Below are 51,160 nucleotides of genomic sequence, written 5' to 3' on the forward strand. Positions count from 1 at the left end.
CACGCACTTCGAGGAACTTCGAAGCGGACTCGGTCTGCTGAACACCCATGACAGGGCTCCTTCTTGAGAGGGGGGACGAATCGTGACGAACCGGACCGCTCGGGGCGTGCTCCGCCCACGGGCGCGGTACGGGGATCAGGCGGTCGGGATCCGCAGGGCCAGCGGCTCGGCGCCCGGCCGGCAGTGCAGCTCGCAGCCGCTGCCGGGGGGCAGCAGCAGCCAGTGGCCGGGCAGCAGCCGGACGCCCTGCTCGGCGCCGGTGGGTCGGACCCGGCTTCCGCCGTGGTGCTGGAAGAGCAGCAGGCTGCTGCCCTCCGGTGCGGCGAGCCGCCGGACGGGCCGGCTCGGGGCGGGTTCCACGGGGCGGCCGAGGCGGTGGCGCAGGGTCTCGGCCCAGTGGGCGGCGCCCGAGGGGCTGTCCGTCCACAGCAGGGCCGGGCCGGTGCCGAGCCGGCGGTTCAGGAAGGCGACGACCTCGTGTGCCGGGTCGGCCGGACGGTCCTCGTCCTGTCCCCAGTGCACTGCGCCACCTCCCGTCCCGCTGTCCGGCGGGGCCCGGTGTGCCCCGTTGGCTCCCATACTGGGGCGCGGCGGCGCTGTCGGGCAGTCACGTGATGCCGGTCCCCAACGGGCGGTAACGGGCGGCCGGTAACGGGATCACGTGACAGCGGGGTCAGTCGTCGAGCAGTCCGGCCCGCGCGGCGGCGACGCCGGCCTGGAAGCGGCTCTCGGCGCCCAACTCGTCCATGATGTCGGCGATGTGGCGGCGCGCGGTGCGCAGCGACATGCCGAGGCGGCGGGCGATGGCCTCGTCCTTGAGGCCGGCGGCGAGCATCCGGACGATCGTGCGGTCGAGTTCCTGGGAGACCTGTTCGAGGCCGTCCTCGGCGGCGGCGGCGAACGGGCGGGCGAGCGTCCAGACCTGTTCGAAGATGCCGCAGAGGTAGGCGAGCAGCGCCTCCTGGCGGACCACCAGCGCCCCGTCGGAGCCGTCGTTGAGCGGCAGGAAGCCGACTTCGCGGTCGAAGACGATCAGTCGGCCGAACAGCTCGTGCACCGTCCGGTACTCGGCGCCGAGGGCGGTGGCGGCCTCCACGTAGGCCTGGCTGGGGCCGTTGAAGCGCGCGGTGTGGTGGTACAGGGTGCGGATCCGGACGCCCCGGCCGAGCAGGGCGCGGTCGCGGCCCAGCGCCTCCTCCATCGCGGCGGGGACGCGGGAGCCGCCGCCGGGCTGGCTGGTGAGCACCTCGTCGCGGCAGACGGCGGACGCCCGGTCGAGTGCGGCGCGGACTTCGTGCAGGTCGGCGATCACCTCGATCTCGCCGGCGTCGCCGCCCTGCCGGGCGGCCTGCTGGTGGAACGGCAGGAAGCCGGCCACCTGGGCCTGGCGGTGGGCGAGTTCGGCCCGGGTGCGCCGGATCTGCGCCTCGACGGGGGCGGCCAGGGCGGCGCTCGCGGTCTGCGGGGACAGCGCCCGGCAGCGCGCGGGGTCGGCCGGGTCGGGCTGCAGCAGCTGCCAGGAGGTCAGCCGGTCCAGGGCGGTGGCGGCGGCGGCCGGGTCGAGGCCCTGGCGGGCGAGGTGCCCGGCCAGGGCGTCGGGGTCGAGGCGGCCGTGCTCCAGGACCCAGGAGTAGGCCGCGGCGTCGGCCGGATCGGGTGTGAACCCGGGCTCGGCGCACGGGGTTCGGGCCGACGGGTCCGCGTTCGTCCCCCGGTCGTCCTGCGGCCGGAGCGGTTGGTGAGGTGGTCGCACGATGGTTCGGACACCCCGCCGGCCGTGCCGGTTCCCGGGTCAGAGCGGGCGGGCGTTCACCGGCAGCCAGTTGTCGGTGGTGTCGGTGAGCCCGATCCGCTCGGTGTCCCACGTGCCGTAGCGCGGGTTGACCTTGATGTGCAGGGCGGTGCCCGCGTCCACCAGGGCCTTGCGGATCGCCGCGTCGCCGGCGGCGCCGGACGGGTCCTGGCCGCCCGCCAGCTTGGTGAGGCCGAGCTGTTGGCGGTAGAAGCCGTCGATCCCGCCGGCCGGGACGCCCTGCTTCAGCCGCAGCAGCTCGGCCAGCTTGGCGTCGCCGCCCACCGCCTTGCTGTCGGCGCTGCGGGCCGCGCCGATCTCGCCCGCGTCGACCGTCAACCGGCGGTCCGCCAGCGCCCGTTCGATGACCTTGTCGAGGATCAGGTCGTTCACGGCGTGCCGGGCCAGCCCGGGCTGTTCGTCGGCCGCCGGGGCCCCGACCTGCGCGGCGTTGCTCTCCCGCACCGCCGACATCCTCGCCTGCACCTGCGCGACGGTGATCCGCTCGTCGCCGACCACGGCGGCGGCCCCCTGGTGCGCCGGCGCGCCGCCGCAGGCGGTGAGCGCGGCGGCGGCGACCGCGACGCCGATGGCGGCGCGCAGTCGGCGGACGGAGCTGATGCGGGTCACTGGGGCCTCCTGGTCGATGGAGCGCGTTCCGGTGGTGCTTCGCGTATGCGGTGGGACGAACAATAGGCAGCCCCGCCCCCGCGTGCCAGACCCCGCGCGCACGGTCGCCCGTCCGGGAGCGGACGTCGCCGTCGTCAGGTCGCGTACGGGTTGGTGGTGGTGCGGCGGGCGCCGAGCTGTTCGAGCCGGCCGCGCAGCCGGCGGACGTCCGGGTGGTGGGGGCCGTGGCGGCGTTCGGTCTCCAGCAGGAGTTCGAGCAGGGTCTGCCAGCCGGTCTCGGTGCGGCCGGTGCCCGCCAGCAGGACGCCGACCCGTTCGCGCAGCTCGGCGGCGTGCGGGGAGCCGGGCGGCAGGACGGCGAGCACGGCCTGGTACTCGGCGAGGGCCTCGTGGGCGCGGCCGAGCTGCTCCAGGCAGCGGGCGGCGTGCCGGCGGTGGTCGAGGGCCGCCGGGTCGTGCGGGCCGCGTTCGGCGGCGGCGGTGGCGGCCAGCAGGCGCAGTTCGGGCAGCGCCTCGGCCCACTGGTGTTCGGCGAGCAGGGTGCGGGCCCGGATGGCGCGGACGGTGTGCACCAGCGGCGCGCGCTCGCCCTGCTCGGCGACGGCCCGGGGCAGCAGCCGGGCGGACAGGTCGAGCACCTCGGTGTGCCGCCCGGCCGCGACCAGGTCGGAGAGCCGGGCGCACGCCCCGGCCAGGGTCTCGGTGCCGGACGGGGCGGGCGGGGCGGCGGGCACCGGCGGGGCGGCGGGCACCGGCGGCAGCGGGGGCGGGGGCGGCGCGTCGTGGACGGCTTCGGGCTGGTGGGGGTGCAGGTACGGGTCCGCCGGGTCGGGGACGGCGGGCAGCCGGGTGCGCGGCCGACCGGTCGGGACGGGCAGCAGCGGCAGCAGCAGGGCGTGCACCTCGACCGGGTCGGCGGGCCGCCGCTCCGGCTGCTTGGCGAGCAGCCGCAGCACCAACTCCTCCAGCACGGCGGGGACTTCGGCCCGCAGCGTGCGCAGCGCGCGGGGCGGGTCGTCGACCTGGCGGCGCAGTACGCCGAGTGCGGTGGGCGCGGGGAACGGGGGTTGGCCGGCCAGCATCTCGTGCAGCATGCAGCCGAGGGCGTACAGGTCGCTGCGGCGATCGGTGCCGGCGGCCATGGCCTGCTCGGGGGCCATGTAGGCGGGGCTGCCGATCGGGCTGCCGGTGAGGGTGAGGCGGGTGGCGGTGGGGTCGACGGCGGCGGCGATGCCGAGGTCGAGCAGGATCACCCGGCCGTCGGGTCTGACCATCACGTTACTGGGCTTGAGGTCGCGGTGGACGACCCCGGCCCCGTGCACGGCGGCCAGCGCGGCGCACAGCTGGCCGGCGACGGCGACGGCCCGCCCGACGGGCAGCGGGCCCTCCTCGGCGATCAGGTCGGCCAGGCTCATGCCGGGGACCCGCTGCATCACCAGGTAGAGCTCGTCGCCGTCGGCGCCCGCGTCGTACACGGTGACCAGCCCGGGGTGGTCGAGGGAGGCGCCGATCCGGCACTCGCGCAGGAACCGCTGCCGCAGCAGGTCGCCCTGGCTGTCGCCGCGCCCGGCCGGGGGCGGCAGCACGTCGGTGCGCAGCAGCTTGACCGCGACCTCCCGGCCCAGCTGCGCGTCCCGGGCGGACCAGACCTGGCCCATCCCGCCGTGCCCGATCTTCCGGTCGAGCAGGTACCGCCCGCCGACGGTGCGGCTCACCGCTGCCCGTCCCCGGCCTGACGGCGCAGCAGTTCACCGAGTTCGCGCAGCTCGGCCGTCCCGGTCGCACCGCTCGGGGCGTCGGCGGCCGGCGGCCCGGCGGGCGGGTACGGGGCGGGCGCCATCGGCAGGGTGGGGGCCTGCGGCGGGGCGGCGTACGGGTACGCCCCGGCCGCCGGGTAGGCCGGGTACGGGTGGGCCGGCGGGGCGGCGGCCGGCCAGCAGCGGCGCTGGTTCAGCAGCACGAAGTGCACCGGCGCGCCGAGCCACAGCGGGAGCACCAGCAGCAGCGCCGTCCAGTTGTCGATCTGCCCGCCCGTCGGGGTCAGCCCGACGGACACGTACATCGCCAGCTGCATCAGCCCGATGACGACCGCGCCGACGACGTCGACCCGGCGCCGCCGTCCGACCGCCAGCACCAGCGAGGGCACCATGCCCAGGAGCCCGAGGGTCAGCACCGGCAACGCGACGCACAGCAGCGTCACCCAGATCCGGTACGGGCCGGAGACGGCGCGGGCGGGCATGGACGCTCCTCGGCGACGGCGGGGCAGTGCTTCGCACACGCTACCGCCACCGCCCGCCGCGCCGAGAGCCTGCTGCACGCCCTGACTGACCGTCAGGCCGGACCGGCCGCCCCGGCGGCGAGCGCGTCGGTGAGCGCCCGGGTCAGCGTGCGGGCCTCGGCGGCGGCCCGGGCCAGCGCCGCCTCGTAGTCGGCGATCCGCCGGAACGCCGCCCCCAGCGCCCGCTGCTGCTCGACCGGGACGCGCGGCACCTCGACCCGCCGGATGTCCAGCCGGCTGGTGGTGGACGCGTAGCTGCTGGCCCGCCGGCCGGCGCCGGTGGCGCGCAGCTGGCCGGCCAGGAAGTCGGCGTCGAGCAGCGCCGGGTCGGGCCGCAGCAGGTGCAGCCTGGCCCCGAGTGCCGCGCCGAGGTACGGGCTGCCGGGGTGCACGGCCTGCGCGCCCTCGCCGCCCAGCGCCGGCACCAGCACGTCGCCCCGGCGGATCGTCACGCCCTCCGCGTCGGTGGCGGCGCTCGGCGGGGCGGCGGCCTGGAGGTCCTGGTCGGTGAGCAGCGGGGTGCGGCCGCCGGGGCGGGCGGGGGCGCCCTGGCCGGAGGAGTGCACCTCCAGCGCGCCGGAGCGGGCGAGTTCGCCGATGCCGACCTGCGGGGGCGCGGGGGCGCCGGTGGCGGCGAGGGCGGGCAGGGCGGCGTCCAGGTCGGCGAGCCGGGCGAGTTCGGCGGCCAGCCGCTCGCGCAGCGCGCCCACCGCGTCGGGGGCGGCCTCGACGGGCAGATCGGGCAGGTGGCGGGCGGGGGTGAGGTCGGTCTCGTCGTCCAGCAGGTCGAGCGCGGGCACGGCGCGCGACCGGCCGGGGCGGTCGGCGGGCAGCGGGCCGCCGCCGCGGGCGGCACCGTCGAACGCCCGCCACGCCGCCGTGATCTCCTCCTGGAGCGCGTCCCGGTCGATCCGCTCGCGGCCGCCGTCGGCGGCGGCGTCCAGCAGCAGCAGGTGCCGGAAGTCGTCGCCGGGCTCCGGACCGCGCAGCACCCACACGTGCAGCGGCACGCCGTACGGCGGGGCGACGCCGGCGGGCAGCGCGATCACGGCGCGCAGCGCGCCCGAGCGGACCAGTTCGGCCCGCACCCGGCGGCCGGCCCGGCGGGAGGCGACGGTGGGCGGCAGCAGCAGCACGGCCGTCCCGCCGGGGCGGGTGTGCGCCAGGCAGTGCAGCACCCACGCCAGTTCGGACTCGCCGCGCGGCGGCACCACCCCGCCGGGCCAGCGGCTGTCGTACTGCAACTGGTCGTGGCCCCAGTCGCGTTCGTTGTACGGCGGCCGGCAGAGCACCGCGTCGGCGGCCGCCCCGGGGAACGCGTCCGCCCGCAGCGCGTCGCCGGCCCGGACGTCCACCGGCAGCGGGCCGGGGCGGTCGGCGGGCGCGGCCAGCGCGAGCCGCAGCAGGGCGACGCCGGCCAGGCCCGGGTCGGCGTCCTGCCCGAGCCGCACGGCGGGCGCGGCGGCCAGCAGCACCCCGCCGGCGCCGCACGCCGGGTCCAGCACCGTCCGGTCCTCGCCCGGCGGGCCCGCCAGGGCGGCCATCAGGGCGGCGGTCCCGGCCGGAATCGGCTGCTGGAGACGGGGGTTGGCCTCGGTGTACCTGGCCAGCAGCTGCTCGTACGCGGCGGCCGGGGTGCTCTCGGCGGTCAGCCGGGCCAGCAGCCGGGCCAGGTCCAGGTGGGTGGCGCCGGCGATCACCGGCAGCCCGAGCGTCGCCGCCGCGTCCGGGCCGAACAGCGCCCCGGCGGTGCGGCGCAGCGCCTTGGGCAGCGCGGTGGCCAGCCGGGTGTCGGGCTGCCCCGCCAACTCGGCCCACCCGGCGGGCTCCCGGTGCAGCAGGAGCAGCAGCGAACCCGCCTCCACCAGCGGGGCGATCGCGCTGCCGGCCGGGTCGCGGAGCAGCTCCAGCTGCTGCCAGACCCGTTCCAGCAACGGCAGTTCGGCGAGCTTCCCCTGCGCCCGCAGCCACTGCTCCACCTGGTCGAGCCGGAACGTCGGACTGGTCTCGGTGCCGCCCGCCGGTCGCGGGAAGTCGGGGTGGCGCCGGCGCCAGTTGGACACGGCGGCCCGGCCGACACCGGCGAGCCGGGCGATCTCGGCGGCCGTGACCTCGGGACGTTCCGACATGCGGCCTCCTCAGCGGCGGGATGTGGCCACACAGCATAGCCAGAACGATGCCCCGACCCGTTCACACGTGAACAGAGACGTTTTGTGAATCGTCATTGACACCGTTCACAGCCAAGGCTTTACTTGAGCCGTCGCCGGAACCCCGGCCACCACCGCAGAATCCTGGGGGAGAGCCCGCCATGTCCGTCCGCCTCAGCACCCGCCGCACCGCCGCCGTCCTCCTCGGCGCCTGCCTGCTCGCCGCCGCGACGGCCTGCGGCCCCGAGAACACGGTCTCCACCACCCCCAAGAGCGACGCCCCCGCCGCCACCGCCTCCTCCGGCGAGCAGCCCAAGGCCGACAGCCCCTCGACGGCCAAGCTCGGCGACACCCTCGCCCTCAAGGGCGTGGAGAAGACCAACGCGGCGGACGTCACGCTGGTGAAGGTCGTCGACAACGCGGAAGGCGCGGACGAGTACACGAAGCCCGCCGACGGCAAGCGCTTCGTCTCCGTCCAGTTCCGCATCAAGGCCACCGGCAGCGCGGCCTACGCCGACGCCCCCGCCAACAGCGCGAAGGTCCTCGACGCCCAGGGCCAGGGCTACAGCTCCACCGTCGCCGAGACCAAGGCCGGCCCGGAATTCCCCGTCCCCGCGAACATCGCCCCCGGCGAGAGCGCCCTCGGCTTCATCACCTTCGAGATCCCGACCGACGCCAAGCTCGACAAGATCCAGTTCGCCCTGGACAGCGGCTTCGCCCAGCAGACGGGCCAGTGGAAGCTGTAACAGGAACGCGCGATACGCGGATGGGCGCGAAAACAGGGGCGCGGGGAACTGCGCGAGGGGGAACGCACCCGCCAGAAAGATCGCGACGCAGGACAATGACCTGCACTTGATCGCGACCCAGCTGACGCGCGCTCCCTTCCCGCGCAGTTCCCCGCGCCCCCGGTTGTGCTCCTACTTCTTGAGGTCGTCGAACATCGTGGTCAGGAACTCCGTGCACCACGACAGCAACTCCCGCCCCACCAGCGGCTTGCCGCCAATGCGGCCGCCCGAGCTCGGCCGGGGCACCAGCAGCTGCTGCGCCGCGGCCTTGAGCTGGGTGCGCGGGTAGAGCCGGTTCAGCCGCAGCTGCTGCGACTCCCGCAGCTCCACCGGCCCGAAGCGGACGAAGTTGCCCTGCAGGGTGATGTCGCCGATGCCGCAGCGCCGCGCGAACAGTCGCAGGCCGGCCACCAGCAGCAGGTTCTCCACCGGCTCGGGCAGCTTGCCGTAGCGGTCGGTGAGCTCCTCGCGGACCTGCTCGATGTTCTCCTCCGAGTTGACCGCCGCGATCGACCGGTACGCCTGGAGCCGCAGCCGCTCGCCGGGCGCGTAGTCGTGCGGGACGTGCGCGTCCACCGGGAGCTCGATCTTGACCTCCAGCGGCTCCTCCTCCGGCTCCGCGCCGCCCTCCTCCAGCGACTGCCGGAAGTCGGCGACGGCCTCGCCGACCATCCGCATGTAGAGGTCGAAGCCGACGCCGGCGATGTGCCCGGACTGTTCGCCGCCGAGCAGGTTGCCCGCGCCGCGGATCTCCAGGTCCTTCATGGCGACGTACATGCCGGCGCCCATCTCGGTGTGCTGGGCGATGGTGGCGAGGCGCTCGTGCGCGGTCTCGGTGAGCGGCTTCTCCGGCGGGTACAGCATGTACGCGTACCCGCGTTCGCGGCCTCGGCCGACGCGTCCGCGCAGCTGGTGGAGCTGCGAGAGCCCGAAGGTGTCGCCGCGTTCGACGATCAGGGTGTTGGCGTTGGAGATGTCGATGCCGGATTCGACGATGGTGGTGGAGACCAGCACGTCGAACTCCTTCTCCCAGAAGTCGACGACGACCTTCTCCAGCTGGGTCTCCCCCATCTGCCCGTGCGCGGTGGCGACCCGGGCCTCCGGCACCAGGTCCTTGATCCGCGCCGCCGCCTTGTCGATCGACTCGACGCGGTTGTGGATGTAGAAGACCTGCCCCTCGCGCAGCAGTTCGCGCCGGATCGCGGCGGCGATCTGCTTCTCGTCGTACGGCCCGACGAAGGTCAGGACGGGGTGGCGCTCCTCGGGCGGGGTGGTGATGGTGGACATCTCGCGGATGCCGGTGACCGCCATCTCCAGGGTGCGCGGGATCGGGGTGGCGGACATGGTGAGCACGTCCACGTTGGCCCGGAGCTTCTTCAGCTGCTCCTTGTGCTCGACGCCGAAGCGCTGTTCCTCGTCGACGATGACCAGGCCGAGGTCCTTGAACCGGGTCTCCGAGGAGAACAGCCGGTGGGTGCCGATGACCACGTCCACCGAGCCTTCGAACAGGCCCTCCAGGACGGCCTTCGCCTCGGTGTCGGTCTGGAACCGGGACAGCGCCTTCACGTTGACCGGGAAGTTCGCGTACCGCTCGGCGAAGGTCGAGAAGTGCTGCTGCACCAGCAGCGTGGTGGGCACCAGCACCGCCACCTGCTTGCCGTCCTGCACGGCCTTGAAGGCGGCCCGGACGGCGATCTCGGTCTTGCCGTAGCCGACGTCGCCGCAGATCAGCCGGTCCATCGGGACGGACTTCTCCATGTCGGCCTTGACCTCGCCGATGGTGGTCAGCTGGTCGGGCGTCTCGGCGTACGGGAAGGCGTCCTCCAACTCCCGCTGCCAGGGCGTGTCCTGGCCGAAGGCGTGGCCGGGGGCGGCCATCCGCGCCGAGTACAGCTTGATCAGGTCGGCGGCGATCTCCTTGACGGCCTTCTTGGCGCGCTGCTTGGTCTTGGCCCAGTCCGCGCCGCCGAGGCGGTGCAGGGTCGGGGCCTCGCCGCCCACGTACTTGGTGACCTGGTCGAGCTGGTCGGTGGGCACGAACAGCCGGTCGCCGGGGTGGCCGCGCTTCGCGGGGGCGTACTCCAGCACCAGGTACTCGCGGGTGGCGCCCTGCACGGTGCGCTGCACCATCTCCACGTACCGGCCGACGCCGTGCTGCTCGTGCACCACGTAGTCGCCGGCGGCCAGCGCCAGCGGGTCGATGGCGTTGCGGCGGCGGGACGGCATCCGGCGCATGTCCTTGGTGGACGACTTCTGGCCGGACAGGTCGGTCTCGGTGATGACGGTGAGCTTGAGGGTCTCGTCGACGAAGCCGTGCTCGATCGAGCCGCAGGAGACGTACACGACGTCCCGGGTGGGGGCCTCGGCGAGGTCGGCGACCAGCCGGGCCGCGATGCCCTCGTTGCCGAGCACCTCGGCCAGCCGGGCGGCCGGGCCGTGGCCCTCCGTCACCAGCACCACCCGCCAGTCGGCGGCCAGCCGCTCCTTGGCGTCGGCGATCGCCCGCGCGGTGTCGCCCCGGTACGCCTCGACGGCGTGCATGCCCAACGTCAGCGTGTCGGCGTCGCCGTGCCAACCAGCGGCTCCGCCGCGGGCAAGAATCTCCGACACCGTCGAGTCACTGGTCGCGAACGGGCTCACCGACCACCACGGCAGCCCGATCTCCGCGGCGTGCTCGCGCACGTCCGCCAGCGACCACAGCGACGCGGCGGAGACGTCGATCGCCTCCAGGTCGATCGGCCGGTCGGCGCCGGCCGCGGCGGCCACCCAGGACGCGGCCAGGAACTCCTGGCTGGTGGCGACCAGGTCGGCGGCCCGGGTGCGGACCCGCTCGGGGTCGCAGACCACGGCGATCGAACCGGTGGGCAGCACGTCGAGCAGCAGCTCCATGTCGTCGACCAGCACGGGGGCCAGCGACTCCATGCCCTCGACCGCAATGCCCTGCGCGATCTTGTCCAGGATCTCGCCCAACTCCGGGTGCCGCGCGGCCAGTTCGGCGGCCCGGGCGCGCACCTCGTCGGTCAGCAGCAGCTCGCGGCAGGGCGGTGCCCACAGGCCGTGGTCGGCGATCTCCAGCGACCGCTGGTCGGCGATCTTGAAGTAGCGGATCTCCTCGACGTCGTCGCCCCAGAACTCCACCCGCAGCGGGTGCTCCTCGGTCGGCGGGAAGACGTCCAGGATGCCGCCGCGCACGGCGAACTCGCCGCGCTTCTCGACCAGTTCGACCCGGGCGTAGGCGGCGGCCGCGAGCTTGCGGGCGACCTCGTCCAGGTCGTGCTGCTCACCGCGCTGCAGGGCCACCGGCTCCAGCTCGGCCAGGCCCTTCACCTGCGGCTGCAGCACACTGCGCACGGGGGCGACCACCACCTGCACCGGCCCGGCGGCCGGGTCGTCGGCCCTCGGGTGGACGATCCGGCGCAGCACGGCGAGGCGGCGGCCGACGGTGTCCGAGCGCGGCGAGAGGCGCTCGTGCGGCAGCGTCTCCCAGGCCGGGAACTCGGCGACCGCGTCGGGCGGCAGCAGGGAGCGCAGCGAGGCGGCGAGGTCCTCGGCCTCCCGGCCGGTGGCGGTGACCGCCAGCACCGGGCGGCCTCTCCCACCGGCCCGGGCGGCCAGGGAGCGGGCCAGTGCCGCGATCGCGAACGGCCGCGCGGCGGGCGGGCCGACCAGGTCGAGGTGCTGCCTGTGCCCCGTGGCCGCCGCCTCGATCGCCTCGGCGATTGCGGCGTCCCGTACGACGACATCGAGCAGTCCGGACAGGCTCATACGTCAAGTTCTCCACGACGGGGAGTGGCCCGGCGACAGACGGCCGCCGGGCAGCGCGACAGTCCCGGAGCGCGGTGCGCCCGGGGGGTGTCCAGCCTACGCCGAGCGGGGGCCGGGCACGCGGCGCGGCGTCCCGGGCGGCGACTCACCGGTATTCGTACCGGCTCGTCCAGAGATCACGTACCCGACACACTCCTGTCATTGTTTGTCCATGGTGGCCGCGCAGGATGGTGTGCAGCGCAGGCCGCATCCAACCGTGGGGGATGGCTGTGGAAGCGCGATCGCACCTTCTCGATGGGGGTCGGGAGTGCGAAGGCCGGGCGACCCTGGGTGGGGGCGCCCGTGCCACTCACGCCGGGACTCGCGGCGCCTGCCTGGGGCGGGCGCCGCGAGATCTCGGCGTCGGCACGTTGTCGGCCGGCCACTTCCGGCGAAGCACCGCGCGCGGCGGGCGGGGCTCCGTACCCTCGTGTGAAGAAGGTGTGGGGACGCCGGGTCTTTCCAGGGGGTTGGGTTCGTCATGCGTGTCGTCATCGCAGGTCAGGGCTATGTCGGTCTCCCGCTCGCGGTCCGCGCCGCCGAGGTGGGCCACCAGGTCGTCGGGTACGACGTGGACGAACGCCGGATCAAGCGGCTCGCGGTCGGCGAGTCGTACGTCGAGGACATCCCGGCCGAGCGGCTGCGCCCGCTGCTGGACGCCGGCCGCTACCTGCCGACCGCCGATCCGGCCGACGTGGCGGGCTTCGACGTCGCCGTGATCACCGTCCCGACGCCGCTGCGGGACGGCGTCCCCGACCTCTCCTTCATCGAGGCGTCGGCGAAGCTGCTGGCCCGGCACCTGAAGCGCGGGGCGACGGTGGTGCTGGAGTCCACCACCTACCCGGGCACCACGGAGGAGCTGCTGGCGCCGCTGCTGGAGGCGGGCAGCGGGCTGCGCGCGGGGGCGGACTTCCACCTCGGCTACAGCCCGGAGCGGATCGACCCGGGCAACCCGGTGTGGAAGCTGGAGAACACGCCCAAGGTGGTCTCCGGCACCACGCCGGACGGGCTGGCGGCCGTCGGCGGCTTCTACGGGGAGCTGGTGGAGCGGACGGTGCCGGTGTCCTCCTGCAAGGAGGCCGAGCTGACCAAGCTGCTGGAGAACACCTTCCGGCACGTCAACATCGCGCTGGTCAACGAGCTGGCGATGTTCGCGCACGACCTCGGCATCGACGTCTGGGAGGCCATCGACGCGGCCTCCACCAAGCCGTTCGGCTTCCTGCGCTTCACGCCCGGCCCGGGCGTCGGCGGCCACTGCCTGCCGATCGACCCGTCGTACCTGTCCTGGCGGGTGGAGCGCGCCCTCGGCCAGTCGTTCCGGTTCGTCGAACTCGCCAACGACGTCAACAGCCACATGCCGGACTACGTGGTCCGCCGCCTCACCGAGGCCCTCAACCAGCGCCGCCGCAGCGTCAACGGCTCCCGGGTGCTGCTGCTCGGCCTGGCCTACAAGAAGAACACCGGCGACGCCCGCGAGACCCCGGCGGCCCGGATCGTCGAACTCCTCACCCGCCAGGGCGCCGAGGTCCGGGCCGCCGACCCGCACGTCGTCGCGGGCGTCCACGTCGCCGAACCCCGCCTCCCCGGCCACGACGCGGGCCCCCTCGCCACCGTCCACCGCGTCGAGGCCACCCCCGCCGAACTCGCCGCCGCCGACGCGGTCGTCCTGCTCGCCGACCACGACGAGTTCGACTTCGACGCCGTCACCGCCCACGCCCGGTACGTCCTGGACTGCCGCCACCGCCTGACGGGCCCGGCGGTCGAGGTGCTGTGACGCGCCGGTCCGGCCGGTCCTGCCGGGCGGACCGGCCCTACGAGCGGCGCGCGGCGGCGTCCGAGCGGCGCACGAACACGGCCACGCCGGCCACCGCCGCCACCGACAGCCCGCCGGCCGCCGCCCACCAGCGCCAGGCCCCCGGCTCGGCGGGCGCGGCGGCGGTGGGCGCGGCGGTGGCGGTCGGGGAGGCCGTCGGGCGGGCGGGCGGCTGGGTGGGCGCGGCCCGGTCGTCGTTGGTGAAGGTGAAGCGGCCCTGGAGCGGTGCGCCGTCGGCCGCGACGGTCCGCCAGGTGACCTGGATCGGGCCGCGCGGCAGGCGGCCGACCTTCTGCTGGATGTCGTGGCCGCTCGCGGTGGGCGCGCCCTCGGCGTACGACCTCCCGTCCGTGCCGGCGACCGCGATCGTGGTGTAGCCGGGCTGCACCGCGCTGTCGAAGGTCAGCGTGACCACCGACGGCGTCTCGGACACCACGGCGTCGGCGGCCGGACCGGAGGCGAGCAGCTGCGCGTGCGCCTGCGCGGCCGGCGCGGGCAGCAGGACGGCGCACGCGGACAGCGTCGCCGCGGCGAGGAGGGCGGGGGCTCGGAGCTTCACGGCACAGTGGTCGGCCGCGGCGCCCGGGAAGTTCCCACCACCGGGCGGGAACTTCCCGTCCCCCGGCTCCGACCACTGCGGTACCAGCGGGAACGCGACCCGCAACGAACCGAAAGCCGATGCACCCCATGCCGACCACCGCCCCCTCCGCCGCCCCGCACCGCTCCCGCCCCCGTGCCCTCGTGCTCGCCGCGACGGCCGCCGCGATAGCCCTGACCGCCCTCACCGCCTGCGGCAGCGGCGACTCGTCCGCCGACAGGGGCGGCCCGAGCGCGACGGTCGTCGCGGCGCCGGTGACGGTCCAGGACCCGTGGGTGAAGGCGTCCGACTCCGGCATGACCGGCCTGTTCGGCACCCTGGTCAACACCACCGGCGGCCAGGTCACCGTGGTGTCGGGCGCGTCCGCCGTCGCGGAGAAGACCGAGCTGCACGAGGTCGCGGACGTGGACGGCAAGCCCACCATGCGCCCGAAGGAGGGCGGCTTCGTCATCCCCGCGAAGGCCTCCCACGAGCTCAAGCCGGGCGCCGACCACATCATGCTGATGGGCCTGGGCCAGCCCGTGAAGCCGGGCGACGAAGTGACCGTGACGCTCACCCTCGACGACGGCCGGACGGTGAAGTTCACCGCCGTCGCCAAGGCGTTCGCGGGCGGCAAGGAGGACTACAACCCCGGCATGGCGAAGGGCTGATCCCCTCATGGACACCAGCCCCGCCACCGCCCCGGCGGTGGGCCGCCGCCGCCTGCTGGCCGGTGGCGCCCTCACCCTCGGCGGCGCGCTCGCCGGAGCCGCGGTCGGCGCCGGAGCCGCGGTCGGCGCCACCGCCCGCGGTGACGCCCGCCCGCAGCCGCAGCCGCCCGCGTTCGGCCGGCAGACCGTGCCCTTCCACGGGCCGCACCAGGCCGGGATCGAGACGCCCGCGCAGGCCCACGGCGTCTTCCTCGGCTTCGACCTGAACGACGGGGTGGACCGCGCGGCGCTCGGCCGGATGATGCGGCTGCTCACCGACGACGCCGTCCGGCTCACCCGCGGCGAGCCGGCGCTCGCCGACACCGAGGCCGAACTCGCGGCGCTCCCGGCCAGGTTGACGGTCACCTTCGGGTTCGGCCCGGGCCTGTTCCGGGCCGCCGGGCTCGACGACCGGCGGCCCGCCTCGCTCGAACCGCTGCCCCCGTTCGCCATCGACCGGCTCCAGGACCGGTGGTGCGGCGGCGACCTGCTGATCCAGATCTGCGCCGACGACCCGCTCACCGTGGCGCACGCCCAGCGGATGCTGATCAAGGACGCCCGCACCTTCGCCCGGCTGCGCTGGGCCCAGCGCGGCTTCCGCAACGGGCGCGGCATGCAGGCCGACGCCACCACCCAGCGCAACCTGATGGGCCAGGTCGACGGCACCGTCAACCCGGCGCCCGACAGCGACGTCTTCACCCGTGCGGTGTGGACCGACGCCGGCCCGCAGTGGCTGCGCGGCGGCACCACCCTGGTCCTGCGCCGGATCCGGATGGAGGTGGAGACCTGGGACGTCGCCGACACCAGGGCCAAGGAGTTCTCCGTCGGCCGGACCCTCGGCACCGGCGCCCCGCTCACCGGCACCGCCGAGCACGACGAGCCCGACTACGACGCCAAGGACGCGCTCGGCTTCCCGGTCATCCCGGAGTTCGCGCACATCCGCCGGGCCCACGTGGCCGACCCCGGGCAGCGCATCTTCCGCCGCCCGTACAACTACGACGACGCCCCGGCCGCGGACGGGACCCCCGACACCGGCCTGCTCTTCGCGTCCTTCCAGCGGGACATCGCCGACCAGTTCCTGCCCATCCAGCGCGCCCTCGCCGCCTCCGACCAGCTCAACCAGTGGACCACCCCGATCGGCTCCGCCGTCTTCGCGATCCCCCCGGGCTGCGAGCCCGACGGCTGGATCGGCCGGACCCTGCTCGACTGACACCACCAGGGTCTTCACAACACAGTGCCCCGTCGCCCACTCGGGCGACGGGGCACTACCGATCATGCTGTTCTACTTCACCCGGCCGGTGCCGTCTCCGAACTCGGAGCGTGCGGGTTGATCACGTAGAAGTAGACCACTCCTTTGGCTTCGTTGACGAGGAACTTCCCGGAGAATCCGTCCGAGGTCACGTACTTGTCGAATTCCTCACTGTGCACCCACCCTGTCGGAACGTCCAGAAGCGGGTCGAGGCCCGCCGGATATCCGCTCGGACTGTCCGGTTCCCAATCCTGTTCCTGCGCCAGGACCTCCCGGAGCCGCTTGTCATCCGGCCACGCCAGACCGAAGATCTGCAGATCCGTCGGGCCGATCGCCCGCGAGTCGTCGGACGGCTGCACGAGGGCCCAACGGGCCCGCTCCATACTGCCCAGATTGGGCAGCTGGGCGGAGATCCCCGCCACATCGTCGCGGATCGTCACCGAAGCGGAACTCGCCTTGCGGGCACCGGGCCTCTCCGACCACAGTCCACAGGCGGTCGCGGAGGCGCAGACAGCGACCGTCAGAGCCGCCACCGCACTCCGCCTGGAAGCACTCCTCACCTTCCACCTCCATTACCCAGGTTGACAACCCCCGGGTTCCCACGGGTGAAGGTGACAGTACGAGTGAGGCTGCCATAGGTCATGAAGGTCGTCGCCCAGCCGAGGACGGCCCACCTTCCGTTGGCGGAGTCGGGGGCACCGGTGGCTATATCGTGCTGGTTCTTGTTGAAGTTGTACTTGTCCTGCTCGTTCACGGTGACCTTCATCTGGACCTTGTCACCCTTCACGGTCACTTCGGCATTGACCCATACGTCGTGGTCGCCGACCGTCTTCTGCCAATTCTCGGTGCTCGGCTCCGCTCCAAAGGCTATCCGGTCGCTCGTGATGTTGAACGTTCCGTCCGCCGTTCCCTCCGAGTAGTAGTCGGCCCAAGCGGCAGTACCGACCATGACCCTGTTGACGAACGACCGAATCTTGTCGTCGTCCTCGTACGCCTTCTCGTAGTCGATCTTCCAGTCGTCGCCCGTGCAGTCGAGGTAGTGGAAATATGCTTCGGTCGCATCGTCCAGATCGCAGATCCAGATCATGGAACAACCGTCGGCGGCGTTGGCCTTGGCGGTCCACCAGGCGTAGCTCGCATAATCGCCTGCAGTCGGCTCGGCAGTCGGGTCGTACTTGTAGTAGTCGTCGTAGCGGTCCTGCTCAAGGTACCTGTCGTTCTTATGACCGACGCGGAAGTTCTTGTAACCCGGCTTCTTCGGCGGCTCGTACTTTTCGTAGTGCTTCTTGACCTCTTCCTTGAGCTGCGTCGGGGTCCCGGCCGAGATACCGGTTTCGGCATCCCACGCCATCAGACCGGTGGGGTCGCTCTTGGCGGTCGGGTTGCTTGCGGCGTAGTTGTAGCCACCGAGCTGCTGAGAGTCCGCAGGATCGAACATGGGATCGAGGCTGATGAAGCGGCCGGTGGTCGGGTCGTACTGACGCGCTCCGAGGATGGTCAGACCGACGGCCGCGGAGGTGGGAGCGTTGAGGAACCCTCGGTTGTCGGGCCAGCTGGCGGCGGTGCCTCGCGGGGCGCCGTAGGGAGTGAACTGACGCCAGGTCGGGGTCTGACAGCTTCGGTCGAGGACCAGGCTGGCAGTGCCGTGAGGGTCGGCGATCTCGAACTGGTAGTTGGTCAGGGCACCAGTGCGGACGACGGTACCGCCACCGGGCAGCGGGAGATAGCGGGTGCCGGTGACAACCCCGGTACCGGTGTTGAGCACGTATTGCTGCCCCGGCAGGTACAGGATCGTGCTACCCGGATCCTTCTGGAGCAGGACTTGACCGTCCGCGTCGTAGACGTAGGTGCTGTCGCCGGCCGTGCCGCCCTTGATGGAGGCGAGACGACCCGCGTCGTCCCAAGTGAGCGTCTGGGTACCGCTCGCCGCAGTGACGCGCTTGGTGGTGTTGCCTGCGGTGTCGTATTCGAGGCTCGTTCCACCGGTGGCCGAGGTCAGGGTGTGGGGCTGGTTCTTTCCGTTGCCGTTGTAGCTGTACGTGGTGGTGGTGTCGGCGCTGCCGGTCGTGGAGTGCTCCACCTGGCTGGTGCGGTTGCCGAGGGCGTCGAAGGACCACTCGGTCCAGTAGGCGCCGCCGGTGATGGCATCGCCGACCTGCGCGTGCGCCGTCTTGGTGGGGGTGGCCGCACAGGAGTCGGTGGCGGTCCACGCCTGGGTGAGGCGGTCGAGCTGGTCGTAGCTGTAGCACTGCGTCTCGGAGGTCGCACCGAGACGGGTGGAGACCTGCCGGGTGATGTTGCCGGCCTGGTCGTAGTCGTAGTGCTGGCGGTCGACGTCACTCGGCGCGACCGTGCTGGTACCGCGCTGGACGAACTGGTCGGTCAAGCGCCCGGTGTGAACGTCGTAGGCGTTGGTGATGACGCCGTAGCTGGTGGGGCTGCCGATCTGAGACTGCGTCACCCGGCTGTACGCGTCGTACGCCGTCTCCTGGGTGTACGTGTAGCTGGCGGCGGCCAGGCCGTTCGGCAGGTCATGGGCGGTCTTGTACGAGTGCATCACGGTCTCGGCCGGCAGGCCGTTCCCGTTGGGGTAGGTATCGGTGTAAGGCAGGCCCGTGTTGGCGGTGTAGGTGTGCGTGAACGCATAGGTCTTGCCGCCGAGTGCGCTGCCTTCGACGTCCGGGATCTTGACCGTCTCGCCGAGGGACGCACCGAAGACGTTGAACCCGGCGGACTGGGTCTCGTAGGCGGCTCCATTGGCGTAGGACGTCGATGTGGTGACGTGACCGATCGGATTGTTCATGCCGACCACGGCATTGTTGTCGTTGTCGTACACCCAGGTGGCGGTCCGGGTCGCGCTCGACTGCGCGGCAACCGTCGAAGCGAAGGCGGCAGTCCTGCGGTTCAGGGCGTCATAGGTGTAACTGACGCTCTTCCCACGCGAGTCGGTGGCCTGGACCAGGTTGCCCACGGAGTCGTACTTCAACGTGCTGACGCCCGCGTCGGGGTCGTTCTTGCCGGTGCCCTGGCCGAGCAGGTTGTAGGTGGTGGTCCAGGTCGAACCGTTCGCGGTGACAGTGTTCTGCTTGCCGTGTCCGTCGAAGCCGTAGGTGATCGCCTGACTGGTGCCGCCGCCCAGTGTGTAGTCGCCGCTGAAGGTGTCGGACGGCGCCGTCACGGTGGGGCGCACGGTGTAGTCGCGGATCTCGACGGTGCGACCGAGCGGATCGGTGAGGCTGGACTTGACGGTGCCGCCAGTGGGCGGGACCACCGTGATGCGATCACCGCCGTAGACGGTGGTCGTACTCTCCTGAACCGTCCCATTCTTCAACGCGTCCAGGCGAACCACACGGCCGAGACCGTCGTAGGTGGTGCGCTCCTGGTCAGGAACCAGTTGGTCCAGGGCGTTTGTGGCAAGCGCCATCGCCGGAAGGTTGTCCGGGTCCCAGAATGCCTTGTTCGACTTGGTGACCCAGCCGTGGGAGTCGAAGAACGACTCGGTGATCAGGCGTCCGCCCTGCGGGGTCGGCGCCTGGGTCTGACGGACGCGGCCGAAGGAGTCGTAGACCGTTGTCGAAGTCAGGTAGTCCAGGGCGTCGTTCAGCTTGTCCGTCGTCGCTCCGGAGAGGCCGGTGTTCGACACCGTGTAGCCGTACTTGAAGTTCGCCGGCTGCGACGTCGGGCGCGACTGTGTCCACACGCCCGTGACTCGGCCGAGCCCGTCGTACTGGCTCGTGGTGGTGACGTTGTTCAGGTCGGTGGCCGAGACGGTCAGACCACGAGCTGGCGCCAGCGTCATCGTGGCGGTTTGGTTCTTGGCGTTGGTGACTTTGGTACCGGTGGTCAGACCGACGCTGTTGAGCGTGTACGTCGTCGTAGCGACGTTGCCGTTCGCGTCCTTGATCACGAGTGGGCGTCCGTACTTGTCGTACGTAGTGCGCGCACCGGTCTGCCAAATGTAGGCGCCTCCGGTGTAGTCGGAGGCGGTCTGCAGCATGGTGACGTTACCGGCGGTGGGCGGGGTGGTTTGCGGAAAGGCGGTTCCGAACTGCGGGTCGTCGTAGAACGTCCGAGTCGCGGACTGCACCTGCGCGGGCCGGTTGACCGTGGCGGGCGCGGTCAGCGTGTTGTAGCCGGCCGGAGCCGAGGCGACACTGCCCTCGATGAAGCCACCGCAGGCCACCGACACCGTTTCCTGTGAGGCCAGCAGGCCCACCAGGTTCAGGGCGGTGTTCGCGGGGGCGTAGGTGTAGGTAGTGCACTGGTCGTAGGCCGGGTCGGCCGGCACGGTGTGCGAGTAGGTCGCCTTGAGCTGCCCGAAGTAGGCGTCCGCTTTGTCCGAGACATAGCTGCGGTTCGTCTCGCTCACCCGCCAGGAGGCGGGCTGGACGGACGTCACAGCCTGACGGCTGTAGCTCTCGGTCTCCTTCACCATCGTGGCCGTGAGGGCGGGCAGGCCGGCACGGTCGCGAGTCGCGGTGGCGGCAGACACCCAGTACGAGGTGATGGCCAGATTGTCGACCGCACCGCCGTCGCCCTTGAACACGGTGCTCTCGAGCACCATGCCCGACAGCGGACCGGTGTCGGGGTGGGCGGCACCCTGGGAGTCGGCCAGGGAGACGGACCGGGTGGAGGTGGGCGACAGCCAGTCGCCGTCCATGCCGCGGTAGTAGCTGGTCTTCTGCTTGGTCCGGCTGTCGGTGAGGCCGTTGCCCACCCGGACGGTCACGTCGGCGTAGCCACGGAACTGCCCCCAGGTCCGGTACTTGGCCTGCACGACCTCGTTGTCGTCGTAGTGCCAGGCCGCGCCACCGCCGTACTCGTAGGAGGTGACCTTGACGGCTGCCTGGCCGGTCTGGTCGGTCTCCCGGACCTCGGTGACGGCGTACTTTCGGAACCAGTCCATGACCGGGGCCGTGTAGAACTGCGGTGTCCAGCTCACGGGGTAGCAGGAGTTGGTGTTGGTGGCGGCATTCGCCGAGGCCACGTAGGCAGCGGTGCACTGGTTCGGCAGGCCGTAGCTGACACCGATCAGCCCGCCGAGTTCGGTGGTGATCGAGGTCAGCCGGTAGCGGTACATCCCGGGGAAGTTGGTGGTGTCCACCCGGTTCTGCATGGTGGTGCCGCCGAAGACCACGGGCGGCAACGGGGGAACCGAGCTCGGTCCACCGGCCGTGGTGTCGCTGCCGGTGCGGGTGATGGAGGCCAGCCACAGGGTCGGCGAGGTGCCGTCTCCCGTGGGCGGCTCGGTCTGCGCCAGGTCGTAGGTGTCGACAGTTTCGTACTTCGATGTCGCCGTCGAGTACTGCTTGGTGACGATCTGCTTTAGACGGACGGTGGAGAAGAACGACGGGGACTGCGAGGTACAGGTCGCACCGCTGTTGCAGACCAGGTCGAACGGCACGTCCGGGTACTGCGTACCGGCGTTCGAGGACGAGATCGGGTCACAGGTGGCAGCCACGCAGCGGGAGCCGGTGAGGAAGTGCACCTGGTTCGGGACGGTGCCGAACGCGCCGTTGTCCAGGAAGCCGTAGTCGATGCGGGACAGGTAGGAGTCACGGACGTACTTGGTGTTCGACGCGCCCTTGTTCTGTCCGTAGAAGTTGGTGTCCTGGGTGTACCAGTAGGACATGGCCTGGCCGCGGACATCCCGGACGTAGTCCAGGTGCCACTTGTAAGCCATGGTGCAGACCGAGGAGTTGAACCCGGCGGCGTTGTAGCACGGGTCGCCCGGGTGCGAGGAGTAGACCGGCGTCGAATCGACCGAGTTGGTGACCGGCTTGCCGGAGCTCCAGCCGGGCAGCTGGTTGCGCCCGAAGTAGTACACCGTGCCGGAGCGGTCGGTGACCGTCCAGTAGTCGGTGTTGTAGGTGCCGGTGCCGTTGTTGGAATCGGTGACGCGGGCGATCACCTCGCCGTTGTCGTTCTGGGGCTTCCAGGTGTTCTTGCCGGAATCCCAGACCAGCGCCGCCGACGAGCCGTTCAGCGACAGGGTCAGGATCGGCCCCGCATAGCACCGGTCGTTGGTCTCGGAGGGGGAAGCGGTACCTTCCGGCTTGTCGGCACAGGAGGTGAAGGTCTGCTCGATGAAGGAGTCCGGGGTCGACCAGCCGTCGCCCACCCAGGACGCCTGCGCCTGGGTGGACGCGGTCTTGCCGTCCACTGAGGCCGAGTCGTAGCTGAGCCCGACACTGGGTGCCAAGGTGGAGGTGGCCCCCGGGGTCTGGACCGGATACCCATAGGTGAACGAGCCACCGGAGCTGCCGCCCGTCCACGAGCCCGACGGCGACAGCGAGGATGCCGCGTAGTTGCCCGCCGGGCTGCCGCCCTGGTCACCGGAGTTGGTGGTGGCGAGGACCTGAATACCTGACGTTCGGGCCGTCGAGGCACCACGAGCGATCGACGGACTCCCGAGTTCCACCTCTGCCGACAGGCTGAACGCCTTGGTGTCCAGCTGGGTCGGAAGTGGGGTCTGCACGCGGCAGGAAGCGATCTCGGGTGTGGTCAGTGCACAGGCCGGGAGGGTGACCAGGCGGAGGCGGGAAGCATAGTTACCGCCGTAGACTTCGGCGAAGGCCGAGTAGTCGACACCAACCCGTACCTTGCCCTCGGTGTCGGCGTCGGAGGACGGGGCGACGGTGAAAACCACCCCGGAAATCCCGAGCGCGGCCGACTTCTGGTGGTCAAGCACCGTCACGCCGATGTCCGACGGCCCGGTATACGGTCCGCTGTCGGGCTCTACGGCCTGCAGCCAGATCGGCGTGCCGTCGGCAGTCTTCCTGGCGCCGTCGGCCTTGCCCGAGGGCGCGGCCAAATGGGCATCGACCTTGGCCGCCTTGGGCCAGGTGGTCCCGTGCGGGGTGAAGGTGCGCCGGGTCTCGCCGACCTGCTGCGCGACCTTGGGCTTGAAGTCCTTGACGCCCTTCACAGCCCCGGCGGACGGCGTACTCGGCTTCCACGGCTGAGGCTGGTCCGCGGCCTGCGCCGGAGCCGTGATCAGTCCGGCGACCAGTGCGGCCGCCGAGATCCTTCCGACCCATCGCCAGGAAGGTCGTTGACGCTCCATCAATTTTCTTTCGGGTATTTCGTCCTGGAGCTTTGCTCTGCGAAGCATGGGCTGGCTCACGCCTTCGTGGTCGGCTGCACGCGGGCAGCACTGATTACCCGGCGTCATGATCATCGCCGGATTCGGCGATGACTATGGCAAGAGCGGCCACCCCTCGTCACGAGCCCCTCCCTGCTCGAAGAATCGTTTTTGCGCACTCTTTACCTCGTGCGCGGATGACATACCTGGGCAAAGTGTCGACAAGTCATCCAATCCGTTGTGACTGATCGTCAGGGCGCTTGGTGCTCAAGGTTTACGCTGTGCGACCCTCCTGCCCGATGTCGGCAGCTGCCGACATCCACCCCGATGAACGAAAGGACAGGGGCCACTCTCGTGCCACCTTCCACCTCAAGACGCGCATTCGCCGCAGCGCTGGGCGCGACACTGACCGCATTGACATTCACCTCAGCGATACCGGCGCAGGCGAGCACCGCGACTTCGCCGCCGCCGTCGCCCTCCGGCCAGGCTGTCGCTCCGCTGACGGCCGATCAGGCGTCCTCGAAGGCCCGGACCTCCGGGAAGGCCGTCGTGGTGCAGGGCTCGACCACGCCGACCGCTCAGTTGACCGCCAACCCGGACGGCAGTTTCACTCTGGAGCAGTCCGTCACCCCGGTGCGCACGTACCGGGACGGCGGTTGGAAGTCGTTGGACGCCACTCTGGTGAAGCGCCCGGACGGTTCGATCGCGCCGAAGGTCAGCAGCAGTGACCTCACGTTGTCCGGTGGCGGCGCGGGCCCGCTGGCGGAGATGAAGAGCGGCAACCGTTCGCTGTCGCTGTCCCTGCCGGCCTCGCTGGTGAAGAACCTGCCGAGCCCTGTGCTGGACGGCCCGACCGCCACCTACAGCCTGCTGGCCGGCATCGACCTGAAGGTCACCGCCGACGCGCAGGGCGGCTTCTCCGAGGTCCTGATCGTCAAGGACGCGGCCGCGGCCGCCAATCCGGCGCTGAAGAAACTCGCCTTCACCACCCGGACCACCGGCGTCGACCTGGGTGTCGACGAGGGCGGCAACATCACGGCCAAGGACAAGCACGGCAAGGTCGCGTTCTCCGCGCCCGCGCCCGTCCGCGGCGTCTGGGACTCGGCGGTCGACGCCTCGGCACCGACCGTCACCGACCCGACGAACGGCAAGGTACTGGACGCCCGCAGCGGCAGCCCGGCCCGCTCCGGGGCCACCGGTCCCGGTGCCGCCGCCCACACCGCGCCGCTGAAGGCCGAATACGCGTCGGGGACCATCACGCTCACCCCCGACCCGGCGCTCCTGTCAGGTCAGGGCACTGTCTGGCCGCTCTATCTGGACCCGACCTTCACGCCCGATCCCCCCAGCCAGGGCGGCTCCGCGCTCGGCTGGACGTACGTCAGCTCCGCGTTCCCGACCACCAGTTACTGGAACACGAAGGACGACACGGGTCTGCGGGTCGGCTACAACAACTGGGAGTCGCCCTACTACGTCGGCCGGACCTTCGCGCGAATGTCGGTGCCCAACAGCATCTACGGCGCACGGATCAGGTCGTCCACGTTCTACGCCACCGAGACCTGGTCGCCGTCCTGCGACGCCAGCGAGGTGGAGCTGTGGCAGACCGACGCCATCTCCTCCTCGACGACCTGGAACAAGCAGCCCGGCTGGACCGCCAAGAGCGCGACCAAGAACGTCGCCAACGGCTACAGCAGCAAGTGCCCCGCCGCCTCGATCGGTTTCGACACCACCTCCGTGATGCAGAACGCGGCCAACGGCAACTGGGGTGACATCACCCTGGGTCTGCGCGCCACCAACGAGTCGGACGGCAACAGCTGGAAGAAGTTCCAGCCCAGCTCGATGCGCATGTCGACGACGTACAACCACGTCCCGAACACCCCCAGCACGCTGACCACTTCGCCGGCCACCTCCTGCACCGCGGCCACCCCGACCGTGGTCGGCAACGGCGACGTGGTGCTGCGGGCAGCGGTGTCCGACCCCGACAACGGCCTCCTCGGCGTCGCCTTCCGACTGGTCAAGACGTCCACCGGAGCCGTCGTGGCGTCGTCCACCGTCGACAACATGACGGCCGACTCGGGAACCACGGCCCAACTCCAGGTCGGCAGGCAGACGTTGGTGAACGCCTCGGGCGGCGCGGCGACGACCTTCTCCTGGAACGTCACCCTCAGCGACGGCATGGACAACAGCGGCACCAGCGCGACCTGCCGGTTCACGTTCGACCCGACGTCTCCGGGCAAGCCGACCGCGGACGTCGGCCCCGGCCCGTTCAAGGTCGGCGACCCGACGCAGGTGAGGATCTCCGCCAACCCGGTGGGAACGGCGCCCGCCAGCTACACCTACCAGCTCAACGGTGCCGCGCCCAGCACGGTCCCCGCCGCGGCCGGCAGTGCGACCGTCACCATCAAGCCGACCCGCGCGCACAACGTGCTGACCGTCACCGCGCTCTCGGCCGGCGGCAACCCCAGCGGTGACAGCGAGGTCGTCGAGCTCAACGCGGTTCCCGCCGCGACCGCTCCGGAGAACGACCTCACCGGCGACGGCCTGCCCGACCTCGTCGCGGTCGGCGGCAAGTCCGCGCTGCCCGCCGGCCTCTGGCTCGCCGGCGGCTCCACCGACAAGTCGCTGAACACCGCCGCCGACAACCTCGGCTCCAAGGGCGTCTCCGGCTCCAACCCGTCCCCGGCGGACTGGACCGGCACCCAGGCCGTCGTCGGCCACTTCCGCTCCGGCGGCGGCTTCAACGACGTCCTGCAGTACAACCCGACCACCGGCGCCGGCACGGTCCTCTACGGCAACGGCGACGGCTCCGCCCTCTCCCCCTACGACAGCAACAACGTCCCCTCCGTCGCCTTCACCTCGCCCGCCACCAGCGCCAAGGCCACCTGGATCGCCAACGCCGGGCAGCTCTACACCATCGCGGCCCAGGGCGAGCCGAACCCGTTCCCCTCGCTGCTGAGCATCCTCGACGGCTCGCTGTACCTGCAGCCGACCACCGCGATGTCCGGCGGCTTCTTCCCCGCCGAGGTCGACCTCTCCGACACCAACCCGACCGGCAGCGGCACCTGGGCCGGCTGGACGATCGTCACCGCGCTCGGCACCGACGGCATGCCGGGGATGTTCGCCCGCTCCGACAACGGCGGCCAGCTGTACTACTACAGCTCGGCGAACCTGCTGGCCATGACCCTCGGCAACACCGCGACCCCGGTCCTGGTCGCCTCCACCGGCTGGACCAAGGCCGCCAAGCCGACCCTGCAGGCTGCGGACATCGACCGCAACGGCACCCTCGACCTCTGGTCGGTGGACGCCAACGGCGCCGCCTCCGCGAACCTGTTCAACGGCACCACGATCAGCGGCCGGCCCGCCCAGACTCTGGTCACCGCCACCCACAGCTGGGCGCTGAACGACAACGCCACCGAGGGCGCGGCCGTCACCACCGCCGCCGACCGCACCGGCACCCTGAACCTCACCGGTCAGGCCGGCGCGACCTGGAGCAGCAAGGACCTGTTCAACCCCGACGTCCACCTCAACGGCACCTCCAGCGGTGTCCTGAGCACCACCGCACCGGCCCTGGACGTGGCGAAGAGCTTCACCGTCTCGGTGTGGGCCAAGCCGGACGCCGAGGGCGGCGTGCTGCTCTCGCAGGACGGCAACAGCACCTCCGGGTTCACGCTCTTCCCCGACAGCACGACCCATCAGTGGACGTTCTGCATGGCGAAGGCCGACAGCGGCTGGTCGTTCGACTGCGTGCACCCCGGCGGCGCCCCCATCCGGACCGGTACCTGGACGCACCTGACCGCGACCTACAACAGCACCACCGGCACGATGGCGCTGTACGTCAACGGCATCGTGGTCGACTCGACCGCCCACACCGCCGTTCCGGGATTCACCAAGGGCTTCCGGGTCGGCGATTTCCTCAACGGCGGCACCCGCCAGGGCTTCTACAAGGGCGCCGTCTCCAACGTCCAGACCTGGGCCGGCACCGCGCTGACGCCCAGCCAGGCAGCCCTGCTGTCCGGCACCCCCGGGTACGTGCTGTTCCCGAGCGACGACACCAACTACCCCAGCGGCACCGCCTGGGCCGCGGGCAACGCCCGGATGCGCTTCGACGGCGGCCGGCTCGTCATCAGCAGCCCCGGCTACGGCACCTGGACGAAGGGGAACAGCGGTCAGGCCAACGCCGTGCTGACCCTGCAGGCCGACGGCAACCTGGTCGCCTACCCGCAGGCGGCCCACACCGACGGCACCGCCCTGTGGGCCAGCGGAACGGACACGACGGGCAACGTCATGTTCTTCCAGCCCGACGGCAACCTGGTCATCTACAAGGCGGACGGCACCGCGATCTGGTCCTCCGGGTCGTTCAACTACGGCCGCCACTCCGCCGGCACCGAATCCGGCGGCGACGGCAAGCTCCGCTGGGGCGACTTCAACGGCGACGGCCTGATGGACGCGATCACCGTCGCCGACAACGGCGCGGTCAGCGTCAAGCTGAACAACGGCGGCGACGGCCACGGCGGCTGGAGCGACCTCGGCCAGGTCGCCGTCGGCATGACCAGCGACCGGGCCAAGGTCCGCTTCGCGGACTGGGACGGCGACGGCAAGGTGGACTACCTGTACTTCACCTCCAACAGCGCGGTCAGCGTCTTCCTGAACCGGGGCGGCGACGTCGTCGGCAACGGCGGCTGGCAGGGCATCGGCCAGATCACCACCGGCAGTGCGGACTACGCGCACGTGCGGTTCGCCGACTGGGACGGCGACGGCAAGGCCGACTACGTCATGTTCAGCGACAGCGGCGCGCTCAGCGTCTACCTGAACCGGGGCGGCGACACCGTCAGCAGCGGCGGCTGGAGCGGTCTCGGCCAGGTCGCGTTGGGCGTCACCAACGACCGCAGCCGCGTCCGGTTCGCGGACATCGACGGCGACGGCAAGGCCGACTACAACATCATCAACCCCGACGCCGCCGTCACCACCTACATCAACCAGGGCGGCGACGGCCACGGCGGCTGGTACCTGCGCCCGAAGATCATCACCGGAACGACCGGCAACCAGAACCTGGTGAACTTCGCCGACATCAACGGCGACAATCAGATGGACTACCTGGTCACCAACGGCGCCACCACGGCACGACTCTCCAACGGCGGCGACGACCTCGCCACCCCCGGCTGGATCGACTGGGGCCAGATCCTCGGCACCGTCTGATCGGCAGAGCGCCATCGCGTAGCAGGAACATCTCCGCCCCGTCCGACAGTCGCCTACTGCGGGACGGGGCGGAGGTGCTTGCGCTCCGGGGCCGTCAGCCCTTGCGCTGGATGCGGTCGCGGTTCGGGCGGGTGTCGTGGTTCAGGCCGTCGTCGACGATGACGATCTTCGGGACGATCCGGGTCTCCGCCTCCGGCTCGGCCTTCGGCGCGGCCTCCGCCGTCGGCGGGGTGGCGGGCTTCGGGGGCAGCGGGTCCTTGGCGAAGCTGGCGGGCTTCGGCGGCGCGGCCGGGGGCTCGACCACGGTCGGGGTGTAGGGCTTGCGCGGGTCGGCGGCCTTGGGCGCGGCGTCGGCGGGCTCGTCCTTGACCCGGCCGAGCACGGCGGTCGGCCGCTCGGCCGGCCCGGTCTGCTCCGCGGCCGGCTTCTCGACCACGGGCTTGGCGGCGGTGGCGGTCGCGGTGGCCGGGCCGGCGGGCGCCTTGCTGAGGTCGGCCTTCTTCGCGGCGCCCGCGGCGGGCTTGTCGTCCTCGTCCTCGATCGCGCCGACGGCGGCGCCGGTGAGCGAGGCCAGGGTGCCCTTGATGTGGTCGAGGTGGGTCTGCACCTTGTCGAGCCGCTTGGTGAAGTCGGCCTGCTCGCGCTCGCTGGCGAGCTTGATCCGGGCGGCCTTCTCCTTGGCGGCGGCGAGCTCGGCGTCGGCCTTGACCTGGGCCTGGGTGTCGAGCCGGCGGGCCTCGGAGAGCATCGCCTCGCGGTGCTTCTCGGCGTCCTTGACCTTGGCCTCGGCGGCGGCGGTGATCTTCGCGACGGCGGCGTCGGCCTCGGCCTCGGCGGCGGCGAACTCCTCGTCGGCCTTGCGGCGGCGCTCGGCGAGGGTGACCTCGGACTGCTCGGAGGCGTCGGCGGCGGCGACCCGGACGCGGGCGGCGTGGCCGGTCGCGGCGTGGACGACGGCGCGGGCCTCGGCGTCGGCCTGGGCGCGGATCCGCTCGGCCTCGGCGCGGCTGCGCTCGTCGGTGCTGCGGGCGAACCGGTCGGCGTCCTCGCGCTGCTTGGCGGCGTACTCCTTGGCGGCCTTGGCGGCGGCCTCGCCGGCCTCGTGGGCGCCGTCCCGGGCGTCCTCGCCGGCGCGCTTGGCCTTGGTGTGGATCGCCTCGGCCTCGTTCTGCGCGATCCGCAGCAGGATCAGGGCCTGCTCGCTGAGTTCGGAGTAGTCGGGGTCGGGGGCGTCCTCGGCGGTCTGCCGGATGTCGGCGAGGCGCTTCTCCATCTCCCGCAGGCCGGAGCCGAGCACGCTGAGGCGCTCCCAGGCCTCGTCCCGTTCGCGGCTGAGCGCGGTGACGGCCGCCTCGACCTGTTCGGGCGCGTAGCCGCGCCGGGAGACGGTGAAGCCGTACTGGGACACGGCGTCGCTCATTCGGCTGTTCTCCTCGTGCTCGCGGGCTGCGCAGCCCCGCCGGGTGCGTGGTTCGGTGGGACGGAGGCTCCGTCCCATTGACCTATTTTGCGCAGATACGAACGCAAACCAAACAGGCCGCCGCCGCGCGGCCGGACGAACCGGCCGCGCGACAGGCCCTAAAGCAGGCCGTCCCACAGCTGTTCGACCAGGACGGCCCACCAGCTTTCGGGAGTGTGCACGGCGGCCGGATCGGCCGCCATCAGCTGGGCCTGGAAGTCGGTGGTCCAGCGGCCGGCCTGCTCGGGCGTGAGGCCGTGCCGCAGGTGCCACATCCGGGCCAGCACGGCCAGGCAGCGGACGAACTCCGGGACGCCGGTGTTGACGAACCGCGGCGGCTCGGCCGGGTTCTCGATGTCCACGGCGACCACCGCGGCGGTGCCGTACTGGACGCACAGCTGCCGGCCGTAGTCGTTGCCGAGCACCAGGTAGCCGCCGAAGTCCGGGCCGGGCGGCAGGCCGCGCTCGGCGGCCAGCTCGGCCAGCGTCGGGATCGGGCGGCCCTCCTGGGCCTGCGCCCAGAAGAACGGCGGGAACTCGCGCGGCAGGCCGACCCACATCAGGGTCTGCGCGACCGCGTCCGGCACGCCCTGCCGGGACACCGCGCGCTGCTCGAACCGGAACATGCCGGGCCCGAACAGCTGGCCCAGTTCGGCGGCCAGCTGCTGCGGCACCAGCGGCGGCAGCGGCGGCACCGAGCCGGGCGGCGGCAGCGGCACCCGGTGGGTGCGGGCGCGCTGCGGCGCGGACACCAGCTGGTGCAGCTGCTCGACGTGCTCGTTCAGCACCGCCATGCCGGCCTGCCGGGCGGCGGTGTCCCGGCCGTACGGGGCGGTGTGGCTGATCCGGGCGTTCGGCCAGGACGCCTTCACCATCCGGGCGCAGTAGCCGCCGGGCAGGTCGCACAGCTCCAGCTCGGTGTGCACCTCCAGCACCTGGTCGGCGGGCACGCCGATCCGGCGCAGCTCCTGCAGCGCCTTCCACTCCGGGTGCGGGGTGCCGGGCTCGGAGGTCATCACCAGGCTGCGCTCGGAGCCGTCGGGCGCCCGGTAGTTGACCACGGCGGTGGTGCCGGGGCCGATGGTCGGCACACCGGGCGGCGGCACCGGCGCGGCGGGCGCGGGGCCGGGGCCGGGCGGGAAACCCGGGCCGGGCGGCGGCACCGGCGCACCGGGGAACGGCTGCGGCGGCATGCCCTGCGGCGGGCCGGGGAACGGCGGCGGGGCCTGGAACGGGGCGCCCTGCTGCGGCCCGGGCGGGAACGGCGGCGTCATCGGGCCACCGGTCGGCGGCAGCTCGATCGCCGGGGCCAGCTGGGTCGCCTGGTACGCGACCGCGGCCGCCTCGGGCGCCGGGGCGGCGGGCGGCGCGGCGGGCGCACCGGCTCCGTCGCCGCGCAGCCCGTCGGGCGCGGGCGGCGGCGGGGCGCCGGGGCCGCCACGGCCGCCGGGGCCCTGCGCGGGGCCGCCGGTGGGCGGCAGCAGCTCGTTCGGCGGGGGCGGCGGGGGCGCGGTCGGACCGGACCGGCCGAGCTGCACGCCCTGCGCGGGGCCGCCGCTCGACGGCAGCAGGTCGTTGGGCGGGGGCGGCGGGGGCGCGGTCGGGCCCGAGCGGCCGAGCGGCACGCCCTGCGGGGGTGTGCCGGGCGCACCGGGGAGCCCCATCAGCCCGGGCGGGCCGTCGGTGGCCAGCATGGTCGGCGCGTAGTCGATCGACGGCGCGTTCGGCGCAACGGGCGTGCCGGGCACCGGAGTCGCCGGCCCGCCGAGCGGGAACGGCGGCGTCGCCCCGACCGGTGGCGGCATCTCCGGCGGCACGGGCACACCCGGGCCGGGGGTGGCCGGGCCGCCCGCCGGGAACGGCTGCGCGCCGGGCACGGGCACGCCGGGCGCCGGGGTCGCCGGACCGCCTGCCGGGAACGGCTGCGCGCCGGGGGCCAGCACCGTCGCGGCCTCCGCCCCGGCCGGCGGGGGCGGCAGCGGCGCACCGGGGATCGGCGTGCCGGTCGGCGTGTAGTAGCTGGGGCCCTCCTCGCCCGGCCCGGCCGCCGACGGCACGGGCGCGGCAACAGGCGCGGGCGCAGCCGACGGCACCGGCGCGGGCGCAGAGACCGGAGCAGGCGCGGGCGCGCCCAGCTGCGCGTTCTCGGCGGCCATCGCGGCCGCACCGGCGTCCTGCAGCCACTGCGGCGGGCTGAGCAGGAAGGACGTCGCCTCGACCGCCCCGCGCACCGGCTTGGCGGCGCCGGCCGGGTTGGCCTCGGCGGGGGTCCCGTACAGCTCCTCGAACTGCCGGACCACCTCGTTGATCGGCAGCGGCGGCCAGAGCATGCTGGCACCGCTGTCGCGGGCGATCACCAGCCGCGGCGAGGTGCCCGTCCCGCCCTCGTGCTCGCTGCCGTCCACCGGCCAGCAGACGTAGCCGAGGTCGAACTCCCGGACCCGCACCTCGCGTTGGAGCGAGCGCGGCACGCCGGCGTTGATCCAGTCCTCGGCGGTCTCCTGCGCCTGCGCGTACGTGGTCACCACGTCTCGTCCCACCCCTGTCGTTCGGTCAGTTCACCGGGACGGCGCGCGCGAAGCCGCCGTCCACCATGAGTTCGGCGACGGTCTCCAGCTCCGGGGGGCTGCCCGCGAGCCGCAGCAGGAAGGCGTCGAAGCTGTCGCCGCAGGGCAGCAGCAGCCGGGCCACCCGCTGCTCCGCAGGCTCGTCCCCGCCCTGGTCGCGGGCGTCGTCGTAGGGCAGGAACCAGACCGAGCCGGTCTGCTCGCCGCGGACCTTGATCGCGAGCAGGCCGCCCTGCTGGTAGGCGATCGCCAGGTAGTCCTTGGTCAGGTGGTCGCGCAGGCACTTGTTGGCGTACACCAGGTCCTGGGTGCCGTACTCCTCGGAGAGGGTCAGGAACGGCTGGTCGACCAGCAGGCCGAGGTCGACGTCCAGCGCGGCGGAGGCCGGGACGCGGCCGCCGGCCAGCTTCAGGAAGTCGCGGTAGACGGGGGGCAGCGGGTGGCCCAGGCGCTGTTCGGCGCGCTGCACCAGGTCCTCGGTGACGGTCAGCGGGTCGCCGCCGTCCTTCGCCAGCGGGAAGTGCACGGGGCGGCGCTCCTGCAACGGGCGGGTGCCGCGCCGGGCGTGGTCGGCGGTGGAGATCGCCAGGCCGCCGTGGTGCCGCAGCAGGGCCTTCACCTCGACCGGGATCAGCTCCATCCGCCGCCAGCCCGCCGGGGCACGGCCGACCACGTGGTGCCACGTCCAGCCGGGCGGGGTGGCGACCGCCGTCTCCAGGTCGGCCCACAGCTCGTGGCCCTGGGTGTACAGCGCGGCGTTCGCCGACACGTAGTCGGTGAGCCGCAGCTCGTCCACGCCGAAGCCCTGCGGCGGGTCGGCGACCTCGGCGGCGGCGACCGCGTACGGCGAGAAGTCCGGGTACCCGTGCTCGTCGACGCGAACGCCCCGGGGGTGCCGCTCGGCCCGGACCGGGTCCGGGAACTGCACCACCTGGCCCGCGTACGCCGCGTTGGGCACGGCGGCGGTGCCGGGCCGACCTGTCGTCATCTGGGGTCCCCCACAGCAGAAGCCGAAATCCTCGGGGACCAGCGTAGGGCAACGACCGGCGACGTTCAGGGGCACGGGGGTACCCGACCGACCCCCGTCCGGCCGGGTACCGACACCGCGTCAGCGGCGGCGCACCGCCGCGGCCAGCGCCTCCGCCACCCGCACCTGCTGCCCCTCGGTGAGCTGCGGGAACAGCGGCAGCGTGAGCAGCTGCCCCGCCGCGCGCTCGGTGACCGGGAACGCCCCTTCCGCGTGGCCGAGTTGGCGGAACGCGGGCTGCAGGTGCACCGGCACCGGGTAGTGCACGCCCGCGCCGATCCCCGCCTCCTGCAGGCGCTCCAGCACCCCGTCCCGGTCGCGCTCCACCCGCACCGCGTACAGGTGCCACACGTGCTCGTTGCCCGGCAGGGTGCGCGGCAGCGTCACACCCTCCAGCCCGCCCAGCAGCTTGTCGTACCGCTCGGCCGCCGCCCGCCGCGCCTCGTTCCAGGCCGGCAGCCGCCGCAGCTTGCTGCGCAGCACCACCGCCTGCAGGGCGTCCATCCGCGAGTTGAACCCGAACCGCTCGTGCACGTACTTCTTCGCCGACCCGTGGTCGCCGATCAGCCGCACCGCCGCCGCGATCCCGGCGTCGTCCGTCACCACCGCCCCCGCGTCGCCGTACGCCCCCAGGTTCTTCCCCGGGTAGAAGCTCGTCGCCGAGACCCGCCCCCAACTCCCCGACACCCGCCCGTGCCGTGCCGCTCCCTGCGACTGCGCCCCGTCCTCCACCACGGGCACGCCGTCGGCGGCCGCCAACACCTGTTCCATCGGCGCGAGTTGACCGTTCAGGTGCACCGGCAGCACCGCGACGGCGCCCTTCGCCCGGTCCGCCACCTGCTCCACATCGATCAGCAGGCACTCCTCGTCCACATCCACCAGCACCGGCCGCAGCCCCGCCCGCACCACGGCCTCCGCCGTCGCCACGAACGTGTTCGCCGGCAGCACCACACCGCCCCCGGGCTCCAACTCCAGCGCCCTGAGCGCCATTTCGAGCGCGTCCGTGCCGTTCGCCGTCCCGACGGCGTGCCCCACCCCGCAGAACGCCGCGAACTCCTCCTCGAACGCGGCCACCTCCGGGCCCTTGACGAAGGCCCCACTCGCCAACACCGCCTCGAAGCCCACCCGAACCTCGTCGGCGATCTCCGCATGCGCGGCATGCAGATCGACCAAAGGAATGTCACTCACGTTGACCTAGCCTCCAAGTAAAGGGGGGGCGAAACCGGGGGCGCGGAAAGGCTGCGAAACCGGGGGCGCGGGGAACTGCGCGAAGCGGAAGGAACTCGTCGGAAAGATCGCGTCGCAGAGAACGACCTGCACGTGCGGGCGCCACGACCACTCAGAGCGCTCCCTTCAACGCCCCCACCACCCGCACCTGCTCCCCCTCGCTCAACGAGTGATACAGCGGCAGGATCAACGTCCGCGAAGTCAGCAACTCCGTCACCGGCAGCGGAACCCGCGCAGACCCCTTGTACGGAGCCTCCAGGTGCGCCGCCATGATCCCCCGCCGCGCCGAGACCCCCTCCGCCGCCAGCGCGGCGAGCACGTCCCCGCGCTCCGGCGCCCCCTCCGGCAGCAGCACCCACAGCGACTGGAAGTTGGACGTCCCGTGCGCCGGGTCCGCGACCACCCGCCCGCCGAGCTCCTCGCCCAGCAACTCCCGGTACCGTGCGGTGAGTTCGCGCCGCCGGGCGACCATCGCCGGCAGCTTCCCGAGCTGCACCAGCCCGATCGCCGCCTGCACGTCCGTCATCCGGTGGTTGAACCCGATCTCGTCGTACGTCTCCAGCACGGCCGCCCCGCCCGCCCCGGCGTGCCGGTCGGCGGCCGAGACGCTCATGCCGTGCTCCCGCAACCGCCGCAGCCGGGCGGCGAGTTCGCCGTCCTGGCAGGTGACCATGCCGCCCTCGCCGGTGGTGAGCAGCTTGCGCGGGTGGAAGGAGTACGCCGCGATGTCCGCCCCGGCGCCGGCCGGGCGGCCGCGGTAGACGGAGCCGGCGGCGCACGCGGCGTCCTCGACGACGGCGATGCCGAGCGGCCCGGCCAGTTCCTTGACGGCGTCCAGGTCGACGGGGACGCCGCCCTGGTCGACGGCGATCACCGCGCGGGTGCGGCCGGTGAACAGCGGGGCGACGGTCTCGGGGGTGAGGTTGCCGGTGGCCGGGTCGACGTCCGCGAAGACGGGGGTCGCTCCGACGTAGGTGACGGCGTTGGCGGTGGCGATGAAGGAGAACGACGGGACGACGACCTCGTCCCCGGGGCCGACGCCGGCGCCGAGCAGCGCCAGGTGCAGGGCGGTGGTGCACGAGGAGACCGCGACGGCGTGCGGCACGCCGACGGCCTGCGCGAACGCCCGCTCGAACGCGGCGACCCGGGGGCCCTGCGCGACCCACCCGGAACGGACGGCCTCCGCCGCTGCCTCGGCCTCTTCCTCGCCGAGCCACGGGATCATGACGGGGATGGTGGACATGGGTTGAGCTCCTTCGCTAGGTCGCGCCCACGTGCGGGTCACTCGTCCTGCCGCGCTCCGTCCGACGTCACGCGCCGGTGGCGTCCTGCCACCACGCGACGAGCTTGCGCAGCCCGTCCGTCAGGCCCAGCTCCGGCTTCCAGCCCAGGTCCCGTTCGGCCGCGGAGATGTCCGCGAGCCGCCGGACCACGCCGCCGGCGGTGTCCCGCGCGGGGCCGTGCTCCACGTGGAGGTCCGAGTCCATCGCCTCCAGCAGGGCGTCGGCGAGCCCGCGCAGCGACACCTCGGTGCCGGAGGCGATGTTGTAGACCCGGTCCGTGACGGGCGCGGCCGCGGCGAGCAGGTTGGCCCGCGCGATGTCCTCGGTGTAGACGAAGTCCATGGTCTGGGCGCCGTCCCCGAAGATCAGCGGCGGCTGCCCGGCGGCGATGCGCTCCATCCAGCGGATGAAGACCTCGGTGTACCGCCCGTGCACGTCCATCCGGGGCCCGTACACGTTGAAGTACCGCAGCGCGACGTAGTCCAGGCCGTACATGGCGTGGAAGCTCCGCAGCAGCCCCTCGTTGAAGACCTTGGCGGCCCCGTACAGGGTGTCGTTGTGGTACGGGTGCTGGCTCTCCGGCGTCGGGAAGACGTCGGCCAGCCCGTAGACCGAGGCCGTGGAGGAGGCGATCACCTTCCGCACGCCGGTCTCGGCGGCGGCCTCCACCACGTCGAACGTCCCGTCCACCATGATCTCCAGCGCGAGCCGGGGTTCGGCGGCGCACTGGGTGATCCGGATCGCGGCGAGGTGGAACAGCGCGTCGGCGCCGGGCGCGAGGAGTTCGCGCAGCAGCGCCCGGTCGCGGATGTCGCCGTCGACGATCCTCAGCTGCCCGGGCGCGGCCAGCTCCCGCGCGCGGGCCAGGTTCTCGACCCGCCCGCGGACGAAGTTGTCGAGCACCACGACTTCCCGGGCGCCGGCCTCGATCAGCTGGTCGACGACGGTGGAGCCGATGGTTCCGGCGCCGCCGGTGACCAGGCAGCGGGAGCCTTCCAACACAACGGCGGCGGTCATCGGACGGTGGCCCTCTCCTGCACGGGACGCTGACGGGCGGTGGGTTCGACGGGGACGGTCGCGCCGCCGAGTTCGAGGCTGAGCGAGGCGGCGTGCAGCAGGCGCAGCACGCGCAGGCCGGCCCGGCCGTCGGTGAGCGGGGCGCGGCCTTCGGCGATCGCGGCGGCGAACTCGGCCATCACGTTGCGCAGCGCCTCCTGCTCGACCAGCGCGGGGGCGACCATGTCGCCGACCCGGTAGGAGATCAGGGCGCGGTGGCGGATGGCGTCGGTGAGTTCGTCGGGCGGGGTGAGGTCGACGCCGCGGTCGTGCACGGCGAGCCGGGCCTGCGGGTTGAGGTCGTCCCAGACCAGGGTGCGGCGGGAGCCGCCGATCAGGGTCGTGCGGACCTTGGTCGGGGAGAGCCAGTTGACGTGGCAGTGGGCGAGCGCGCCGTTGGACAGCCGCAGCGTCAGGTAGGCGACGCAGGCCCGCCCGGCCCCGATCGGGTCGGCGGCCTGGGCGCTGACGCCGACGGGTTCGACGCCCGGCGGCAGCACGAAGTCGAGGATGGACAGGTCGTGCGGGGCGAGGTCCCACAGCACGTCCACGTCGGGTTGGACGAGTCCGAGGTTGATCCGGACCGAGTCGAAGAACTGGACGTCGCCGATCTCGCCGCCGTGCACCAGCTCGCGGATCCGGCGGACCACGGGGGTGTAGCAAAAAGTGTGGTCGCACATCAGGACGAGCCCGCGGCTCTCGGCGAGGGCGACCAGGTCGGCGGCCTCCTCGACGGTGGTGGTGATCGGCTTCTCCACCAGGACGTGCTTGCCGGCCTCCAGGGCGGCCCGGGCCAGGCGGTGGTGGGCGCCGGCGGGCGTGGCGATGGCGACGGCCTGCACCCGCTCGTCGGCGAGCACCTGCTCGAAGGAGGTGGTGGCGGCGACGGTGGAGTACTCGCCGAGGACCTTGCGGGAGCGTTCCTCGTCCAGGTCGCACAGCCAGTGCAGGTGCAGGGCGGCGGTCTGCTGGGCGTTGCGGACCAGGTTCGGGCCCCAGTAGCCGGCGCCGATGACGGCCAGTCCGATGCGCCTGTCGGGTTCCGGTTCGGTGCTGCCCGGTGTGGGCACGTGTTCCCCAGGCGCCTCGTGCGCCACGACGTTCGACCCCATCGCAAGACCCCCCTTGCCGCCGCGTCGCTCGAACGGTACCGGCCCGGCCGACTCCGCCGAGGCACAATCGGAAAAACCGGTGAACGCCACCAGGGGCGCGCAGGACGGGAGTTGGACCCTCCGTATGCGCCGGTGCGCCCCCGTGTCGCACCCCGGCGCGGCGCATGTCTTAACGGTTTGGCAGGCTGGACGCTTCGGGGTGAGGATTCACCGTCAGTCAGCAGACCCCCGGCAGCGGAGAACTGCCGGTGCGCCGCACAACGTCGAGGAGCAGTCATGGACCAGTCGGGCCCCCCGCCCGTGTTGCGCCACCAGCGCGACAGCCTGCTTCCCGCGGTGGCGGCGGCGCTGATGCTGCGCGGCGGCGAGGTGCACACGCTGGCCGGCGAGAAGTCCGACCTGGCGCCGATGCTGCACCCGCTGGTGGGCGAGTTCCTGGCCGCGCTGCCGCTCGACAAGCGCGAACGCTTCCTCGGGCGCTGCCCGGAGCCCGCGCTGCTGTCGCAGGTCCTGGGGCAGGTCGACTCGTCCCGCTCGAAGCGGGCCGCGCGCAAGCCGATGACGGTGCAGGAGGCCCGCAAGGCGCTCAAGGGGGCCCGGATGACCACGGTGCGGATCCGCGAGGAGGGCGACCCGGCGCACGGCACGCACGCGCCGCCGTGCCGCTCCTGCGCTCCGCTGCTGGATCATCTGAACGTGACCGTCGTCGCGGTCGGGCCGCCCGGCCGCTGACACCGCCGCCGAGCCTCCCCGTCCCCCAGCCACCGGAGCACGTCCTGAACACCAGCACCGTCCGCACCCAGCCCCGTTTCCCGGCCGACGTGGCCGCCGCCCTCAAGCAGGCCGGCTGGCACCCGGGCCGCTGGGAGATCCGCCAGGCCGAGCAGTGGGCCGACGCGATGGTCGCGTACGGCGGGCCGCTGGAGCCGCAGCACTCCGTCTTCCCGGCCGCGATCGAGGCCTGGGCCGAGTTCGGCGGCCTGGCCTTCGACGTCCCGGGCCCGGGGCGCACGCTGGCCCGCACCTCGTTCCTGCTCGACCCGCGCTGCGGCCTGCACGCCCCGCGCACCCTCGCCGACCTGGGCCGCGCCCTCGACACCCGGCTCGCCCCGCTCGGCGAGGAGCTGTACGGACAGGCGCTGCTGGCCATCGACGAACAGGGGCGCGTCTACAGCCTCGACCACACCGGGGAGTGGTTCCTCGGGCACAGCGTTGACCAGGCGCTGGCCACCCTGGTGCTCGGCCTGGCCCCGCACCGGCTGCGCACCGCCGAGGCCTGACCGCCGCTCAGGCCAGCGGCTCGACGACCATCCGCAGCCGCGACGGCAGCACCGCCTCGACCCGGAACCCGCCGTCGCCCTCCGGCCCGGCGTGGAACATCCCGCCCAGCGCCAGCACCCGCTCGCGCATCCCCACCAGCCCGTTGCCGCCGCTCGGCAGCGCCACCGGCAGCGCCGCCCCACCCGGGCAGTCGTTCACCACCGACACCCGCACCCCGTTCGGCACGAACGCCAGCAGCACCGCGACGCGCGCCCCGCCGGCGTGCTTGTGCGCATTGGTCAGGCCCTCCTGCACCACCCGGAACGCGGTCTGCTCGGCCTCCGCGACATACCCCTGCCGCTCGCCGCTGACGGTCAACGAGACCGCCATGCCCGCCGCCCGGGACTGCTCCACCAGCTCCGGCAGCTCCCCCAGCCCGCCCACCGGCGCCTCCACCGGGTCCTGCGGCTCCGTCATCCGCAGCACCCCGAGGATCTCCCGCAGCTCGTCCAGCGCCTGCCGGCCGACCTCGCCGATCAGCTTCGCCGACTGCTGCGCCTTCGCCGGGTCCTTCGGGACGATCCGCTCCACCGCTGCCGCGTGCACCACCATCAGGCTCACCCGGTGCGCGACCACGTCGTGCATCTCCCGGGCGATCCGCGTCCGCTCCTCCACCCGGGCCCGCCACGCCCGCTCCCGCGCCTGCTCGGCGAGCAGCGTCAACTCCGTCTCCAGACCCTCCGCCCGGTCCCGCAGCGACTCCACCAGCCGCCGCCGCGCCCCCACGTACAGGCCCGTCACCACCGGCGCGACCGCCATGCCGACCGCGACGAACGCCGACACGATCACCAGCACCCAGCCCGGCGGCACCGACTCCGGCGGCGGCGTGGGCGACGGGGCCGGCGCGAACATCGCGAACAGCACCATCCCGAACGTCTCCACCGTCGCGACCGCCGCCAGCCCCACCACCCGGGCCCGCCGCGACGGCCACTCCCACGTCGCCGCCAGCGTGTACAACGACACCAGCAGCAGGATCACGCCGAAGAAGCCCGGCACGAACACCAGCGCCACCACCACCGGCAACGCGGGCCACCGGCGCCGCACCACCAGCGAGACACCGGCCAGCGCACCCAGCACCACCGCGATCACGGCTGCCGCGAGGCCCAACTCCAGCCGGATCCTGACCAGTCCGTACGCCCCGGCCGCACACTCCACCGCGGCCGCCAACGCCAACGCCACATCAAGCGCCGCGCCACGCCTCCGCGCCCACCACCACAGGCCGTCCCCCGCCGGCTTCTTACTCATGACCGACACCTTACGCAGTGCGGGTGAAACCAGAGGGAGCACCACCAGGGGCGCGTGGGGGCACCTCCCGGCCCGCTAGGGCTGGGGGAGAACTGCGCGAAGCGGAAGGCACCCCACCGCCAAGATCGCGGCGCAGGACAATGACCTGCACATGATCGCGACCTTCCGGACGTGACTTGCGCTTGTCGCGCAGTTCCCCGCGCCCCTGTCGGTGCGCTCCCAGGTCCGCGCCCATCTGCGTCTCCGCCCCCTGTCCGCCATCCGGCCACCTCTCCGTCCTGGCACCGGGTGCCACCTATGCTGTTGCCCGTCGGACAGCGCGGTCCGCACCCGTCACCCGCACTGCGGTGATGGCAGAGCCGTTGCCGAACACCCCCACCACCACAGGGAGCCAGCCGTGACCGCTCCGGACTACCCGTCCCCGACCGCCGACCAGGCCGCCGAGAATGCTGCGTTGCGTGCGGACATCCGCCGCCTCGGTGATCTGCTGGGCGAGACTCTCGTGCGTCAGGAGGGCCCGGAACTCCTGGGCCTGGTCGAACAGGTGCGCCTGTTGAGCCGGACCGACGGCGAGGCGACGGCCCAGTTGCTGGCGGAGATCGACCTGCAGACCGCCGCGAAGCTGGTGCGCGCGTTCTCCACCTACTTCCATCTCGCGAACGTGACCGAACAGGTCCACCGCGGCCGCGAGTTCGCGTCCCGCCGGGCCCGCGAGGGCTCCGTGCTGGCGCAGACCGCCGACCAGTTGAAGGAGGCGGACCCGAAGCACCTCGCGGACACCCTCGCCAACCTCGCGGTGCGTCCGGTCTTCACCGCGCACCCGACCGAGGCCGCCCGCCGCAGCGTGCTGAACAAGCTGCGCCGGGTCGGCGAGCTGCTGGAGCGGATCCACCGCGAGCAGGCCGCGACCGGCCAGGTCGACAGCGCCCGGCAGACCTCGGCCCGCCGCCAGGCGGACCGCCGGCTGGCCGAGGTGATCGACCTGCTGTGGCAGACCGACGAGCTGCGGATCGCCCGCCCGGAGCCCACCGACGAGGCCCGCAACGCCGTCTACTACCTGGACGAGCTGTACCGCGAGGCGGTCCCGGCGGTGCTGGAGGAGCTGCACGAGGAGCTCGCCCGGGTCGGCCTGACCCTGCCGGAGGGCGTGCGCCCGCTGACGTTCGGCACCTGGATCGGCGGCGACCGCGACGGCAACCCGAACGTCACCCCGCAGGTCACCTGGGACGTGCTCAACCTGCAGCACGAGTACGGCATCAAGGACGCCCTGGAGGCGATCGACGACCTGCGCGCCTCGCTCTCCACCTCGGTCCGCCTGGCCGGGGCCTCGGAGGAGCTGCTGGCCTCGCTGGACGCCGACCTGGCGCACCTGCCGGAGCTGAGCCCGCGCTACAAGCGGATGAACGCGGAGGAGCCGTACCGGCTGAAGGCCACCTGCATCCGGATCAAGCTGGAGAACACCCGCGACCGGCTGGCCGCGGGCACCGCGCCCACCCCGGGCCGCGACTACGTCGGCACCCGCGACCTGATCGCCGACCTGAAGCTGATCCAGGACTCGCTGCGCGCCCACCGCGGCGGCCTGATCGCCGACGGCCGCCTCGCCCGGGCGATCCGCACCATCGAGGCGTTCGGCCTCCAGCTGGCCACCATGGACGTCCGCGAGCACGCCGAGGCGCACCACCACGCGCTGGGCCAGCTGTTCGACCGGCTCGGCGAGGAGGCGTGGCGCTACACCGACATGCCGCGCGAGTACCGCCAGCGCCTGCTGTCGAAGGAGATGCGCTCGCGCCGCCCGCTGGCCCCGACCCCGGCCCCGCTGGACCCGGCGGGCGCGAAGACGCTGGGCGTGTTCAGCACCATCCGGCAGGGCTTCGAGCGGTTCGGCGACGAGATCGTCGAGTCGTACATCATCTCGATGTGCCAGGGCGCGGACGACGTGTTCGCGGCCGTGGTGCTGGCCCGCGAGGCGGGGCTGATCGACCTGCACGCGGGCATCGCCAAGATCGGCATCGTGCCGCTGCTGGAGACCACGGACGAGCTCCAGCAGGCCGACCGGATCCTGGAGGAGATGCTCTCCGACCCGTCGTACCGGCTGCTGGTGTCGCTGCGCGGCGACATCCAGGAGGTCATGCTCGGCTACTCGGACTCGTCGAAGTTCGGCGGCATCACCACCTCGCAGTGGGAGATCCACCGCGCCCAGCGCCGGCTGCGCGACGTCGCGCACCGGTACGGGATCCGGCTGCGGCTGTTCCACGGCCGCGGCGGCACCGTGGGCCGCGGCGGCGGCCCCTCGCACGAGGCGATCCTCGCCCAGCCGTGGGGCACCCTGGAGGGCGAGATCAAGGTCACCGAGCAGGGCGAGGTGATCTCCGACAAGTACCTGCTGCCGTCGCTGGCCCGGGAGAACCTGGAGCTGACCCTCTCCGCCACGCTGGCCGCGTCCGCGCTGCACACCGCGCCGCGCCAGGCCCCGGAGGAGCTGGCCCGCTGGGACGCCGCGATGGACCGGGTCTCGGAGGCCGCGCACACCGCCTACCGCGCGCTGGTGGAGCAGGAGGACCTGCCGAAGTACTTCTTCGCCTCGACCCCGGTCGACCAGCTGGCCTCGCTGCACCTGGGCTCCCGCCCGTCCCGCCGCCCCGACAGCGGCGCGGGCCTGGACGGCCTGCGGGCCATCCCGTGGGTGTTCGGCTGGACGCAGTCCCGGCAGATCGTCCCCGGCTGGTACGGCGTCGGCTCCGGCCTGGCGGCGGCCCGGGCGGCGGGCCTGACGGACGTGCTCGACGAGATGTACGGGAACTGGCACTTCTTCCGCAACTTCCTGTCCAACGTCGCCATGACGCTGGCCAAGACCGATCTGCGGATCGCCCGCCACTACGTCGAGCAGCTGGTCCCGGCCGAGCTGCGGCACGTCTTCGACCAGATCGTCGCCGAGCACGAGCTGACCCTGCGCGAGGTGCTGCGGCTGACCGGCGAGTCGGAGCTGCTGGAGCACAACGAGGTCCTGAAGCAGACGTTCACCGTCCGCGACGCCTACCTCGACCCGATCTCCTACCTGCAGGTGGCGCTGCTGCGCCGCCAGCGCGAGGAGGTCGCCCTCGGCCGCCCCGAGGACCCGCTGCGGGCCCGCGCCCTGCTGCTGACCGTCAACGGCATCGCGGCCGGCCTGCGCAACACCGGCTGACCGGCCCGGAAGGCACCACGAGGTCCGCTCCCCGCGGGGAGCGGACCTCGTCCGTTTCCGGCAGGGTCGCTAGGCCTTGCGGCGCTTGCGCAGCCAGGTCGCCGCACCGCCGGCCACCACCACCAGGCCGCCGCCGACGGCGTACACGCCGGCCGAGCCGACGGAGCCGGTCGGCGGGGCGAGCTTGGCCGCGGCCGGCTCGGGGGTGACGGTGCTGACGGGTTCGGCGGCCAGCGCGGGCGTCCCGGCCCATCCTCCGGCGGCCAGGCACAGCACAGTGCCGCCGACGACCTTGCCCACACGCTTCGAGCGGATCACGCTCCATACCCCCAGTGACAGCACTTCAATCCTTGTGCACCGGGACCGACGTTATCCGATTCCGCGCGGGTTCTGACCAACAGTCAGCTTCCACGAGGCAAGCGTTGTCCGAATGTTGTGTACGGAGGGTGGTCGGCGCCGGTCAGGAGTTGTAGTTCTGCTGGGCGCGTTCCAGGCCGTCGGCGAGCAGCGCCTCGACGGCGTCCGCGGAGCGGTCGACGAACCAGTCGAGGTCCTTGCGCTCGGTGGACGAGAAGTCCTTGAGCACGAAGTCGGCGACCTCCATCCGGCCGGGCGGGCGGCCGATGCCGCAGCGCACCCGGTGGTAGTCGGGGCCGAGCGACTTGGTGATCGACTTCAGGCCGTTGTGGCCGTTATCGCCGCCGCCGAGCTTGAGCCGCAGCGCCGAGTAGTCGAGGTCGAGTTCGTCGTGGACGGCGACGATCGCCGAGGCGGGCACCTTGTAGAAGTCGCGCAGCGCGGTCACCGGGCCGCCGGAGAGGTTCATGAAGCTCATCGGCTTGGCCAGGATCGCCCGGCGGCCGGACAGCCGCCCCTCGGCGACCTGGGCGCGGCTCTTGTGGGCCTTGAACTTGGCGCCCATCCGCTGGGCCAGCAGGTCGACCACCATGAAGCCGATGTTGTGCCGGTTGCGGGCGTAGCCGTCGCCGGGGTTGCCGAGGCCCACCACCAGCCAGGGGCCGTCGTACTCGCTCATGCCGCTCCTCACGCGGGTGTCGTTGCGTCGTCCATCATCCCGGACACGCCGCTGCCCCGGCCGCCCGCACGGATGCGGGGGCCGGGGCAGCGGTCGAATGATCCGCGGGGATCAGGCCTCGACGGCAGCCTCTTCGGTGCCCTCGGCCTCTTCCTCGGTGGCCTCGGGGGCCTGGGCGCCGATGACCTGCAGGACGACGGCGTCGGCCTCGACGGCCAGCGAGACGCCGGCCGGCAGGGCGATGTCGCCGGCGGTGATGGCGGCGCCGGCCTCCAGGCCCTCGACGGAGACGGTGACCGACTCGGGCAGGTGGGTGGCCTCGGCCTCGATCGGGAGGGCGTTCAGCACGTTCTCGACCAGGTTGCCGCCGGGGGCCAGCTCGCCCTCGGTGTGGACCGGGATCTCGACGGTGACCTTCTCGCCGCGCTTGACCAGCAGCAGGTCGACGTGCTCGATGGTGCGCTTGATGGCCTCGCGCTGGACGGCCTTCGGCAGCACGTACTCGTCCTTGCCGTCGATCGGGACGACCAGCAGGGCGTTCGGGGTCTTCAGGGCCATCATCAGGTCGTGGCCGGGCAGGTTCAGGTGAACCGGGGTGTGGCCGTGGCCGTAGACGACACCGGGGACGAAGCCGGCGCGGCGGGCACGACGGGCGGCACCCTTGCCGAACTCGGTGCGGGACTCAGCGGCGATGCGGATCTCGGACACGACTGCACTCCTCGAAAATGCGCAGGGGTGCAGGAACGACAGAACCGCCGGGCCACACCCTCAAAGACGTTTGGGGGGACACTCGGCGGTTCGATCAAAGCGCATCGTTCTCGCGCGTCGATCACGGAGCACCGAATTGGGCATCCCTCGCCGAGCAGTCTCCCAAGACTAACCGGGCGGTGGCGCGGACGTGAAATCGGCCCCCGGTTCCGACGGGGAACCGGGGGCCGATCAAGGGTCTGACAAGGGGTCAGCGCCGATCAGATGATCAGTGCACGCCCTCGAACAGGCTGGTCACCGAGCCGTCCTCGAACACCTCGCGCACGGCGGCGGCGATCGACGGGGCGATCGACAGCGTGGTGATCTTGTCCAGCTGGAGCTGGGCCGGGGTCGGCAGGGTGTTGGTGAACACGAACTCGCTGACCCGGGAGTTCTTCAGGCGGTCCGCGGCGGGGCCGGAGAGCACGCCGTGGGTGGCGGCGACGATGACGTCGGCGGCGCCCGCGTCGAACAGCGCGTCGGCGGCGGCGCAGATGGTGCCGGCAGTGTCGATCATGTCGTCGACCAGCACGCAGGTGCGGCCCCGGACGTCACCGACCACCTCGGCGGAGAGGATGGTGTTGGCCTGCGTCATGTCACGGCGCTTGTGGATGATCGCCAGCGGGGCGTCCAGCCGGTCGCACCACTGGTCGGCGACCTTCACGCGGCCGGCGTCCGGCGAGACGATGGTCAGCTTGGACCGGTCGGCGACCCGGTCGCCCACGTAGTCGGCGAGCATCGGCAGCGCGAACAGGTGGTCCACCGGGCCGTCGAAGAAGCCCTGGATCTGCGCGGTGTGCAGGTCCACGGCCATCAGGCGGTCGGCGCCGGCCTGGCGCAGCAGGTCGGCGACCAGGCGGGCCGAGATGGGCTCGCGGCCGAGGTGCTTCTTGTCCTGGCGGGCGTAGCCGTAGAACGGGAGGATCGCGGTGATGCTGCGGGCCGACGCGCGCTTCAGCGCGTCGATCATGATCAGCTGCTCCATGATCCACTGGTTGATCGGAGCCGTGTGGCTCTGGATCACGAAGCAGTCGGCGCCGCGCGCGGAGTCCAGGAAGCGGACGTAGATCTCGCCGTTGGCGAAGTCCAGGGCCTTGGTCGGGACGAGTTCGGTGCCCAGCGAGCGGGCGACCTCCTCGGCAAGTTCCGGGTGGGCTCGACCGGAGAAGAGTTTGAGCTTCTTCTCGCCGGAGGTCGTGATCCCGCTCACTGCACCGTCTCCTCGTGTTATTGCCACTCAGGGTGAGTACGCCGAGGCACGGCCCAGCAGGCCCGATGGCGCACGTATGTACTTCAGGTTACGCGCCCCGGACCGCGGTCGACGGCCGGGGACCTCGGCTCAAGATCCCCGGCCGCCCCGTCCGACTACTCCGCCGAGGACGCCTCGGCGGCCGCGCGGGCGGACGCCGAACCCGGCCGCTTCCGCTCAACCCAGCCCGCGATGTTGCGCTGCTGGGCCCGCGCGACGCCCAGCGAACCGGCCGGAACGTCGTTGGTGATCACGGATCCGGCGGCGGTGTAGGCGCCGTCACCGACCGTCACCGGGGCGATGAACATGTTGTCGGAACCCGTGCGGCAGTGGGCCCCGATGACCGTCCGGTGCTTGTTCACGCCGTCGTAGTTCACTGTGACCGACGCCGCACCGACATTGGTGCCCTCGCCGATCGTCGCGTCCCCGATGTACGACAGGTGCGGCACCTTGGCGCCCTCGCCGAGCTCGGAGTTCTTGATCTCCACGTAGGTGCCGGCCTTCGCCTTCCGGGCCAGCACGGTGCCCGGCCGCAGGTACGCGTACGGGCCGACCGAGCACTCCGGGCCGATCTCGGCGCGCTCCGCCGTGGTGTTGCTCACACGGGCGCCCGCGCCGACCGAGGTGTCGGTCAGCGTGGTGTGCGGGCCGACCTCGCAGCCCTCGCCGAGGTGCGTCGCGCCGTACAGCTGGGTGCCCGGGTGGACCAGCGCGTCCGGCTCGTAGCCGACCTGGACGTCGATCCAGGTGGTGGCGGGGTCGACCACCGTGACGCCGGCCCGCATGGCGCGCTCCAGCAGCCGGTCGTTGAGCAGGCGGCGGGCCTCGGCCAGCTGCACCCGGTCGTTGATGCCGACGATCTCCCGGTGGTCGGCGGCCACCACCGCGCCCACCCGGTGGCCCTCCCGGCGGAGGATCTCCAGGGTGTCGGTCAGGTACTCCTCGCCCTGCGAGTTGTCGGTGCCGACCAGCGACAGCGCGTGCGCCAGCAGCTTGGCGTCGAACGCGAACACCCCGGAGTTGATCTCGTCGACCGCCAGCTGCTCGGGGGTGGCGTCCTTGTGCTCGACGATCGCGGCGACCGCGCCGTCCGCGCCGCGCAGAATCCGGCCGTAGCCGGTGGCGTCGGGGACGCGGGCGGTCAGCACGGTGACGCCGTTGCCCTGCTCGGCGTGCGCGGCGGCCAGCGCGGACAGCGTGCCGCCGGTCAGCAGCGGGGCGTCGCCGGTGGTGACCAGCACGGTGCCGTCCAGCTCCACGCCGTCGGCGGCCAGCGCCTCCAGCGCGGTGCGCACCGCGTGGCCGGTGCCGAGCTGCTCGGCCTGCACGACGGGGCGGGCCGCCGGGTAGTGCTCGGCCAGGTGCGCCTGCACCAGCTCGCGCAGGTGGCCGATCACCACCACCAGCTGACCGGGCGTCAACTCCTGTGCGGCGGACACCGCGTGGCCCACCAGTGAGCGGCCGCAGATCTCGTGCAGCACCTTCGGCAGGGCCTTGGACTTCATCCGCGTACCGCCCCCGGCGGCGAGCACGATCACGGCAGCTGGCTGGTTGGCACTCACGCGGAAGAACTCCTCGGTCGATGCGGGGTGAGGGTGCACCGAGAATACCGAGGCGGGATGGACGGAAAACGACCGAAACGGTCCGACGGGCTCCGCCGCTAGGATTCGAACCCAGACAAAGGCCTCCAAAGGGCCCTGTGCTGCCATTACACCACGGCGGAAAAGCGCGGCCGTGCCGCGCCCAGCACAGCCTAAGGCTTGACGGCCCGTAGCTCCACCACCTTCCGCGAAGCACACGAACGACGCTCCGGCTCCCGGCCGCCGTCCGGCGGGAATCCCGGCGGCGAACACCGCGACACGTCCGCGCACAGGCCTTCCGCCTACCGTCCCCGCGTACCTACGATGCCGTAGGTTACGGAAACGTAGGTATCCGCTGGCACCACCCTCCTCCCCCAAGGGACGCGCCATGAGCATCCAGGCCGGGCGGGCGCCGTCGAGCGCCGCCGAGGACCTCCTCCCCCGACTGTCCGCCACCAGGGGCGGCGAGAAACAGGGCGCCCTGGAACGGGCCACCCTCGTCCTGTTCATCGCGGTGCCGTTCCTGGCCCTGCTGGCCGCCGTCCCCCTCGCCTGGGGCCGGGGCCTGTCCTGGCTGGACGCCGGTCTCGCCGTCGCCATGTACTTCCTCACCTGCCACGGCATCACCGTCGGCTTCCACCGCTACTTCACCCACAGCGCCTTCAAGGCCAACCGGCCGCTGCGGCTGGCCCTGGCCGTGGTCGGCTCGCTCGCCGTCGAGGGCCCGCTGGTGCGCTGGGTCGCCGACCACCGCAAGCACCACCGCTTCTCCGACAAGGAGGGCGACCCGCACTCGCCGTGGCGCTACGGCGAGAGCCTGCCCGCCCTGCTCAAGGGCCTGTGGTGGGCGCACATGGGCTGGATGTTCGACGAGGAGCAGACCCCGCAGCTCAAGTACGCGCCCGACCTGGTCCGCGACCCGGCCATAAGGCGCATCTCCCGGCTGTTCTGGCTGTGGACGACCCTCTCGCTGGCGCTGCCCGCGGTGATCGGCGGCCTGGCCACCTGGAGCTGGCAGGGCGCGCTGTCCGCGTTCTTCTGGGGCTCGCTGGTGCGGGTCGCGCTGCTGCACCACGTCACCTGGTCGATCAACTCGATCTGCCACGCCGTCGGTTCACGCCCGTTCAAGTCCCGCGACCGGTCCGGCAACGTGTGGTGGCTGGCCGTGCTGTCCTGCGGCGAGTCCTGGCACAACCTGCACCACGCCGACCCGACCTCGGCCCGGCACGGCGTCCTGCGCGGCCAGGTCGACTCCTCGGCCCGGATCATCCGCTGGTTCGAGCAGGCGGGCTGGGCCACCGACGTCCGCTGGCCGGGTGCGGAGCGGATCGCCGCCCGCCGCGCCGCATGAGGCAGCGCCTACAGCATGATGGAGGGGTGAACGGGACCAACGGAGACAGCGCCGGCCATCAGCAGCCTTCGCGGCGCGGCGGGGGCAAAACTGGCGGCCGGGTACGGATGACCGGCAAGCAGCGACGCGAGCAACTGCTGGAGATCGGCCGGGCGGTCTTCGCCGAACGCGGCTACGACGGCACCTCGGTGGAGGAGATCGCCGAACGCGCCGGGGTCTCCAAGCCGGTGGTCTACGAGCACTTCGGCGGCAAGGAGGGCCTGTACGCGGTGGTCGTCGACCGCGAGATGCAGCTCCTGCTGGACATGGTCACCGGCGCGCTCACCGGCGGACACTCCCGCGAGCTGCTGGAACAGGCCGCGTTCGCGTTGATGGACTACATCGACACCTCCACCGACGGCTTCAAGATCCTGGTCCGGGACTCGCCGGTGGCCCAGTCCACCGGCTCCTTCGCCTCGCTGATCAGCGACATCGCCACCCAGGTCGAGGACATCCTCGGCCTGGAGTTCAAGTCCCGGGGCTTCGACGCCAGGCTGGCGCCGATGTACTCGCAGATGCTGGTCGGCATGGTGGCGCTGACCGGCCAGTGGTGGCTGGAAGTGCGCAAGCCCGCCAAGGCGGAGGTCGCCGCCCACCTGGTCAACCTCGCCTGGCACGGCCTGGAGGGCCTGGAGCGGCACCCGAAACTGGTCGGCGACCGCAAGAACTGACCGGCCCGGCCCCCGCCACCGGGGCCACCGGGCCGACACGCACGACAGGGGAACCCGTTGGCGGTCTTCCTGCTGGCCCTCGGCGCGGCCTGCTGCCTCGGACTCGGCTTCGTCCTGCAGCAGCACGCCGCCCAGCGCGCCCCCAGCGGCGACCTGCTGCGCTGGCGGCTGCTGCTCGACCTGATGCGGATGCCCGACTGGCTGCTCGGCATCGCCTTCATGATCGCCGGCCAGGCGCTCTCCGCGCTGGCCCTCAGCCAGGGCGAAGTCACCCTGGTGGAACCGCTGTTGGCCACCAACCTGGTCTGGGCGATGCTACTGGCCCGCCGGATCACCGGCACCCGGCTCGGCCGCTCCGGCTGGATCGGCGTCGCCCTGATCGGCCTCGGCGTCACCGCGTTCATCGCCGCCGGACAGCCCGGAGGCGGCGGCCCCGGCGTCGGGCCGCTGCGCCAGTGGCTGGTCATCGGCACCGTCGCCGGGCTCGCCCTGCTGCTGGTCTCGGCGGCCCGCCGCCTCCCGCTGTTCGAGGAGGCCACCCTGCTCGCGCTGGCCGCCGGCCTGCTCTACGGCCTCCAGGACGCGCTCACCCGGGCCACCTTCGACCTGATCGACGAGCACGGCGTCGCCCCCGCGTTCGTCTCCTGGCAGCCGTACACCGTGATCGCCATCGGCGTGGTCGGACTCCTGCTGGTCCAGTCCGCGTTCGAGGCCGCCCCGCTGCGGATGTCGCTGCCCGCCCTCACCGCCGCCCAGCCGCTGGCCGGCATCGCCTGCGCCGTCGGCTTCCTCGGCGACCGGGTCCGGATCACCCCCGGCGCGCTGGCCTGGCAGAGCGCCGGGATGGCCGCGATCGTGGTCGGCGTGGTGGTGCTGGGCCGCCACCCCGCGCTGCCCGGCAGCAAGTGAACCGTCAGTTCTTCACGGCCACCGCGAAGACCCGGC

The 51,160-nt window shown here is 72.5% G+C and carries 34 protein-coding genes and 1 tRNA gene; 11 read left to right on the plus strand and 24 right to left on the minus strand.

The window, feature by feature from the left end:
- Positions 1–135 precede the first annotated feature (135 nt).
- The 6 genes from ACWEMJ_RS21750 to ACWEMJ_RS21775 all read right to left on the minus strand — a co-directional run bounded on the left by ACWEMJ_RS21750 (position 136) and on the right by ACWEMJ_RS21775 (position 6,829).
- Positions 136–522 (minus strand): hypothetical protein, encoded by a 387-nt coding sequence (locus ACWEMJ_RS21750; RefSeq protein ID WP_452138736.1) that lies wholly within the window; start codon positions 520–522, stop codon positions 136–138.
- Positions 523–673: 151 nt separating this feature from the next.
- Positions 674–1,753 carry a helix-turn-helix transcriptional regulator gene (locus tag ACWEMJ_RS21755; protein ID WP_452138737.1) on the minus strand — a complete coding sequence of 360 codons (1,080 nt, stop codon included), beginning with the start codon at positions 1,751–1,753 and terminating at the stop codon, positions 674–676.
- Between the two features lie 39 nt (positions 1,754–1,792).
- Entirely contained in the window at positions 1,793–2,422 is a 630-nt protein-coding gene (locus ACWEMJ_RS21760) for a SurA N-terminal domain-containing protein (protein WP_452138738.1), read from the minus strand.
- Between the two features lie 134 nt (positions 2,423–2,556).
- Positions 2,557–4,137 (minus strand): protein kinase domain-containing protein, encoded by a 1,581-nt coding sequence (locus ACWEMJ_RS21765; RefSeq protein ID WP_452138739.1) that lies wholly within the window; start codon positions 4,135–4,137, stop codon positions 2,557–2,559.
- On the minus strand, positions 4,134–4,661 hold the full coding sequence (locus ACWEMJ_RS21770; protein ID WP_452138740.1) for a hypothetical protein: 528 nt from the start codon (positions 4,659–4,661) through the stop codon (positions 4,134–4,136). The genes ACWEMJ_RS21765 and ACWEMJ_RS21770 overlap by 4 nt, the downstream gene beginning before the upstream one ends.
- A 92-nt stretch (positions 4,662–4,753) precedes the next feature.
- Positions 4,754–6,829 (minus strand): N-6 DNA methylase, encoded by a 2,076-nt coding sequence (locus ACWEMJ_RS21775; RefSeq protein ID WP_452138741.1) that lies wholly within the window; start codon positions 6,827–6,829, stop codon positions 4,754–4,756.
- 179 nt (positions 6,830–7,008) lie between these two features.
- Here ACWEMJ_RS21775 and ACWEMJ_RS21780 point away from each other — a divergent pair, with 179 nt between their 5' ends.
- Positions 7,009–7,593 carry a DUF4352 domain-containing protein gene (locus ACWEMJ_RS21780; RefSeq protein WP_452138742.1) on the plus strand — a complete coding sequence of 195 codons (585 nt, stop codon included), beginning with the start codon at positions 7,009–7,011 and terminating at the stop codon, positions 7,591–7,593.
- Between the two features lie 171 nt (positions 7,594–7,764).
- Here the strand turns inward: ACWEMJ_RS21780 and mfd are convergent, their stop codons facing one another.
- Positions 7,765–11,397: a transcription-repair coupling factor gene (mfd, locus tag ACWEMJ_RS21785; RefSeq protein ID WP_452138743.1), complete on the minus strand. Its 3,633-nt coding sequence runs from the start codon at positions 11,395–11,397 to the stop codon at positions 7,765–7,767.
- A 520-nt stretch (positions 11,398–11,917) separates the two neighbouring features.
- On the opposite strand from mfd, the gene ACWEMJ_RS21790 reads away from it, so the two are divergent.
- The gene (locus ACWEMJ_RS21790) at positions 11,918–13,210 is read left to right on the plus strand and encodes a nucleotide sugar dehydrogenase (protein ID WP_452138744.1); all 1,293 of its coding nucleotides are present in this window, start codon (positions 11,918–11,920) and stop codon (positions 13,208–13,210) included.
- A gap of 37 nt (positions 13,211–13,247) precedes the next feature.
- Here ACWEMJ_RS21790 and ACWEMJ_RS21795 read toward each other — a convergent pair whose 3' ends face one another.
- A complete protein-coding gene (locus ACWEMJ_RS21795) occupies positions 13,248–13,808 on the minus strand; it encodes a copper resistance CopC family protein (RefSeq protein ID WP_452138745.1) in 561 nt (186 codons plus the stop codon).
- A gap of 128 nt (positions 13,809–13,936) precedes the next feature.
- Here ACWEMJ_RS21795 and ACWEMJ_RS21800 point away from each other — a divergent pair, with 128 nt between their 5' ends.
- Entirely contained in the window at positions 13,937–14,497 is a 561-nt protein-coding gene (locus tag ACWEMJ_RS21800) for a copper chaperone PCu(A)C (RefSeq protein WP_452138746.1), read from the plus strand.
- 7 nt (positions 14,498–14,504) lie between these two features.
- Positions 14,505–15,746, plus strand: coding sequence for a Dyp-type peroxidase (locus tag ACWEMJ_RS21805; protein ID WP_452138747.1), 1,242 nt, complete (start codon positions 14,505–14,507; stop codon positions 15,744–15,746).
- A 77-nt stretch (positions 15,747–15,823) separates the two neighbouring features.
- Here ACWEMJ_RS21805 and ACWEMJ_RS21810 read toward each other — a convergent pair whose 3' ends face one another.
- Both ACWEMJ_RS21810 and ACWEMJ_RS21815 read right to left on the minus strand, forming a co-directional pair.
- Positions 15,824–16,225 (minus strand): hypothetical protein, encoded by a 402-nt coding sequence (locus tag ACWEMJ_RS21810; RefSeq protein WP_452138748.1) that lies wholly within the window; start codon positions 16,223–16,225, stop codon positions 15,824–15,826.
- A 116-nt stretch (positions 16,226–16,341) separates the two neighbouring features.
- A complete protein-coding gene (locus ACWEMJ_RS21815; protein WP_452138749.1) occupies positions 16,342–22,965 on the minus strand; it encodes an RHS repeat-associated core domain-containing protein in 6,624 nt (2,207 codons plus the stop codon).
- Between the two features lie 318 nt (positions 22,966–23,283).
- Between ACWEMJ_RS21815 and ACWEMJ_RS21820 the strand changes: the two genes are divergently transcribed.
- A complete protein-coding gene (locus ACWEMJ_RS21820; RefSeq protein ID WP_452138750.1) occupies positions 23,284–28,062 on the plus strand; it encodes an FG-GAP-like repeat-containing protein in 4,779 nt (1,592 codons plus the stop codon).
- A gap of 94 nt (positions 28,063–28,156) precedes the next feature.
- Here ACWEMJ_RS21820 and ACWEMJ_RS21825 read toward each other — a convergent pair whose 3' ends face one another.
- From ACWEMJ_RS21825 to ACWEMJ_RS21855, 7 genes are all read right to left on the minus strand, one after another.
- Positions 28,157–29,482 (minus strand): hypothetical protein, encoded by a 1,326-nt coding sequence (locus tag ACWEMJ_RS21825; protein ID WP_452138751.1) that lies wholly within the window; start codon positions 29,480–29,482, stop codon positions 28,157–28,159.
- Positions 29,483–29,640: 158 nt separating this feature from the next.
- Positions 29,641–32,049: an SUKH-4 family immunity protein gene (locus ACWEMJ_RS21830; RefSeq protein ID WP_452138752.1), complete on the minus strand. Its 2,409-nt coding sequence runs from the start codon at positions 32,047–32,049 to the stop codon at positions 29,641–29,643.
- A 25-nt stretch (positions 32,050–32,074) separates the two neighbouring features.
- A complete protein-coding gene (locus ACWEMJ_RS21835; RefSeq protein WP_452138753.1) occupies positions 32,075–33,076 on the minus strand; it encodes an SMI1/KNR4 family protein in 1,002 nt (333 codons plus the stop codon).
- A gap of 120 nt (positions 33,077–33,196) precedes the next feature.
- Positions 33,197–34,303 carry a DegT/DnrJ/EryC1/StrS family aminotransferase gene (locus ACWEMJ_RS21840; RefSeq protein WP_452138754.1) on the minus strand — a complete coding sequence of 369 codons (1,107 nt, stop codon included), beginning with the start codon at positions 34,301–34,303 and terminating at the stop codon, positions 33,197–33,199.
- A gap of 151 nt (positions 34,304–34,454) precedes the next feature.
- Entirely contained in the window at positions 34,455–35,585 is a 1,131-nt protein-coding gene (locus ACWEMJ_RS21845; protein ID WP_452138755.1) for a DegT/DnrJ/EryC1/StrS family aminotransferase, read from the minus strand.
- Positions 35,586–35,652: 67 nt separating this feature from the next.
- The gene (locus tag ACWEMJ_RS21850; RefSeq protein ID WP_452138756.1) at positions 35,653–36,642 is read right to left on the minus strand and encodes an NAD-dependent epimerase/dehydratase family protein; all 990 of its coding nucleotides are present in this window, start codon (positions 36,640–36,642) and stop codon (positions 35,653–35,655) included.
- Positions 36,639–37,751 carry a Gfo/Idh/MocA family protein gene (locus ACWEMJ_RS21855; RefSeq protein ID WP_452138757.1) on the minus strand — a complete coding sequence of 371 codons (1,113 nt, stop codon included), beginning with the start codon at positions 37,749–37,751 and terminating at the stop codon, positions 36,639–36,641. Before ACWEMJ_RS21855 ends, ACWEMJ_RS21850 begins: the two co-directional genes overlap by 4 nt.
- Before the next feature lie 318 nt (positions 37,752–38,069).
- On the opposite strand from ACWEMJ_RS21855, the gene ACWEMJ_RS21860 reads away from it, so the two are divergent.
- Entirely contained in the window at positions 38,070–38,525 is a 456-nt protein-coding gene (locus ACWEMJ_RS21860; protein WP_452138758.1) for a YwqJ-related putative deaminase, read from the plus strand.
- Positions 38,526–38,614: 89 nt separating this feature from the next.
- Complete coding sequence (locus tag ACWEMJ_RS21865) at positions 38,615–39,073, plus strand: SUKH-3 domain-containing protein (protein ID WP_452138759.1); 459 nt, start codon at positions 38,615–38,617, stop codon at positions 39,071–39,073.
- Between the two features lie 7 nt (positions 39,074–39,080).
- Here ACWEMJ_RS21865 and ACWEMJ_RS21870 read toward each other — a convergent pair whose 3' ends face one another.
- On the minus strand, positions 39,081–40,358 hold the full coding sequence (locus ACWEMJ_RS21870) for a sensor histidine kinase (RefSeq protein WP_452138760.1): 1,278 nt from the start codon (positions 40,356–40,358) through the stop codon (positions 39,081–39,083).
- 397 nt (positions 40,359–40,755) lie between these two features.
- On the opposite strand from ACWEMJ_RS21870, the gene ppc reads away from it, so the two are divergent.
- Positions 40,756–43,542 carry a phosphoenolpyruvate carboxylase gene (ppc, locus tag ACWEMJ_RS21875; protein WP_452138761.1) on the plus strand — a complete coding sequence of 929 codons (2,787 nt, stop codon included), beginning with the start codon at positions 40,756–40,758 and terminating at the stop codon, positions 43,540–43,542.
- A gap of 69 nt (positions 43,543–43,611) precedes the next feature.
- On the opposite strand, the gene ACWEMJ_RS21880 is transcribed toward ppc, so the two are convergent.
- From ACWEMJ_RS21880 to ACWEMJ_RS21905, 6 genes are all read right to left on the minus strand, one after another.
- Positions 43,612–43,860, minus strand: a complete 249-nt coding sequence (locus tag ACWEMJ_RS21880; protein ID WP_452138762.1) for a hypothetical protein — start codon at positions 43,858–43,860, stop codon at positions 43,612–43,614.
- Between the two features lie 142 nt (positions 43,861–44,002).
- A complete protein-coding gene (pth, locus tag ACWEMJ_RS21885; RefSeq protein ID WP_452138763.1) occupies positions 44,003–44,578 on the minus strand; it encodes an aminoacyl-tRNA hydrolase in 576 nt (191 codons plus the stop codon).
- Between the two features lie 111 nt (positions 44,579–44,689).
- Entirely contained in the window at positions 44,690–45,286 is a 597-nt protein-coding gene (locus tag ACWEMJ_RS21890) for a 50S ribosomal protein L25/general stress protein Ctc (protein ID WP_452138764.1), read from the minus strand.
- 268 nt (positions 45,287–45,554) lie between these two features.
- Positions 45,555–46,535 carry a ribose-phosphate diphosphokinase gene (locus tag ACWEMJ_RS21895; RefSeq protein ID WP_452138765.1) on the minus strand — a complete coding sequence of 327 codons (981 nt, stop codon included), beginning with the start codon at positions 46,533–46,535 and terminating at the stop codon, positions 45,555–45,557.
- 155 nt (positions 46,536–46,690) lie between these two features.
- Entirely contained in the window at positions 46,691–48,136 is a 1,446-nt protein-coding gene (gene glmU, locus ACWEMJ_RS21900; RefSeq protein WP_452138766.1) for a bifunctional UDP-N-acetylglucosamine diphosphorylase/glucosamine-1-phosphate N-acetyltransferase GlmU, read from the minus strand.
- Positions 48,137–48,226: 90 nt separating this feature from the next.
- Positions 48,227–48,297: transfer RNA gene (locus tag ACWEMJ_RS21905), tRNA-Gln, on the minus strand.
- Between the two features lie 245 nt (positions 48,298–48,542).
- On the opposite strand from ACWEMJ_RS21905, the gene ACWEMJ_RS21910 reads away from it, so the two are divergent.
- The 3 genes from ACWEMJ_RS21910 to ACWEMJ_RS21920 are packed head-to-tail and all read left to right on the plus strand — an operon-like array spanning position 48,543 to position 51,124.
- Complete coding sequence (locus ACWEMJ_RS21910; RefSeq protein ID WP_452138767.1) at positions 48,543–49,505, plus strand: acyl-CoA desaturase; 963 nt, start codon at positions 48,543–48,545, stop codon at positions 49,503–49,505.
- 26 nt (positions 49,506–49,531) lie between these two features.
- Positions 49,532–50,215: a TetR family transcriptional regulator gene (locus ACWEMJ_RS21915; protein WP_452138768.1), complete on the plus strand. Its 684-nt coding sequence runs from the start codon at positions 49,532–49,534 to the stop codon at positions 50,213–50,215.
- A gap of 57 nt (positions 50,216–50,272) precedes the next feature.
- Entirely contained in the window at positions 50,273–51,124 is an 852-nt protein-coding gene (locus ACWEMJ_RS21920; RefSeq protein ID WP_452138769.1) for a DMT family transporter, read from the plus strand.
- Positions 51,125–51,160 lie beyond the last annotated feature (36 nt).

The sequence above is a fragment of the Kitasatospora sp. NPDC004531 genome, from assembly GCF_053602195.1.

Excerpts from the sequence above, each read along its gene's own strand:
- ACWEMJ_RS21825 (WP_452138751.1), bottom strand. The coding sequence starts at position 29,482 with ATGAGCGACGCCGTGTCCCAGTACGGCTTCACCGTCTCCCGGCGCGGC.
- ACWEMJ_RS21910 (WP_452138767.1), top strand. The coding sequence starts at position 48,543 with ATGAGCATCCAGGCCGGGCGGGCGCCGTCGAGCGCCGCCGAGGACCTC.
- ACWEMJ_RS21860 (WP_452138758.1), top strand. The coding sequence starts at position 38,070 with ATGGACCAGTCGGGCCCCCCGCCCGTGTTGCGCCACCAGCGCGACAGC.
- pth (WP_452138763.1), bottom strand. The coding sequence starts at position 44,578 with ATGAGCGAGTACGACGGCCCCTGGCTGGTGGTGGGCCTCGGCAACCCC.
- ACWEMJ_RS21770 (WP_452138740.1), bottom strand. The coding sequence starts at position 4,661 with ATGCCCGCCCGCGCCGTCTCCGGCCCGTACCGGATCTGGGTGACGCTG.
- ACWEMJ_RS21775 (WP_452138741.1), bottom strand. The coding sequence starts at position 6,829 with ATGTCGGAACGTCCCGAGGTCACGGCCGCCGAGATCGCCCGGCTCGCC.
- ACWEMJ_RS21870 (WP_452138760.1), bottom strand. The coding sequence starts at position 40,358 with ATGAGTAAGAAGCCGGCGGGGGACGGCCTGTGGTGGTGGGCGCGGAGG.
- ACWEMJ_RS21835 (WP_452138753.1), bottom strand. The coding sequence starts at position 33,076 with ATGACGACAGGTCGGCCCGGCACCGCCGCCGTGCCCAACGCGGCGTAC.
- ACWEMJ_RS21780 (WP_452138742.1), top strand. The coding sequence starts at position 7,009 with ATGTCCGTCCGCCTCAGCACCCGCCGCACCGCCGCCGTCCTCCTCGGC.
- ACWEMJ_RS21805 (WP_452138747.1), top strand. The coding sequence starts at position 14,505 with ATGGACACCAGCCCCGCCACCGCCCCGGCGGTGGGCCGCCGCCGCCTG.
- ACWEMJ_RS21850 (WP_452138756.1), bottom strand. The coding sequence starts at position 36,642 with ATGACCGCCGCCGTTGTGTTGGAAGGCTCCCGCTGCCTGGTCACCGGC.
- ACWEMJ_RS21800 (WP_452138746.1), top strand. The coding sequence starts at position 13,937 with ATGCCGACCACCGCCCCCTCCGCCGCCCCGCACCGCTCCCGCCCCCGT.
- ACWEMJ_RS21815 (WP_452138749.1), bottom strand. The coding sequence starts at position 22,965 with ATGATCATGACGCCGGGTAATCAGTGCTGCCCGCGTGCAGCCGACCAC.
- mfd (WP_452138743.1), bottom strand. The coding sequence starts at position 11,397 with ATGAGCCTGTCCGGACTGCTCGATGTCGTCGTACGGGACGCCGCAATC.
- ACWEMJ_RS21790 (WP_452138744.1), top strand. The coding sequence starts at position 11,918 with ATGCGTGTCGTCATCGCAGGTCAGGGCTATGTCGGTCTCCCGCTCGCG.
- ACWEMJ_RS21845 (WP_452138755.1), bottom strand. The coding sequence starts at position 35,585 with ATGTCCACCATCCCCGTCATGATCCCGTGGCTCGGCGAGGAAGAGGCC.